The 55356-nt window shown below is 51.0% G+C and carries 58 protein-coding genes and 3 tRNA genes (1 of these 61 cut by a window edge); 40 read left to right on the forward strand and 21 right to left on the reverse strand.

The genetic code is table 11. The features are described 5' to 3' along the window. The first annotated feature begins 664 nt into the window (after positions 1 to 664). The 6 genes from uvrY to ACT3RR_RS06055 all read left to right on the forward strand — a co-directional run bounded on the left by uvrY (position 665) and on the right by ACT3RR_RS06055 (position 4206). Positions 665 to 1321, forward strand: coding sequence for a UvrY/SirA/GacA family response regulator transcription factor (gene uvrY / locus ACT3RR_RS06030; protein ID WP_034791453.1), 657 nt, complete (start codon positions 665 to 667; stop codon positions 1319 to 1321). After that, positions 1314 to 3149: an excinuclease ABC subunit UvrC gene (gene uvrC, locus ACT3RR_RS06035; protein ID WP_496199944.1), complete on the forward strand. Its 1836-nt coding sequence runs from the start codon at positions 1314 to 1316 to the stop codon at positions 3147 to 3149. Before uvrY ends, uvrC begins: the two co-directional genes overlap by 8 nt. 56 nt (positions 3150 to 3205) lie before the next feature. After that, the gene (pgsA, locus tag ACT3RR_RS06040) at positions 3206 to 3754 is read left to right on the forward strand and encodes a CDP-diacylglycerol--glycerol-3-phosphate 3-phosphatidyltransferase (RefSeq protein WP_353502585.1); all 549 of its coding nucleotides are present in this window, start codon (positions 3206 to 3208) and stop codon (positions 3752 to 3754) included. A 147-nt stretch (positions 3755 to 3901) separates the two neighbouring features. Further along, positions 3902 to 3977 (forward strand) — tRNA-Gly (locus ACT3RR_RS06045). A 58-nt stretch (positions 3978 to 4035) separates the two neighbouring features. Further along, positions 4036 to 4109: transfer RNA gene (locus ACT3RR_RS06050), tRNA-Cys, on the forward strand. Between the two features lie 11 nt (positions 4110 to 4120). After that, a tRNA-Leu gene (locus tag ACT3RR_RS06055) sits at positions 4121 to 4206 on the forward strand. Positions 4207 to 4355: 149 nt separating this feature from the next. Here ACT3RR_RS06055 and ACT3RR_RS06060 read toward each other — a convergent pair. From ACT3RR_RS06060 to ACT3RR_RS06070, 3 genes are all read right to left on the reverse strand, one after another. Continuing rightward, positions 4356 to 4535 (reverse strand): GDFGVC terminal motif YodC-like protein, encoded by a 180-nt coding sequence (locus ACT3RR_RS06060; protein ID WP_353502584.1) that lies wholly within the window; start codon positions 4533 to 4535, stop codon positions 4356 to 4358. 169 nt (positions 4536 to 4704) lie between these two features. Continuing rightward, positions 4705 to 6207, reverse strand: a complete 1503-nt coding sequence (proP, locus tag ACT3RR_RS06065) for a glycine betaine/L-proline transporter ProP (RefSeq protein WP_353502583.1) — start codon at positions 6205 to 6207, stop codon at positions 4705 to 4707. 222 nt (positions 6208 to 6429) lie between these two features. Next, positions 6430 to 6696, reverse strand: a complete 267-nt coding sequence (locus tag ACT3RR_RS06070; RefSeq protein WP_034791444.1) for a hypothetical protein — start codon at positions 6694 to 6696, stop codon at positions 6430 to 6432. Positions 6697 to 6979: 283 nt separating this feature from the next. Between ACT3RR_RS06070 and ACT3RR_RS06075 the strand changes: the two genes are divergently transcribed. Beyond that, positions 6980 to 7636 (forward strand): metallophosphoesterase, encoded by a 657-nt coding sequence (locus tag ACT3RR_RS06075; protein ID WP_353503993.1) that lies wholly within the window; start codon positions 6980 to 6982, stop codon positions 7634 to 7636. A 95-nt stretch (positions 7637 to 7731) separates the two neighbouring features. Beyond that, positions 7732 to 8496, forward strand: coding sequence for a DNA-binding transcriptional repressor DeoR (deoR, locus tag ACT3RR_RS06080; protein ID WP_353502582.1), 765 nt, complete (start codon positions 7732 to 7734; stop codon positions 8494 to 8496). Between the two features lie 6 nt (positions 8497 to 8502). Here the strand turns inward: deoR and ACT3RR_RS06085 are convergent, their stop codons facing one another. Next, positions 8503 to 8979, reverse strand: a complete 477-nt coding sequence (locus ACT3RR_RS06085; protein WP_353502581.1) for a GyrI-like domain-containing protein — start codon at positions 8977 to 8979, stop codon at positions 8503 to 8505. Positions 8980 to 9149: 170 nt separating this feature from the next. On the opposite strand from ACT3RR_RS06085, the gene ACT3RR_RS06090 reads away from it, so the two are divergent. Both ACT3RR_RS06090 and ACT3RR_RS06095 read left to right on the forward strand, forming a co-directional pair. Continuing rightward, a complete protein-coding gene (locus ACT3RR_RS06090) occupies positions 9150 to 9656 on the forward strand; it encodes a YlaC family protein (protein ID WP_485901253.1) in 507 nt (168 codons plus the stop codon). Positions 9657 to 9884: 228 nt separating this feature from the next. Next, positions 9885 to 10148, forward strand: coding sequence for a hypothetical protein (locus tag ACT3RR_RS06095; RefSeq protein ID WP_496199945.1), 264 nt, complete (start codon positions 9885 to 9887; stop codon positions 10146 to 10148). 60 nt (positions 10149 to 10208) lie between these two features. Here the strand turns inward: ACT3RR_RS06095 and ACT3RR_RS06100 are convergent, their stop codons facing one another. Beyond that, positions 10209 to 10421: a YccJ family protein gene (locus ACT3RR_RS06100; RefSeq protein ID WP_034791438.1), complete on the reverse strand. Its 213-nt coding sequence runs from the start codon at positions 10419 to 10421 to the stop codon at positions 10209 to 10211. A gap of 228 nt (positions 10422 to 10649) precedes the next feature. Between ACT3RR_RS06100 and ACT3RR_RS06105 the strand changes: the two genes are divergently transcribed. From ACT3RR_RS06105 to ACT3RR_RS06115, 3 genes are all read left to right on the forward strand, one after another. Continuing rightward, the gene (locus ACT3RR_RS06105) at positions 10650 to 10781 is read left to right on the forward strand and encodes a hypothetical protein (RefSeq protein WP_256594519.1); all 132 of its coding nucleotides are present in this window, start codon (positions 10650 to 10652) and stop codon (positions 10779 to 10781) included. Between the two features lie 260 nt (positions 10782 to 11041). Beyond that, entirely contained in the window at positions 11042 to 11386 is a 345-nt protein-coding gene (locus tag ACT3RR_RS06110; RefSeq protein WP_485901250.1) for a DUF2502 domain-containing protein, read from the forward strand. A gap of 359 nt (positions 11387 to 11745) precedes the next feature. Continuing rightward, entirely contained in the window at positions 11746 to 12003 is a 258-nt protein-coding gene (locus ACT3RR_RS06115) for a hypothetical protein (protein ID WP_353502577.1), read from the forward strand. Positions 12004 to 12067: 64 nt separating this feature from the next. On the opposite strand, the gene ACT3RR_RS06120 is transcribed toward ACT3RR_RS06115, so the two are convergent. Then, positions 12068 to 12520, reverse strand: a complete 453-nt coding sequence (locus tag ACT3RR_RS06120; protein ID WP_496199946.1) for a universal stress protein — start codon at positions 12518 to 12520, stop codon at positions 12068 to 12070. A 39-nt stretch (positions 12521 to 12559) separates the two neighbouring features. After that, positions 12560 to 13324 carry an IclR family transcriptional regulator gene (locus ACT3RR_RS06125; RefSeq protein WP_396130317.1) on the reverse strand — a complete coding sequence of 255 codons (765 nt, stop codon included), beginning with the start codon at positions 13322 to 13324 and terminating at the stop codon, positions 12560 to 12562. Between the two features lie 288 nt (positions 13325 to 13612). Here ACT3RR_RS06125 and ACT3RR_RS06130 point away from each other — a divergent pair, with 288 nt between their 5' ends. Both ACT3RR_RS06130 and ACT3RR_RS06135 read left to right on the forward strand, forming a co-directional pair. Next, the gene (locus tag ACT3RR_RS06130) at positions 13613 to 15235 is read left to right on the forward strand and encodes an MFS transporter (protein ID WP_496199947.1); all 1623 of its coding nucleotides are present in this window, start codon (positions 13613 to 13615) and stop codon (positions 15233 to 15235) included. A gap of 61 nt (positions 15236 to 15296) precedes the next feature. Further along, positions 15297 to 16334, forward strand: coding sequence for an HlyD family secretion protein (locus tag ACT3RR_RS06135; protein WP_496199948.1), 1038 nt, complete (start codon positions 15297 to 15299; stop codon positions 16332 to 16334). 94 nt (positions 16335 to 16428) lie between these two features. Here the strand turns inward: ACT3RR_RS06135 and mdoC are convergent, their stop codons facing one another. Then, positions 16429 to 17613: a glucans biosynthesis protein MdoC gene (mdoC, locus tag ACT3RR_RS06140; protein WP_496199949.1), complete on the reverse strand. Its 1185-nt coding sequence runs from the start codon at positions 17611 to 17613 to the stop codon at positions 16429 to 16431. Between the two features lie 332 nt (positions 17614 to 17945). Here mdoC and ACT3RR_RS06145 point away from each other — a divergent pair, with 332 nt between their 5' ends. The 3 genes from ACT3RR_RS06145 to ACT3RR_RS06155 all read left to right on the forward strand — a co-directional run bounded on the left by ACT3RR_RS06145 (position 17946) and on the right by ACT3RR_RS06155 (position 22414). Next, positions 17946 to 19481 carry a glucan biosynthesis protein G gene (locus tag ACT3RR_RS06145; protein WP_353502571.1) on the forward strand — a complete coding sequence of 512 codons (1536 nt, stop codon included), beginning with the start codon at positions 17946 to 17948 and terminating at the stop codon, positions 19479 to 19481. Further along, on the forward strand, positions 19474 to 22059 hold the full coding sequence (gene mdoH / locus ACT3RR_RS06150) for a glucans biosynthesis glucosyltransferase MdoH (protein ID WP_353502570.1): 2586 nt from the start codon (positions 19474 to 19476) through the stop codon (positions 22057 to 22059). The genes ACT3RR_RS06145 and mdoH overlap by 8 nt, the downstream gene beginning before the upstream one ends. A gap of 124 nt (positions 22060 to 22183) precedes the next feature. Beyond that, positions 22184 to 22414, forward strand: a complete 231-nt coding sequence (locus ACT3RR_RS06155) for a YceK/YidQ family lipoprotein (RefSeq protein WP_353503992.1) — start codon at positions 22184 to 22186, stop codon at positions 22412 to 22414. Between the two features lie 16 nt (positions 22415 to 22430). On the opposite strand, the gene ACT3RR_RS06160 is transcribed toward ACT3RR_RS06155, so the two are convergent. Continuing rightward, positions 22431 to 22838, reverse strand: coding sequence for a MysB family protein (locus ACT3RR_RS06160; RefSeq protein ID WP_353502569.1), 408 nt, complete (start codon positions 22836 to 22838; stop codon positions 22431 to 22433). 220 nt (positions 22839 to 23058) lie between these two features. Here ACT3RR_RS06160 and ACT3RR_RS06165 point away from each other — a divergent pair, with 220 nt between their 5' ends. After that, positions 23059 to 23457 carry a VOC family protein gene (locus tag ACT3RR_RS06165; RefSeq protein ID WP_496199950.1) on the forward strand — a complete coding sequence of 133 codons (399 nt, stop codon included), beginning with the start codon at positions 23059 to 23061 and terminating at the stop codon, positions 23455 to 23457. 1 nt (position 23458) lies between these two features. On the opposite strand, the gene mdtG is transcribed toward ACT3RR_RS06165, so the two are convergent. The 3 genes from mdtG to ACT3RR_RS06180 form a co-directional block, all read right to left on the reverse strand. Next, on the reverse strand, positions 23459 to 24697 hold the full coding sequence (mdtG, locus tag ACT3RR_RS06170) for a multidrug efflux MFS transporter MdtG (RefSeq protein WP_396130323.1): 1239 nt from the start codon (positions 24695 to 24697) through the stop codon (positions 23459 to 23461). A gap of 272 nt (positions 24698 to 24969) precedes the next feature. Beyond that, positions 24970 to 25902, reverse strand: a complete 933-nt coding sequence (locus tag ACT3RR_RS06175; protein ID WP_353502566.1) for a Kdo(2)-lipid IV(A) acyltransferase — start codon at positions 25900 to 25902, stop codon at positions 24970 to 24972. A gap of 425 nt (positions 25903 to 26327) precedes the next feature. Further along, positions 26328 to 27425, reverse strand: a complete 1098-nt coding sequence (locus ACT3RR_RS06180) for an NADH:flavin oxidoreductase/NADH oxidase (protein WP_485901237.1) — start codon at positions 27423 to 27425, stop codon at positions 26328 to 26330. Between the two features lie 246 nt (positions 27426 to 27671). Between ACT3RR_RS06180 and trhO the strand changes: the two genes are divergently transcribed. After that, entirely contained in the window at positions 27672 to 28727 is a 1056-nt protein-coding gene (gene trhO / locus ACT3RR_RS06185) for an oxygen-dependent tRNA uridine(34) hydroxylase TrhO (RefSeq protein ID WP_496199951.1), read from the forward strand. A 71-nt stretch (positions 28728 to 28798) separates the two neighbouring features. On the opposite strand, the gene ACT3RR_RS06190 is transcribed toward trhO, so the two are convergent. Together ACT3RR_RS06190 and ACT3RR_RS06195 are read right to left on the reverse strand one after the other, a co-directional pair. Continuing rightward, positions 28799 to 29377 carry a YceI family protein gene (locus ACT3RR_RS06190; RefSeq protein WP_496199952.1) on the reverse strand — a complete coding sequence of 193 codons (579 nt, stop codon included), beginning with the start codon at positions 29375 to 29377 and terminating at the stop codon, positions 28799 to 28801. A 24-nt stretch (positions 29378 to 29401) separates the two neighbouring features. Next, positions 29402 to 29962, reverse strand: a complete 561-nt coding sequence (locus tag ACT3RR_RS06195) for a cytochrome b (RefSeq protein ID WP_353502562.1) — start codon at positions 29960 to 29962, stop codon at positions 29402 to 29404. Positions 29963 to 30371: 409 nt separating this feature from the next. Between ACT3RR_RS06195 and ACT3RR_RS06200 the strand changes: the two genes are divergently transcribed. After that, positions 30372 to 31409: an AI-2E family transporter gene (locus ACT3RR_RS06200; protein WP_396130328.1), complete on the forward strand. Its 1038-nt coding sequence runs from the start codon at positions 30372 to 30374 to the stop codon at positions 31407 to 31409. A 58-nt stretch (positions 31410 to 31467) separates the two neighbouring features. Here the strand turns inward: ACT3RR_RS06200 and ACT3RR_RS06205 are convergent, their stop codons facing one another. The 5 genes from ACT3RR_RS06205 to pyrC all read right to left on the reverse strand — a co-directional run bounded on the left by ACT3RR_RS06205 (position 31468) and on the right by pyrC (position 35619). Continuing rightward, positions 31468 to 32118, reverse strand: coding sequence for a LuxR C-terminal-related transcriptional regulator (locus ACT3RR_RS06205; RefSeq protein ID WP_485901232.1), 651 nt, complete (start codon positions 32116 to 32118; stop codon positions 31468 to 31470). Between the two features lie 195 nt (positions 32119 to 32313). Beyond that, complete coding sequence (gene solA / locus ACT3RR_RS06210) at positions 32314 to 33432, reverse strand: N-methyl-L-tryptophan oxidase (protein WP_496199953.1); 1119 nt, start codon at positions 33430 to 33432, stop codon at positions 32314 to 32316. A 181-nt stretch (positions 33433 to 33613) separates the two neighbouring features. Beyond that, entirely contained in the window at positions 33614 to 33868 is a 255-nt protein-coding gene (gene bssS, locus ACT3RR_RS06215; protein WP_353502558.1) for a biofilm formation regulator BssS, read from the reverse strand. 335 nt (positions 33869 to 34203) lie between these two features. Then, positions 34204 to 34452, reverse strand: a complete 249-nt coding sequence (gene dinI / locus ACT3RR_RS06220; RefSeq protein ID WP_353502557.1) for a DNA damage-inducible protein I — start codon at positions 34450 to 34452, stop codon at positions 34204 to 34206. Between the two features lie 117 nt (positions 34453 to 34569). Beyond that, positions 34570 to 35619 carry a dihydroorotase gene (pyrC, locus tag ACT3RR_RS06225; RefSeq protein ID WP_496199954.1) on the reverse strand — a complete coding sequence of 350 codons (1050 nt, stop codon included), beginning with the start codon at positions 35617 to 35619 and terminating at the stop codon, positions 34570 to 34572. A 206-nt stretch (positions 35620 to 35825) separates the two neighbouring features. Here pyrC and ACT3RR_RS06230 point away from each other — a divergent pair, with 206 nt between their 5' ends. Further along, entirely contained in the window at positions 35826 to 36113 is a 288-nt protein-coding gene (locus tag ACT3RR_RS06230; protein ID WP_353502555.1) for a putative quinol monooxygenase, read from the forward strand. 75 nt (positions 36114 to 36188) lie between these two features. Here the strand turns inward: ACT3RR_RS06230 and rne are convergent, their stop codons facing one another. Continuing rightward, positions 36189 to 39491, reverse strand: a complete 3303-nt coding sequence (gene rne, locus ACT3RR_RS06235; protein ID WP_496199955.1) for a ribonuclease E — start codon at positions 39489 to 39491, stop codon at positions 36189 to 36191. 590 nt (positions 39492 to 40081) lie between these two features. On the opposite strand from rne, the gene rluC reads away from it, so the two are divergent. After that, positions 40082 to 41044, forward strand: coding sequence for a 23S rRNA pseudouridine(955/2504/2580) synthase RluC (gene rluC / locus ACT3RR_RS06240; RefSeq protein ID WP_353502553.1), 963 nt, complete (start codon positions 40082 to 40084; stop codon positions 41042 to 41044). Between the two features lie 5 nt (positions 41045 to 41049). Here rluC and ACT3RR_RS06245 read toward each other — a convergent pair whose 3' ends face one another. After that, positions 41050 to 41655: a Maf family protein gene (locus tag ACT3RR_RS06245; RefSeq protein WP_496199956.1), complete on the reverse strand. Its 606-nt coding sequence runs from the start codon at positions 41653 to 41655 to the stop codon at positions 41050 to 41052. Between the two features lie 143 nt (positions 41656 to 41798). Between ACT3RR_RS06245 and yceD the strand changes: the two genes are divergently transcribed. The 17 genes from yceD to lpoB form a co-directional block, all read left to right on the forward strand. Continuing rightward, positions 41799 to 42323 carry a 23S rRNA accumulation protein YceD gene (gene yceD / locus ACT3RR_RS06250; RefSeq protein WP_034791386.1) on the forward strand — a complete coding sequence of 175 codons (525 nt, stop codon included), beginning with the start codon at positions 41799 to 41801 and terminating at the stop codon, positions 42321 to 42323. A gap of 12 nt (positions 42324 to 42335) precedes the next feature. Beyond that, complete coding sequence (gene rpmF, locus ACT3RR_RS06255) at positions 42336 to 42503, forward strand: 50S ribosomal protein L32 (protein ID WP_013576249.1); 168 nt, start codon at positions 42336 to 42338, stop codon at positions 42501 to 42503. A gap of 62 nt (positions 42504 to 42565) precedes the next feature. Then, a complete protein-coding gene (gene plsX, locus ACT3RR_RS06260; protein ID WP_496199957.1) occupies positions 42566 to 43600 on the forward strand; it encodes a phosphate acyltransferase PlsX in 1035 nt (344 codons plus the stop codon). Between the two features lie 6 nt (positions 43601 to 43606). After that, positions 43607 to 44560: a beta-ketoacyl-ACP synthase III gene (locus ACT3RR_RS06265; RefSeq protein WP_496199958.1), complete on the forward strand. Its 954-nt coding sequence runs from the start codon at positions 43607 to 43609 to the stop codon at positions 44558 to 44560. An 18-nt stretch (positions 44561 to 44578) separates the two neighbouring features. After that, positions 44579 to 45511, forward strand: coding sequence for an ACP S-malonyltransferase (fabD, locus tag ACT3RR_RS06270; RefSeq protein WP_496199959.1), 933 nt, complete (start codon positions 44579 to 44581; stop codon positions 45509 to 45511). A 10-nt stretch (positions 45512 to 45521) separates the two neighbouring features. Next, positions 45522 to 46256, forward strand: a complete 735-nt coding sequence (fabG, locus tag ACT3RR_RS06275) for a 3-oxoacyl-ACP reductase FabG (RefSeq protein WP_034791377.1) — start codon at positions 45522 to 45524, stop codon at positions 46254 to 46256. 153 nt (positions 46257 to 46409) lie between these two features. Then, complete coding sequence (acpP, locus tag ACT3RR_RS06280; RefSeq protein WP_015690190.1) at positions 46410 to 46646, forward strand: acyl carrier protein; 237 nt, start codon at positions 46410 to 46412, stop codon at positions 46644 to 46646. Between the two features lie 97 nt (positions 46647 to 46743). Next, the gene (gene fabF / locus ACT3RR_RS06285) at positions 46744 to 47985 is read left to right on the forward strand and encodes a beta-ketoacyl-ACP synthase II (protein WP_486033229.1); all 1242 of its coding nucleotides are present in this window, start codon (positions 46744 to 46746) and stop codon (positions 47983 to 47985) included. A 166-nt stretch (positions 47986 to 48151) separates the two neighbouring features. Then, on the forward strand, positions 48152 to 48949 hold the full coding sequence (gene pabC, locus ACT3RR_RS06290; protein WP_496199960.1) for an aminodeoxychorismate lyase: 798 nt from the start codon (positions 48152 to 48154) through the stop codon (positions 48947 to 48949). A gap of 25 nt (positions 48950 to 48974) precedes the next feature. Continuing rightward, positions 48975 to 50000: an endolytic transglycosylase MltG gene (gene mltG, locus ACT3RR_RS06295; protein WP_496199961.1), complete on the forward strand. Its 1026-nt coding sequence runs from the start codon at positions 48975 to 48977 to the stop codon at positions 49998 to 50000. Continuing rightward, the gene (gene tmk / locus ACT3RR_RS06300) at positions 49990 to 50634 is read left to right on the forward strand and encodes a dTMP kinase (RefSeq protein ID WP_496199962.1); all 645 of its coding nucleotides are present in this window, start codon (positions 49990 to 49992) and stop codon (positions 50632 to 50634) included. The genes mltG and tmk overlap by 11 nt, the downstream gene beginning before the upstream one ends. After that, entirely contained in the window at positions 50631 to 51608 is a 978-nt protein-coding gene (holB, locus tag ACT3RR_RS06305) for a DNA polymerase III subunit delta' (protein ID WP_496199963.1), read from the forward strand. The genes tmk and holB overlap by 4 nt, the downstream gene beginning before the upstream one ends. A gap of 81 nt (positions 51609 to 51689) precedes the next feature. Beyond that, on the forward strand, positions 51690 to 52484 hold the full coding sequence (locus ACT3RR_RS06310) for a metal-dependent hydrolase (protein ID WP_485901212.1): 795 nt from the start codon (positions 51690 to 51692) through the stop codon (positions 52482 to 52484). Positions 52485 to 52832: 348 nt separating this feature from the next. Continuing rightward, positions 52833 to 54266 carry a PTS glucose transporter subunit IIBC gene (gene ptsG, locus ACT3RR_RS06315; RefSeq protein ID WP_353502542.1) on the forward strand — a complete coding sequence of 478 codons (1434 nt, stop codon included), beginning with the start codon at positions 52833 to 52835 and terminating at the stop codon, positions 54264 to 54266. 204 nt (positions 54267 to 54470) lie between these two features. Beyond that, positions 54471 to 54824, forward strand: a complete 354-nt coding sequence (hinT, locus tag ACT3RR_RS06320; protein ID WP_353502541.1) for a purine nucleoside phosphoramidase — start codon at positions 54471 to 54473, stop codon at positions 54822 to 54824. Positions 54825 to 54864: 40 nt separating this feature from the next. Continuing rightward, positions 54865 to 55233, forward strand: a complete 369-nt coding sequence (locus ACT3RR_RS06325) for a YcfL family putative periplasmic lipoprotein (protein WP_353502540.1) — start codon at positions 54865 to 54867, stop codon at positions 55231 to 55233. 21 nt (positions 55234 to 55254) lie between these two features. Next, positions 55255 to 55356, forward strand: the start of a protein-coding gene (gene lpoB, locus ACT3RR_RS06330; RefSeq protein ID WP_353502539.1) for a penicillin-binding protein activator LpoB. It continues 492 nt past the right edge of the window; the window shows 102 of its 594 coding nt (coding positions 1–102); it begins with the start codon at positions 55255 to 55257; its stop codon lies off the right edge, out of view.

The raw sequence follows: 55356 nt of genomic DNA on the forward strand, positions 1-55356 counted from the left end.
ACCACATTCATTCCCTGCTCGTTACGGGCGTGTTTTGGAGCAGGACAGCAGAAACAGGCAGGCAAGAGTGAGTGAGGATGGTAAAGAGACTCAACCTGATTTTGAGATTGAGTATTTTTCATGTCTAAACGGATTTTTATTCATTTAGCATTCATAAGAATTTACTGAGGAAAATAATAATAAATCTTCATATGATAGATATAGAAGCAGTAAGCCCCGTTGTTTAATTGAGCGTTAATTTTTACCGTACTTAAATTCACTGTCTATGGCTGGTTAATGTTTTACACCTTATTGTTTTTATGGTGAGGGTGGATTTTTTCTTGTTGATTTTTATCGATTTTTTGTTGAAATGTTGCTGGTGAAGATGGCATCTTGTTTTTACATGCTATCTCGCATTTTTTTACAGACATTCCGTGGTCAAGCGCAGGTGTATGGAGTAAAATGTCGCTGTTAATTAAATTAGCATACATTTCTGAGGTTTTATTTATATTCGCTGTCAATGTCTGACAGCCAGGTCAGCAGCTCCATATTAGACCTGTTAATGCTGCACTCTCTTGGTTTACAAGCTGTCCAAAGTTCTTTATTGACGTGCATAACGTAATATCGCCTGCCGACAAGCCATGAAACATGACTGTGTGTCGCCTTTATTTTTGGAGAATTCTCTTTGATTAGCGTTCTTCTTGTTGATGACCACGAATTGGTGCGCGCAGGGATTCGACGCATTCTGGAAGACATCAAAGGCATCAAAGTTGTGGGTGAAGCCCAGTGTGGCGAGGACGCCGTGAAGTGGTGTCGCAGCAATGATGTTGATATTGTTTTGATGGATATGAATATGCCGGGGATCGGCGGGTTGGAAGCGACCAAAAAAATCGTCCGCTTTTCTCCAGATATTAAGATAATCATGTTGACTATCTACACTGAGAATCCACTACCAGCCAAAGTGATGCAGGCGGGGGCTTCTGGCTATCTGAGCAAGGGCGCTGCGCCACAAGAAGTGGTGAATGCGATTCGCTTAGTTGATTCCGGCCAACGTTACATCGCCTCTGATATCGCCCAGCAGATGGCCCTTAGCCAGATTGAACCTCAGTCAGAAACGCCGTTCGACAGCCTTTCTGAGCGTGAGTTGCAGATTATGTTGATGATCACCAAGGGTCAGAAGGTCAATGAAATTTCGGAGCAACTTAGCTTGAGTCCGAAGACCGTTAACAGTTATCGTTATCGGATGTTTAGTAAATTGAATATCAGCGGTGATGTTGAATTGACCCACCTTGCTATCCGGCACGGTTTGTTTAACGCGGAGACTTTGTCTGGCAGTGAGTGATGAGCGATTCGACCCAAAAGCCTTTCTAAAAACGGTCACCAGCCAACCGGGCGTCTACAGGATGTACGACGCCAGCGGCACCGTTATTTATGTCGGCAAAGCAAAAGACCTGAAAAAACGTCTTTCCAGCTACTTCCGCGTCCAGGTTTCCAGTCGCAAAACCGAAACTCTGGTCAAAAATATCGCCCAAATTGACGTCACCGTCACCCATACCGAAACCGAAGCGCTGCTGCTCGAGCATAACTACATCAAGCTCTATCAGCCTCGCTACAACGTGCTGCTGCGCGATGATAAATCTTATCCGCTAATTTTCTTAAGTGCTGATAATCATCCGCGCCTCTCCATTCATCGCGGAGCCAAGCACGCCAAGGGCGAGTATTTCGGCCCTTTTCCCAACTCCTACGCCGTGCGCGAGTCTCTGGCTCTGCTACAAAAACTTTTCCCAATTCGCCAATGTGAAAACAGTGTTTATCGCAACCGTTCGCGCCCCTGTTTGCAATATCAAATTGGCCGCTGCCTTGGCCCTTGCGTCAAAGGCTTGGTCAGCGAAGAAGAGTACAAAGCACAGGTCGAATACGTGCGTTTATTCTTGGCTGGCAAAGATCAGCAAGTGTTAACCCAGCTGATTGCCAGAATGGAAGAGGCCAGCAAGGCATTACATTTTGAAGAAGCTGGGCGCATTCGCGACCAGATTCAGGCAGTGCGTCGCGTGACTGAACGGCAATTTGTGTCGGGTAACAGCGAAGATTTGGACGTCATCGGCGTCTCCTTCGAGTCCGGCATGGCCTGTCTGCACGTGCTGTTTATTCGCCAAGGCAAAGTATTGGGCAGCCGCAGTTACTACCCGAAAGTGCCGGGCGGCACCGATTTAGCCGAAGTGGTGCAAACCTTCGTCGGCCAGTTCTATCTGCAGGGCAGCCAGTCGCGCACTCTGCCGGGGGAAATCCTGCTCGACTTCAATCTGCCGGAAAAAGATTTGTTGGCGGAGTCGCTCAGCGAGCTTGCTGGCCGCAAGGTGCAGATTCAGAGCAAACCGCGCGGCGACCGCGCGCGCTATTTGAAATTGGCCCGTACCAACGCTTCGACCGCGCTCACCACCAAATTAGCCCAACAGTCGACTATCCATCAGCGCATGGCTGAATTGGCCAAAACGCTGCATTTGTCGGAAATTAACCGTATGGAATGCTTCGATATCAGCCATACTATGGGCGAGCAGACCGTGGCGTCTTGCGTTGTTTTCGATGCTAATGGCCCATTACGCTCCGAATATCGCCGCTATAACATTACCGGCATCACGCCGGGCGATGATTACGCGGCGATGGCGCAGGTACTGAGCCGACGTTATGGCAAATCGCTCGAAGAGAAAAAAATTCCTGACGTGATCTTTATCGATGGCGGTAAAGGCCAGTTGGGCATGGCAAAAGACGTTTTTGCTTCTCTCGACGTGGACTGGGATAAATCCAAGCCGCTGCTGATTGGTATTGCTAAAGGCGCTGACCGTAAAGCGGGCCTAGAGACGCTGTTCTTTGTGCCAGAAGGCGAGGGGATTTCACTGCCTTCTGACTCGCCGGCGCTGCACCTTATTCAACATATTCGTGATGATTCTCATAATCACGCGATCACCGGCCACCGGCAGAAACGGGCTAAAGTCCGCAATACCAGTGCATTAGAAGAGATAGAAGGCGTCGGCCCGAAACGTCGGCAAGTTTTACTGAAATACATGGGGGGCATTCAGCCATTGTTGAATGCCAGTATTGAGGAAATTGCACAGGTGCCGGGTATTTCTCACGCATTGGCAGAAAAGATCCATAATGCGTTGAAACCCTAAGAGCGATGTAGCAACATACTCATAATAACCACACAAGACAGACAGTTACCTACGCCATGCAATTTAATATACCGACGTGCCTCACCCTGTTTCGCGTTGTACTTATCCCGTTTTTCGTGCTGGCGTTCTATTTGCCCTATGTCTGGGCACCTATGGCCTGCGCGCTGATCTTCGTTTTTGCGGCCATCACCGACTGGTTTGATGGTTATCTGGCTCGCCGCTGGAAGCAAACCACGCGTTTTGGCGCCTTCCTCGACCCTGTGGCTGATAAAGTCATGGTGGCGATGGCGCTGGTGCTGGTGGCCGAATACTTCCACGCCTGGTGGATAACCCTGCCTGCGGCAACCATGATTGCTCGTGAGATCATTATTTCAGCCCTGCGCGAGTGGATGGCTGAAATTGGTAAACGCAGCAGCGTGGCGGTTTCTTGGATTGGCAAAGTGAAAACTACTGCGCAGATGTTATCGCTGGTGGCGCTGCTTTGGCGTCCTGATGCCATCGTTATTTGGGTTGGCGTCGGTGCTTTATACATTGCCGCGGTGCTGACTTTCTGGTCAATGTTCCAATATTTGAACGCTGCGCGTCACGATTTGCTGGAACCCTGATCAAACTGAGTTAAAAACCGTCAAACGATCGTTATGTGTGGATAATTTTATTGACTCATTGCGTCAGGTAAGTAGAATGCATCGCATCAGACGGCAGCCAAGCGCAAGCCTGAAGATAGTTAAAAAAATCAGCAAGTTCTGATTATTGCGGGAATAGCTCAGTTGGTAGAGCACGACCTTGCCAAGGTCGGGGTCGCGAGTTCGAGTCTCGTTTCCCGCTCCAAATTTATTAAACAGGTTCAGATATCTGTTTAAGTGCAAGATTAGTAGTAAGAATTAAAGGCGCGTTAACAAAGCGGTTATGTAGCGGATTGCAAATCCGTCTAGTCCGGTTCGACTCCGGAACGCGCCTCCAATTTTCCCGGAGCCCGGGTGGTGGAATCGGTAGACACAAGGGATTTAAAATCCCTCGGCCTTAGGCTGTACGAGTTCAAGTCTCGTCCCGGGTACCATGGGAAAATTAGCTGAATAATCAAAAGCAATATGTAGTAATGTCGTTATAGCCACCTTCGGGTGGTTTTTTTATGCCTAAAATTCACCTAATCATCTGCAAATAACGCATTGAATCGACAAGAGATCCAATGCGCTTCTTCATGGGCAATCAGCACACGCCAAAATCGCCGTCTTCGTGGTACAGGTTGACGGAGTCAGCCTGCACGCTGATCTCTTTCTTGGCGCTGTCGTCTGCCCGCACGCAAAGCAGCGTATTTCCCTCTACCGCGGTCACGATCATTTTTGGCCCGCCGGTCTTTGATTGCACAACGTCTTGTGGCTTAAACATGGTGTCTCCTTGGTTTTAACTCTTCACAATATCAGGATTTATCATAGGACAATCCATGCCTACCAGCACTGAATCTTTAAGTGAGATGAAGTGGGGAAGGGGAGCAGCCATAGAAAAGCCGGTCAGCTTGCACTGACCGGCTTGGAGTACACATCAACCCGTCGTGGGATTAATTAATCTCAGGGTGCTGGGCGATAAGATTTTTACGCTTAGTCTCGAGTTCGGCAATCTGAGCATCAATATCTTCGATTTTCTGCTCAATATTGTCGTGGTGTTCTTGTAGGATCTCTTTAGCCTCTGCTTTGTCAGACGCCGCAGGCGTTGCCCCTTTTAGTGGGCGGTTAGCCGTTTCCTTCATGAACACGCCCGTAACCAGACCAATCACCGACACCGTCATCAGGTAGTAGGCAGGCATATAGAGGTTCTGAGTGGACTCAACCAGCCATGCTGCGAAGGTTGGAGTGATACCCGCTACCATAATGGAAATATTAAAGGCGATGGCCAGTGCGCTATAGCGAATATTGGTTGGGAACATCGCTGGCAGCGTGGACGCCATGACGCCGATGAAACAGTTCAGCAGCACCGCCAACATCAGCAAACCACAGAAAATCAGGCCAATCACGCCACTGTTAATCAAAATGAAGCTTGGGATCGCCAGAATGAACAGGCCAATACTGCCGGTGATGATAAAGGGTTTACGACCAATTTTATCACTCAGCATACCGATGAACGGCTGCACAAACAGCATCCCGACCATGATAGCGATGATGATCAACACGCCGTGATCTTCAGAGTAGTGCAGGCTGTGTGACAGATAGCTCGGCATGTAGGTCAACAGCATGTAGTAGGTGACGTTGGTGGTAATAACGATACCTACGCAGACAATCAGGCTTTTCCACTGCTTGGTGAAGATTTCACGGAAAGAGACCTTCGGCGGCTCGGCAATGTTGTTGCGCGAGTCGGTATCCATCTTATCAACGTGCTGCTGGAAGGTTGGGGTTTCTTCCAAAGCGTGGCGCAAGTAGATACCAATCAGGCCCAGCGGCGCGGCGATGAAGAACGGAATACGCCAGCCCCAGTCGAGGAAGTTCTGCTCGCCGACGATGCTCGAAATCAGGATAACGACACCGGCACCTAAGACGAAACCGGCGATGGAACCGAAGTCCAGCCAGCTGCCCAGGAAGCCACGCTTTCTGTCTGGAGAGTATTCGGAAACAAAGATAGCTGCGCCGGTGTATTCACCACCCACCGAGAAGCCCTGTGCCAGTTTCGCTAATAGCAGCAGAATCGGCGCCCAGATACCAATAGTGGCGTAGCCCGGTATTAAGCCGATACAGAAGGTACTGACCGACATAATGATAATGGTGATCGACAGGACTTTCTGGCGACCAAACTTATCACCTAAAGCCCCAAAGAAAAGACCGCCCAGAGGTCTAACAAGGAAAGGAACCGAGAACGTGGCCAATGCCGCGATCATCTGAATGCCGGGATCTGCACCAGGGAAGAACACCTGTCCTAATGCGAAAGCAACAAAGCCATAAACACCGAAATCGAACCATTCCATCGCGTTACCCAACGCAGCGGCGGTGATGGCTTTTTTCAATTTTGTATCGTCAATGATAGTAATATCATTGATTTGCATCGGTTTAACGCGTTTTTTTCTTAATCTCATTTATTACGTCCTTTGTTCAAATAACTCCACGGTGCAAAGCGTGAGATATTGAGCTGCTAACTACTTTTTAGATTTTTCAAATCATTATAGGACGCTTTTGTAAGCTTGTGCAAAGAGCGACTATTTTGTGAACAGTCGCAGCACAAAATGAATTTGAGTTAAGTATTGCAGGGGAAGGGCAGCAGAAGAGGGTCAAAACAGCCCCGAGGGGCGTTTTTAGGGTTAGATTTCACCCGATGTATCAGTATTGCTCAGCGCTCTGATGGACAAAGGCAGATGGTAGTTAGGCTGGCTGGTAAAGAAAGCCTGTAACGCTACGCGTTTCTTACGGTCTATCGAGATCTCTTCCATGGTCTTGCGGAAAATACTGTAGCGGCCACAAGAGGTGCAGGTCACGGTAACGATTTTCGCCGACAGGTTAACCGACGTCTTATTGGTGCTTTGGCACAAAGGGCACTCATCACGAGTGTTTGCTTCTGTGGAACTCATAAAACCTCCGGTTTTACTCCGAGCGGGCCACAGTATAGCGCGAAAAGGCGTCAATTACTTCACGGAAATTTTTTTATTAGTGGATTTTCGGCGCGACAACGTGTAGGGCAATTCTGAGTTTCAGCCGTATGCCTTGATACAGCGCCATTTGGCTGTTTCCAGCGTTGTTAAAAAAGGCCAATAAACGCGTGAAAATATTTCCTATCGCTGGGCTATTCATCAGTTACATGCCGATCAGTTACACTCAAAGATTACCCATAATAATGGATTGGCCTTGAAAACTATGACCCCGATTATTTATCAACGCATTGAAGGTGCCGAGTATCGCCACATTTATGTGGTGGGCGATCTGCATGGCTGTCTCTCAATGTTGGAGGATCAGCTTGCCCGCGTGCGCTTTGACGCTGCCAGCGATCTGCTGCTTTCCGTGGGGGATCTGGTGGATCGCGGTCCTGACATTATGGGGTGCTTAAAACTGATTGAAGAGCCTTGGTTTGCCTGCGTGCGCGGCAATCATGAGCAAATGGCCATTGATGCTCTGAATGAAACCAATATAGAGCGCTGGTTGAGAAACGGCGGTGAGTGGTTTTACGCGCTGGAAGGTGCGCAAGAGCAGGAGGCGCGGCGTCTCATCAAGCTGACCGATGAGCTGCCTCATGTGCTGGAAGTGAATACGGAGTCAGGCAATATCGTTGTGGCCCACGCGGATTATCTTTCCGATCGCTATGAATTTGGCAAGCCGATGGATGGTTACGAGGTTATCTGGAATCGCGATCGCATAAACCACGCCCTTGCCGGGCGTTTTACTGAAATCACGGGCGCCAAGGCGTTCTATTTCGGCCACACGCCGGTGGAGCACCCTATGGTATATGCCAACCAGCATTATATCGATACGGGCGCGGTCTTCGGCGGATACCTCACGCTGCAACAAATCCAATAGCAATCAGGCGCCGCGCGGGGCGGTGGTTTGCCGTGAACACGGGGCAACGGTATAGTGGCTGCCAGCCTGAGCAGGGGAAAAAATAAAATAACATCATGGAAAATAAGCGCGAAGACCGTATCCACCGCCTATTGCTGGCGTTAAAAAAAGCCGACAAAATTCATCTGAAAGAGGCCGCACGGTTGCTGGATGTGTCAGAAATGACTATCCGCCGCGACCTGAACTCCGCGCCTTCGCCAGTCATCCTGTTGGGCGGCTATATCGTGATTGATCCGAAGAATAGCCCGGCGACGCACTACTTCGTTAGTGAACAAAAGATGCGTCAGGTTGAGGAGAAGCGTCGTTTGGGCGCGCTGGCGGCGGCCTTGGTGGAGAACGACGATACGGTGTTTTTTGATTGTGGCACCACCACGCCCTATATCATTGAAAGTATTCCCGAAGAGCGCGTTTTTACCGCCGTTTGTTACTCTCTCAATACCTTTTTGGCATTGCAGGAGAAGCCCCATTGCGAAGTGATTTTATGCGGCGGAGTGTTTAAAGCCAGCAACAGCATTTATACGCCTATTGGCCGCAGCAACGAGCTGGACTATATTCGCCCGAACAAGGCCTTTATCTCGGCGGCAGGGGTCAGCATTCAACATGGTGTGAGCTGTTTTAACTTCGATGAGTTGCTGATGAAACATCAGGCGATGGAGAAGTCCGAACAGAACATTCTGGTAGCGGATAGCAGTAAGTTTGATCGGGTGCGACCTGCGGCGATCGCACCTTTAGCTCGATTCAATATGTTAATTACCGATGCTCTGCCTTCCCAGGCTTTCATCGATTTTTGCCATGACGCAGACGTTGAGCTGGTGGTTTAAGGGATATCAGCGAATGGTCGGGATCTTCTCGACGTGCTGGTAAAATACCACCTCCCAAATTCCGTTTGCCGTGCCGTCGTTTAAGTAGTGCTCAAAACAGGCTTTACCATCGGCGCGGTAGCCGCTTTCGGCAATGTGGTGGTAATAGAAGTCCTGCCACGCTTTGGCGAAATTGCCGTCCACAATAGTGGTGTGATAAGCCGCGTAAGTGCCGCCCGGCAAGGTTTGCAGGCAAAGCCCTTCGGCATCATCAAGAATAAAATTATCCGCCACGCAGACGGAAGGGTCTGCGCGAAGCTGCTCTGCCGGCGTCTTCTCCGGGTCGTCATGGAACAGGGTTAACCACTCAAGATGCTTCTGATGATGGCGTTCCGTCCAGTCCATTAAGTGGCGAAACCCTTCCTTAATAGACTTTTCGTACGGGCCAATAACCCGATAACTAACCAATTTTTTAGCCGGTCTTTCGACTATCATAAATGCCATGATTGACTCCTTGTGTTACATGCCAGTGAGTTGAGTCCTTTTAGAAGGGGGTTGGGGTATAACAGTTTCAACCGGAACAGAAGATAACTGCTCTACGTGCTATAACAGTGACCATGATAAAATCAGGTCATCAGTTTGCATTATAGTCGTACCTGTCGTGAGGTTATGAGATGGACGTGATCAAAAATGTATTAAATAGTGAAATCGAGCGCATCAACCGTCTGGAAGGTCGCGACGGTAAGCCGAGAATCAACAGCGAGTTCTTCGTCAACCACCCGTGGCTGTGCCTTGCTATGCTCGCTGGTTATATTCTGGTAGGGGTGGTGATGTACGTTTCACCCTATATGGGCCTCGGTTGGTTTATCGGTTTCACTGCATTTTTACTCTTTATGTCAGCAATGCTGCTGATGGAAATCAAACCCACTTATCGTTACGAAGATATCGGCGTGCTTGACCTGCGGGTTTGCTATAACGGTGAATGGTATTTCAGCCGCGAAATTTCAGAGGATGCGGTTCAGCAACTGCTGGCGTCTAACGAGGTGAGTGCGCGAATTAAAAACCGGATCGAAGCTATCGTGCGTAATAAAGGGGCAATAGATTTCTACGACGTTTACGACCTGGCGCGTCAGGACAAGTTACAGTTGGCTGGCACGACCACGGCGCAGGCCGCACATTAAATTTTTACTGCTTCTGACCTCATTGTTGCGGTTCTGATAAGCTGAGTTTTACCTGTCTTAGATAATTACCCTCTGGGTTTTCAGGCAGGTTAGCTCAGCTTTTTGCTGTCTGGCGCGCTGCTTTTTACGCCCGAATAGCGTGTCCAAATGTGCCCTGATCGCCTCACCGGGGTGAGTTATGGCGAGATCACGGGTAGAATAAGCAGAGATCGACATTTAAGGGGGCGTATGATGACGTTTATCAACAATGAATTTGAATATCGTAACTGGATCATCGAAGAAATCTTTCAGGTCAGTGCGGTGAGCGAAGCCTCTGAATTCGCTGATCAAGAAGTTGATGATTTTATCTTCGACGCACGCCCGGTGGCTTATCCCTGTATCGCCGTCATGATCCAAACGCCGGGCCAGCCGGGCGTTTGCGAGCCTCGCTTCGTCTATAAGGATCAGGTGTTTGAGTGGGCGCACCAGATGGGGTTTGGCTTCGACAGCTAAGTAATGCTTTCAACCCTGAGCGCGAAGCTCAGGGTGATGTCTCCAGCTTTTCAACGCCAGTTAGACGTTTTTACGATCAATCTTCTCCTCTCCCCAGAACAAGTGATCTTCCTTGGTTTTTGCGAAAGCGATAGGCAGAACTTCATCATTACCTTCTTCCCAAATCTTTTGTGCCAGCACTTCATCGTTGTCCGCTAGCTCGAAAATGGCTTCAGCAATCTCATGTGACGTTTCACGCGTGTTGGCCCAGGCTTTGATATTTGATGTGGTCATTTGTCACTCCCGTGGTTTGCTTAAACTAAAAATAGCTCTCCCTTTAACTATGGTAGGCGATGGCGGGGTAAGCAAACCTGTTCGCTCACAAAACGTCCATCATGGTGTTTTTGCCGTCGGTAGGCACTATATGTGGTGACAAAATGTGCCCGCGAGCTGAGAAAGAGGAGCGTCATTTATGGCCGTGGTTTATACTCAACGAGCTTTTGATAATTTAAGGTGAAGAGAATGAGCGACGATATTTTTGATTTTGACATTGATGCAGCATTAGAAAAAGCGGAAGAGAAAGCAGCCGAAAAGGCCTCTGCCGTGCCTGAAGTGGTTCAGGATGAAAGTGACTGCGAAGGCTGCAAGATTTAATTTCAGCCCCAAGCCGCAAAACATCTGCTTTACATATCAATAAAAGAACCGCCTCGGCGGTTTTTTTTATGGCTGAAATTTACAGCAGAAAGTGAAATATCCCTTGCGTGTTATAGCCTTGCGAAAAGGCTTTTTATGTCGTTTTTGATGCAAATGTAAGGAGAGTGTGAGGGCTGAGTAAATGGGATAAATTCCTATAGAACAGTAAGATAGCTGGCAGTAATTTGAACCTACCTGATAAGCAGGTCGTGAGGTTTCGAATGAAAAAAATAGTGTTAGTTCTCGCTGTCATGCTGAGTTTACCGGCTCTCGCTCATGCCAACGTTGAGATAGGCATAAATGTTCCAGGCGTCTCTTTGCACATTGGCGATCGTGATAACCGGGGTTATTACTGGGACGGCGGTGGCTGGCGTGATCCAGGCTGGTGGGACCACCACTATCGCGACAATGGCTATGGTCACTGGGTGTACTACGAGCCAGCGCCGCCGCCGCCGCGTTATTGGCATCACGATCACTATTGGCGTGAGGGGCCTCCTCCTGGTTATTGGCACCGTGGGCCTCCTCCGGGTTACTGGCGTGAAGGGCCGCCTCCGGGACGCTGGTAATATTATCTCTTTGTCATTCAAGAATTTGAGAACAGGGTTGGCGGTGGGAATGCTGCGGCATTTGTAACGTCAATTCTGTTCTTCTTCTTTTGGCGCTTTAGATCTACTTTGCAACATAATCGATATGTTTCTCTTTCAATAATTCATGCTGTTTATTAATTGATTTGTGTGCATAATTCTTTGTTATATAAAGAATTTATTTTTCATTTCGGGCGTAAATGTTGCTTGCTAGTTGGTCGCTATATTGTTAATTTTCTGTTGCACAGATCAGCAACGGATGGCTCGATTATTTCTCACCTCATGATTTGCTCTAATGAAAGAGGCATGTAGGTGATATTCCCAACATTGAGAACATCCTCATGTTTATGATTAAAAGCGATTTTGAATACCGCAACTGGATGATGAAAACCTATTTCCGTCTTGATGGCATACATGGCGAAAGCCTGTTGACCGATGAAGAACTGGAAGATTTCTTGTTTGAGAGCAAACCGGTAGCCTACCCGTGTCTGGCGATGATCACTCCTTCTAGCACTCAGCTATTAGAGAATGAAATTTCCTATATCTACCGGGAGCAGATCAGCCTATGGGCCAGAGAGATGGGCGTGTTGAAGTGTTGAGAACAGATTAACCTATTGATTACCACGCTAAAGCGCTCATCCGAGCGCTTTTTTAGTTTTGGCGTTAGTCTTTATTGCCGCGAACTTCCACCAATACCGGACAGGGGGAATGGGCTATCACTTCGGCACTCACCGAACCCGTGAGTAATCGACCAAACAGCGACTGATGGCGATGGCCCATCAAGATAACTGAGGCATTTTTAATCCGCGCTTCTTCCACCAGAGCCACCTCCGGCGTGCCGACAATGATATTACTCACCGCGTTGACCGACCGCGCCCGAAGTTTGGCTAAGGTGTGTTGGACCAACGCCTGCGCGCTGCCTTCTTCATAGTTCGCCGGGGCGTAGTCGGCGGCCAGTTGGTCAGCCACTGGATGATTATTTAGCGCGTAGGCCTCATCAACACAGCAGGTGACATACACCGTTGACGCCGTACCCGCCGCCAATGTGCAGGCTAATTCCACCAGATACTCCGTCTGCCTCGAGCCATCTATGGCCAGCAAAATGGTGTCAAACATTTGATTTCTCCTTCTGCTACTGCCTTCCAAATAGCCTAATTACTTGCCGATTTCACAGAGCAGCGCGGCTTTGCAATTCAGCAGGGCTTGGCGCATTTCGTCTTCTTTGCTGCTCAACCGCGCGGTGGGCAAGATAACGGATACCGCGTAGCGGCCAAGGATGGTGTCGAGTGAAACCGCCATGGTGGAAATCCCCTCGACCGTTTCGCCGGTTTCGGTCGAAACGCCGGTTTCCCGCACTCGGGCCACCTTGGCTAACAAGCTTTTAATGTCGCGTACGGTATTTTCAGTGGCGGGTTCAAAGGTGTCGCCGAGCAGGCTATGAATTTCCTCATCGGTCTTCAAAGCCAGCAGGGCGCGGCCCGCCGAGGTGCCGTAGATAGGCAAGTTCAGCCCTACGCGCGGCGACACGCGCAGTTCTCGCTCTGCCACCACGTTGTAAATATTGGCAATTTTGGTGCCGCTGGTGCGGCTCAGGGCGACGGTTTCATTAATATCGTCGCTAAGCTGCTTGAGGTAAGGGGAGGCGATAGCTATGACATCCGTATGCACGGTGGACACCAGCCGCAACAGGGTCGGGCCTAATCGTACACCGGCCATGCCCTCTGAGCGCACCAGACCTTCTTCGGCCAGCGCCGCTACGATGCGTTGCACCGTCGAGCGGGGGAGCTGCACTTCGTTGGCGATGGTGCCGAGGCTCATTCCCTGCGGGTTCTTGCCTAAGGCATTAAGGATTTTTGCTGCGCGCGAAATGACCTGAATACCGCCACTGCGCTCTTCATCGACCGAATGGTCATCACTCATAACTTGTCCTTTTCATCCATGGCGAATTTTTGCCGTGCCGAGTTTTGCCAATGTAATGGCTGGGCGCGGAGAAAACAACGTTAATCACATTGCAATACAGTGTCCCATATTATAGTATTTTCTCGCTGTATCACATTGCGATGCAGTGCATCATTAAAAAACGCAGCACCTATAACGCGCTGTGATAAATATAACTTTTCACCTGCCAACGCTTCCCATCAGTCAGGGTATTTTACAGAAAAATTAATCCCTTACCGATGGATCACATCGCGGAGTAAACGCGTAAACATGAGTCAGACGATGTTAATGAACGGGCCTGCGCCCGGCGTGTCGCCGCCACCTGCGCCTCCCGTTGCCCAACCTTTTACCCTGCGTCTGATCATTGGAATGGTAGGCGTGCTGATTGCGTCACTATGTTCAGGATTGAACGATCGCGTGACGGATATCGCGCTGGCAGACGTGCGCGGCGCATTGAGCATCAGCAGCGATCAGGGCTCGTGGCTGATTGGCAGCTATCAGGCGGCCGAGGTCGCGGCCATGCTGGTAGCCCCCTGGCTGGCGATGACCTTTTCCATTCGCCGCTTTGCAATGGCGACCACCGCGGGCTTTGTGCTGATCGCGATTATCATCCCTTTTGCCCCGAATTTGCCGATTTTCATTGCACTGCGCGTGGTCCAAGGCGCCTTTGGCGGGGCTTTGCCGCCTTTGCTGATGACCGTCGCACTGCGTTTTCTGCCGCCACACTTTAAATTATATGGCCTGAGCGCCTATGCCCTGACCGCCACCTTCGGGCCGAATGTCGCCACGTCGTTAGCGGCGCTGTGGACGGACTCCGTGGGTTGGCAATTTGTTTTCTGGCAGATCGTTCCACCCTGCGTGCTGGGTATTTTTATGATTGGCTATGGACTGCCGCAGGACCCGATCCGTCTGGAAAGATTCAAGCAGATTGATGCCATCGGCATGCTAACTGGATGCAGCGGGCTGGCCTTGCTGGTACTGACTCTGCAACAGGGAGAGCGGCTGGACTGGTTCAATTCCCCGTTGATTACCCTGATGTTTCTCTCAGCAGTGGCCCTGTTGACGCTGTTCGCGGCTAACGAGTGGTATCACCCGCTGCCACTATTCAAACTGCAGATGCTGCGTCGCCACAATCTTTCCCACGGTCTGCTGACGCTGTTTGGCCTGATGCTGCTGTTTTTGTCCGGCTCGGCTATTCCGTCTGGCTATATGGCGCAGGTTGAGGGTTTCCGCGCAGTGCAGTTTGGGCCTTTGGCTCTCAGCGTGGGCCTGCCCCAGCTGTTACTTGCCCCTCTTGTCGCCGCCGTTTTGAACATGCGCTGGGTTGATAGCCGCTGGATTTTGGCCGCCGGCCTGACGCTGCTCGCGGTTTCTTGCTACTGGGGAAGCCAACTGACGTCGGACTGGTCGCGCGACAACTTCTATCTTATTCAGGCGATGCAGGCCTTTGGTCAGCCGATGGCGGTCATGCCGATCCTGATGGGGGCGACCAGCGTGGTGCAGCCGATGGAAGGGCCATTTGCCTCGGCGATGTTCAACGTCACCCGCGCCATGGGCAGTATTTTTGCCGGCGCCATGATGGAAACCTTCCTCAGCCATCGCCAACAGCTGCACTCCAATATTTTGCTCAACCACGTCGGCAGCAATAGCTATTTACTCTCCCAGCCTTATGACGGGGCGGGCAGCCACCTCGCGCCGCTGAATCAAGACGGTTCGGCGGTGTCACCTGAACTCATGCAGCAGTTTGCCGTGCAGGTCAGGCACCAAACCCAAGTGCTGGCCTTGTCTGATACCTATCTGGCCTTTATTGCGGTTGCCGTAGGGCTAGCCCTGCTGACGTTTGTGGTTGCTAAGCGAACTTATCCGCCACAGTCAGTGATGAAGCAGACGTAAGGCCGAAGAAATTATTAAATGACTGATTTATTGCAAAAAATTATGCGCGAGAGAAATTAAAATGATCAAGAAATCTGCAATTCGCCCCGTTTGGCTGCTGGCCTTCGCCATCATCGTGCTGGTGGTGATCGCCGCATTCTGGGTATTGAGCCGTCAGGGCGAGCCAGAAACCGATGACGCCTTTGTCTCGGCAGACTCCACGCTGGTCGCGCCGCGCATCTCTGGCACCATTTCGCAGGTGCTGGTGGCGGATAACCAGCAGGTCAAAGCCGGACAGGTGCTGGCGGTGATTGACGACGGCGACTATCGCAATGCTGTGCTCAGTGCTCAGGCTAATCTAGAAACGGCCAGCGCCCAGTTGCTGAGTTTTACCGCGCAACTGGCCCAGCAGCAGCAAACCATCCTGCAAACCAAGGCGCAGGTGAATGCGGATAACGCCAATCTGGTGTATGCCCGCCAAAGCGCTGAGCGCTACCAGCGATTGCTGCAAAATGGCTCAGGCACGGCCGATCAGCGTGACCAGTCGGATGCCAATTATCGCGCTAAAGTCGCCCAGCAGCAGAGCGACGTAGCGGCGTCTCAGGCGGCGGAAAAGCAGATTGACGTATTAAAGGCCGGACAGGCGCAGGCTCAGGCCGCGATTGATTCCGCCAAAAGCCAGCTGGCGCAGGCCAAGTTGAATCTAAGCTATACCCAAATTAAAGCGCCGATAGACGGCACCGTCGGCCAGCGTTCAGTGCGGGTGGGTGGCTATGTCAGTGCCGGGACGCGCGTGCTGGCGGTGGTCCCGCTGCACCAGGCCTTTGTTATTGCCAACTACCTTGAAACGCAGTTAGCCGACGTCACGCCAAATCAGAGGGTCAGCATCAAGGTGGATGCACTGCCGGGCGTGGTATTTTCCGGTAAGGTTGATAGCATCTCTCCGGCCACCGGCGTGACTTTCTCGCCGATAGCGCCAGATAACGCTACGGGAAATTACACCAAAGTGGTTCAGCGGGTGGCGGTGAAAATCCTGTTAGATCAGGGCCAAAAGGATTTAGAGCGGCTTAAAGTCGGCATGTCAGCTGTCCCTACCATTAATACGGCGGCAAAGGGCTAACAGGTTTTATCTTAAGGATCCTCAGAAAAAGGCGGCAGCGAATTCATTTCACTGCCGCCTTTTTTTTTGTGGCGTCACTCAGTCAACTGAGTGATTACGAATGCTGTTTCTGCGGCGGGGTGGGGCCATGGCCACCTTTCTCATGCATGGTCTGCGGCTTGCCGGAGAACAAGAAACGCAGGATCGGAATGCGTTTGTGGATCTCATACAGCATAAAGGCGATACCGAAGACAAACACCAGCCCCAGCAGGAAGCCTACCCAGTCGTTATTGATTTTCGGCGTGATAAATGCGCCATAAATCAGCGTCAGCGGGTGGTGAACCAGATAGATGAACAGGGAAGAGTTCACCAAATAGGTTATCCACGGCGACTGGAAGTTCAGGACATAGTGGCTGAAGGAGAACACCACGTTGACCATCAAAATGCCCAGCAGTGAGGTGATAATGGCATCAAGCTCCATCGAGTAAAGCTGCGGCGTGTTGACGTGTTGGTTAAACATGTAGGCCACAAACAGGAACAAACTGACCACGCCGGCCCATGCCGACGGCTTGATGAACAGCTCTTTTAGCCAGGTAAACTTGTAGGCAAAGGCGCCGATCACGAAAAATGGCAGGTAAAACAGCGTCTGCATTACGATGAAATTAAATGCGCCATTGGAGAGTAAATCCGGGGCGAAAATATAAATCGCGCGATTAAAGGCTGCGTAAATAAACCCAATAATTAAAAATATAATTGAGAGTTTTCCTAGGCTATTTGTTTTATTCTTAATAGCGGAAATACGATTATTCTTAATTTGTTTAATCGATTTAAATAAGTAAAAGCAGATGCTGGTCAGTATTACCAAGGTCAATAAGAACCACAAATGTGAGACCATTTCCCACACGGTGATATTGATTTTCTGATACAGGCCCAACTGATCCCAGTTCGAGAACTTGTCGGTAAACTTCATCAGGAAGTAGAGCTGCGGCAGGGTGATCAGCGGGAAAGCCGCGGCCAGCGGGATTGCCACGCGCTCAAGGCGGACCTTCAGCCACTTCTGCGAGTCATAGCGCTCGTAGAGCATGTAGGAGAAATAGCCCGAAATGACAAAGAACACCTGCATTCTGAAGGCGTGAATAAAGTCATTAAATATGGTCAGTCCATCCGACGGCACAGCACTGTTTACTGCCCAGATGTGGCTGGAGTAAATCAATGATATATGGAATGGAATGCCGAGCAGCATCAAATAGGCTCGGATAGAGTCCAAAAAGAACTCGCGCTGTTGAGTTTGTGGTTTCATTACGTATCCGTTGTATGAAGCTTATCCTGATTTTAGTGCTTAAATCGCGAACAGGTAATTAGAGACTGGTAAGAAAAAGTTTTCGATCCTTACATTAGCTTAATATTCGTCAAAGGAAGAACCTACTATGTTATCGGACAAGTTTCCATAGCCGGAGTTTCAACGAATTGATATCCTTGTGCCGTTGTGTGCTTAAACGGTTCATCAATGGGATGAACCATCAATCTCTCATGTTGTCGGAAACCTGACAGTTCAATTAAAATAGACTGAATGAGTTAAGCGCACGTAAAGGAGGGGATGTGCCGGGTAAAAATTTTTCCAAAGGGCCACGTATGACTAAAGTCCGTTTGCTGAGTGCCGCAGTGTTGATGTCCATGATTTCTTCATCTGCATGGGCTTTTTCTATTGATGATGTAGCTAAACAAGCAAAAGCGTTAGCTGACAAGGGCTATGAAGCTCCCAAAAGCAACCTGCCGTCTCAATTCCGTGATTTGAAATTTGCGGATTATCAACAAATTCAATTCAATCATGATAAAGCGTACTGGAAAAACCAGAACACGCCTTTCAAGCTTGAGTTCTATCATCAGGGGATGTACTTCGACACTCCGGTGAAAATCAATGAAGTGACGGCCAATACCGTTAAAGAGATTAAATACAATCCCGACTATTTCAATTTTGGCAATGTGAAGCATGATGCTGACACGGTCAAAAACCTCGGCTTTGCCGGTTTCAAAGTACTTTATCCAATTAATAAAGCGGATAAAGATGATGAAATCATGAGCGTGCTGGGTGCCAGCTATTTCCGCGTTATTGGTAAAGGTCAGGTGTATGGCCTGTCTGCCCGCGGCTTGGCTATCGACACCGCGCTGGCCTCTGGTGAAGAATTCCCTCGCTTCCGTGAGTTCTGGATTGAGCGCCCAAATCCAGATGAAAAGCACTTAGTCATTTACGCCTTGCTCGACTCTCCTCGTGCAACCGGTGCTTATCGCCTCGACGTTTACCCTGGTAAAGAAGCGACCGTTGACGTGCAATCCAAAGTTTACCTGCGCGACAAAGTCGGCAAACTGGGTATTGCTCCGCTGACCAGCATGTACTTGTTTGGTGCTAACCAGCCTTCGCCGGTGATGAATTACCGTCCGGCACTGCACGATTCCAACGGTCTTTCTATTCAGGCTGGCAATGGTGAATGGATTTGGCGTCCGCTGAATAATCCAAAACACCTGTCCGTGAGTCAGTTCACCATGGAAAATCCCAAAGGCTTTGGTCTGCTGCAACGCGGCCGTGACTTCTCCAACTTCGAGGATTTAGACGATCGTTACGATCTGCGTCCAAGTGGCTGGGTTGAAACTAAAGGCGATTGGGGCAAAGGCAAAGTCGAGCTGGTGGAAATTCCAACTGCTGATGAAACCAATGACAACATCGTGGCTTTCTGGACTCCGGATCAGTTGCCAGAAGTGGGTAAACCTTTAGATCTGAACTATCGCCTGCACTTCAGCCGTGAAGAAGAGAAATTGCACTCTCCTGATCTGGCGTGGGTACAGCGCACCATGCGCTCAACGGGGGACGTTAAGCAGTCCAACCTGACGCGTGATGCAGACGGTAGCGTGGCGTTCCTGGTGGACTTCGTCGGCCCTAACCTGAAAGCGCTGAAAGATGACACCCCGGTCGCTTCGCAGGTGAGTGTCGGTGACAACGGTGATCTGGTAGAAAATAATGTCCGCTATAATCCAGTAACCAAAGGCTGGCGTTTAACGCTGCGCCTGAAAGTGAAAGATCCTAAGAAGCCAATCGAAATGCGCGCTTCTCTGGTTAATGGCGAGAAAACACTGAGTGAAACTTGGAGCTATCAGCTGCCTGCCAATGAATAAGTCAACGCATTCTACTCAAGATTACGTAAAGGCTTTGCCGCTCTCTGAAGAGCAGAAAGCGGCGCTAATTCAGCAACTCCCTCAGTCCGAGGGAGAAGCCTTTGCGACCGTTCACCGCCAAATCGGCGGTGAATCAACGATGACTACTGACGTTTCCGACGCTGATGCCCCTCTGCTTTCCGTTAAGACGCGTGTGGCAGGAAGCTGGCCAGACGCCATGGAAAACGGCAGCTTGTCTGAAGTAGACAACGAAGGCCGCACCATTTTGAATGCCATGCCGCCGGTGAAGCGTTCCAGCATGTTCCCTGATGTTTGGCGTACCAACCCGGTAGGGCGTTTTTGGGACAGTCTGCGGGGGCGCAGCACCGTTTCCCGTCGCGACGGCTCATCTGAAATGCCAGAGTCGGAAAAAAGATGGCGTCACGCCGGTTCAGTGCGTCGCTACATTCTGCTGGTGTTGATGCTGGTGCAGACCGCCATCGCCACCTGGTACATGAAAACCATCTTGCCATATCAGGGCTGGGCGCTCATCGACCCCGCAGATATGTTGAATCAAGACTGGTTGCAATCCGTCTTGCAGTTACTGCCTTATGTCTTGCAGACCGGGATTCTGGTGCTGTTCGCCATCCTGTTCTGTTGGGTTTCGGCGGGCTTCTGGACCGCGCTGATGGGCTTCTTACAGCTGCTGATCGGGCGCGATAAATACAGTATTACCGCCTCGACGACCGGTAATGAGCCGCTGAACCCGAACAATCGCACCGCGCTTATCATGCCGATTTGTAATGAAGACGTTGAACGCGTATTCGCGGGCTTACGTGCGACTTATGAATCCGTGAAAGCCACCGGCGATCTCGACCAGTTCGACATCTACGTCCTGAGTGACAGCTACGACCCGGATATCTGCGTGGCCGAGCAAAAGGCGTGGATGGAAGTGTGTCGCGACGTTGATGGCCATGGCCGCATCTTCTATCGTCGCCGTCGCCGCCGTGTAAAACGTAAAAGCGGCAACATTGATGACTGGTGCCGCCGCTGGGGCGGGGAATATGCCTACATGGTTATTCTCGATGCCGACAGCGTGATGAGTGGCGAATGTCTGACGGGCCTTGCGCGTCTGATGGATGCCAACCCGAACGCCGGTATTATCCAGTCTGCGCCTAAGGCGTCGGGCATGGATACCCTGTATGCGCGCTGCCAGCAGTTTGCGACGCGTGTCTACGGCCCACTGTTCACCGCCGGTCTGCATTTCTGGCAGTTGGGTGAGTCTCACTACTGGGGCCACAACGCCATTATCCGCGTGAAACCTTTCATTGAGCACTGCGCCCTTGCGCCGCTGCCGGGTGAAGGTTCCTTCGCGGGTTCTATCATGTCCCATGACTTCGTCGAAGCTGCCTTGATGCGTCGCGCGGGTTGGGGCGTGTGGATTGCTTATGACCTGCCGGGCAGTTATGAAGAGTTGCCACCGAACCTGCTGGACGAGCTGAAACGCGACCGCCGCTGGTGTCACGGTAACCTGATGAACTTCCGTCTGTTCTTAGTTAAAGGCATGCACCCGGTGCACCGCGCGGTGTTCCTGACCGGCGTGATGTCCTACCTGTCTGCTCCGCTGTGGTTTATGTTCCTGGCGCTGTCTACCGCGCTGCAAGTGGTGCATACACTGATGGAGCCGCAATACTTCCTGCAGCCAAGGCAGCTGTTCCCGGTCTGGCCGCAATGGCGTCCTGAGCTGGCGATAGCCCTGTTCTCCACCACGTTGGTGCTGCTGTTCTTACCTAAATTGCTGAGTATTGTGCTGATTTGGGCCAAGGGCGCGAAAGAGTATGGCGGCGGCATTCGTCTGTTCTTCTCTATGCTGCTTGAGATGCTGTTCTCCGTCTTGCTGGCTCCAGTGCGCATGCTGTTCCACACTGTCTTCGTGGTGAGCGCGTTCTTGGGTTGGGAAGTGGTGTGGAACTCTCCACAGCGTGATGATGACGACACCCCTTGGGGCGAAGCCTTCAAGCGCCACGGTTCACAGCTGCTGTTGGGTGCCGTGTGGGCTGGCGGGATGGCGTGGCTGGACCTGCGCTTCTTGTGGTGGCTGGCGCCAATCGTCTTCTCACTGATTCTGTCGCCTTTCGTTTCCGTGCTGTCGAGCCGTGCAACGCTGGGTATTAAGAGCAAGAAAGCCAAACTGTTCTTGATCCCTGAAGAGTACAATCCGCCACGCGAGCTGGTGGCGACTGACGAATACCTGATGCTGAACCGTTCTCGTTCACTGAAAAACGGCTTCATGCACGCGGTATTTGACCCAAGCTTCAATGCACTGGCAACGGCCATGGCAACCTCGCGTCACCTGCTGCGCCCAAGCATTGAGAATGGCCGTCAGTATCGTCTGGAGCAGGCATTCAATACCGGGCCGAAAGCCTTGAGCAAAGCAGACCGCCTGGTCCTGCTGAGTGACCCGGTGATCATGGCACGTCTGCACTCTGCGGTCTGGACTCAACCTGATCAACACGCGTGGAGCGCCTACTACAGCGAGCTGCCGCGTAACGTTCAGGCTTTCCCTGAGACACAGACTCTGGAAGCCAAGCCGGTCTAAATGCCTTGAGTTAACGCTGTTGTAAAGCACAACGGTGAGAGAGATAAAAGGCAGGATGCATCAGCATCCTGCCTTTTTTATGAGTGGTTTTTTATCAGCGGGGAAGGGTGTGACAAGACATTCAATGCTACGCGCTGTCGCCCTCGGGGCGCTGGTCATTACCCTGACAGGCTGCGGCAGCATTATCAGCCGAACCGTTCCGGGGCAGGGGCACGGTAATCAATACTACCCGGGCGTGCAGTGGGACGTGCGAGACGGCCCGTGGCGCTATGTCACTATTATCGACGTTCCGCTGTCGATGATTGTCGACACCTTCATGCTGCCGATTGACGCCCGCCACGGGCCTTATGAGTGAGGGATTGCTTCGGGCGTTAGTCTATATCCTTGCCCGGGTAATCATCCTCATCATCCCACTCATCGGCCGCGGCTTTGCCCTCTTCGGTATCTAAGGGCGGCTCATACTGATATTCACCTTCGTCCCATTCGTAGAGCGTACCTTCGTCCAGCCACTCCTCCTCCAGCTCTTGCGCGTCGTAGTCGCCATCAAAAATAGCCTGAGCCGCCTCGCCGCTGCGGAAATTGGTGCTCTCAACGGCATCGCCATCGCGGGTAAAGAACTCAGCTTCCCACATGATATCGCCGTCCTGCATCACATACTTTTGCAGGTTGAACTGTTCAGGGATTGCCTCTTCATCGTTATCGGTGGCGTCTCGCGCAGCCTCAAGAAACACTTCCCGGGCGGCATCAACGGCTTCTTCTAAGGTTGCATACATGCTCATCTTTTTCTCCTGAGTTGCTTTAACGAGGATGGTGGATAATGTTTAATGCGTTAGTTATTAGGCGCTAACGGCTGAGTTATAAAAATTCTGTGTGTGTTTTCTAACTCACTAATTGTTGACGCTATGGCTGAGGTTGCAAGTTTTCACCGGCTAATAACGCAGAAATTAACCGTTTTTTTGCTTTTTTCAGACCACTTCACCCACAAGGAGATTGGCGCTCATGATTTCAAGGCAGGCCGTTTTGCGCATTGCTCGCCCCACCGACAATATTCGGATCATCGCGCAGATGTATCAGCAGGGGTTGGGGTTTGAGCTGTTAGGACAGTTTGAGGATCATCAGGGTTTTGACGGCGTGATTATCGGGCATCCTAAGCACCATTATCACCTCGAATTCACTCATCATCGCGGTGCACGGGTGGGCAGGGCACCCACGCAGGATAACCTGTTAGTGTTTTATATTCCCCATGGCGAAGAGTGGCTGCAGCAATGCGAACAGATGGTGAAAGCAGGGTTTGGCAAGGTGGCGTCTTACAACCCTTATTGGGATGAAACCGGCAGCACCTTTGAAGATGCTGACGGTTATCGCGTGGTCTTGGCGCGGCGCGACTGGACGGTCTGATTTACTCCGCCGTCACTTCGCGTTGGCGGCGTTGCAGGCTCCAGTAGGAGTAAACGGCGTTAAAAAGCACCACCACGGCAGTGACGCAAAACACCGTGCGGAAGCCGTAGCTTGCGGAGACGGCGGCACCTAGTAGCGGGCCGGTCACGTTACCCACGTCGCGGAACGACTGGTTATAGCTGAACACTCGCCCGGCGACCTGATTAGTACAGTTATAGATAAGCAAAGTTTGCACCGCAGGCAGCAGCGCGCCGTCTGCCGCGCCAAGCATAAAGCGCAGGATCCCCAGTTGCAGCGGGTTCTGCACAAAGGCCATCGGAATGAGAAGCAGCACCGACACGCCCAGCATGGCCACCAGAATTTTCTCCGGGCCAATCCTATCCCCCAGCTTACCCAGCCTTGGCGCACTCATCAGCGCCGCCACGCCCGGCACCGAGGCGATCATGCCGCTGATAAAGGCCAGGTTCTGCGTGTTCCCCGCCAGTTCGCGGACGTACAGCGTCAAGATTGGCGCAATCGACCCCGTCGCCACCTGAATAATCATGGTGGTAATGAATAGGCACAGCACTAACTTGGGATTTTTCAGCGAGGCGAAAACCTGTTTGCGATTCAGCATATCCTTCTTGTTAACCGGCATAAACTGTTCGCGAATGAAGTATAACGTCATGATAAAGCACAGGAAAAGCACGAAGGCGGTGATGAAGAACACCGGGCGAAGCCCGTAGCTGTCGGCCAGCAGCCCGCCGACCAGTGGGCCAATCAAAGCGCCGCTAACCGCGCCCGTGGATAAAGTCCCTAGCGCCCAGCCACTTTTATTGCGGGGGATTTGAGTAGCAATCAGCGCGTTGGCGTTGGGCACAAAGCCGCCGAGCAGGCCGAGCAGAGCACGTAACACCAGAAACTGCCAAATATTGGTTGCCAGACCCATCAAGGCCATCACAATCGCCATGCCGAGGGCAGAGCGCAACAGCATGATTTTACGACCTTTACGGTCAGCCAGGCTGCCCCAGAAGGGTGAGGCGATGGCGGAGAACAGGAACGTAATGCTGAACACCAGGCCGGACCACATGTTCAGGGATTCATGGCCGGTTACACCGAGGGTTTCAACGTACAGGGGCAGGAAGGGCATGATCAGACTGAATGCTGCGCCAGTCAGGAAACATCCTATCCAAGCAACGAAGAGATTTCGCTTCCAATTTATAGGGTCTGGTGCCGTTTCTGCTGCGGGTTCCGATGTCATAAATTACCGATATGAAAGGTCCATTGGCTCTGAGCTGTCGGGCGAGTGCCAGAGCGGATTAACTATCATGCGTTAGGGTGATAATTATGCGCCTATTAATCAGTCACATCAATGATGTTACGGAAAAGTTAACGCAGAAAATAAAATACCGGTTTAAGAATTTTGCTGCATTGCAAAAGATCAATGATTAGCGAGATAAGTATTACGCAGAGGGCAGGAGGCAGGGCTGGGAAAGCCCAAGGCAGTGCACCTTGGGCGGCAAAACGCAGGCATTATTCGAGAGCTTGATATAAAGAAGGTTCACCCTCTGGACGGGTTTTAAAGCGACGGTGCAGCCACATGTACTGCTCAGGCGCGAGGCGAATCTCATCCTCAACCACTTTATTCATATAAGCCGCAGCGACCACTTCATCTTCCAGCGGGAAGTTTTCAACTGCCGGATGAAGAAGTAACTCATAGCCCTTACCGTTTTCCAAACGGCGCGGCGTGAACGGAATGATCGCCGGTTTACCCATGCGAGCCAGCAGGTAAGTCCCGGTAGTGGTCGCGGCTTTGTCCACGGCGAAGAAGGGCACGAAGACGCTGCTGCGCGGGCCGTAGTCGTGGTCCGGCGCGTACCAGATGATGTCACCTTGCTTCAGGCTGCGGATCATGCCTTTCAGGTCTTTGCGGTCGATCATCGCTTTATTGGAGCGCATGCGACCTTTAGTCTGGATCCAATCCATCAGTTTGTTATCGTGCGGGCGATAGACCCCAACCCCCGGATTATGGATGCCGAAGATGCGCGCGCCGAGTTCCAGCGTCAGGAAGTGGACGCCGATCAGCAATACGCCTTGCTGGTTGTCTCGCGCTTTCTGGATGTGCTCAAGCCCGCTGACTTTGAACCAGCGTTCAATACGCCGGTCTGGCCAGAACCACGCCATGCCCGTTTCAAACAGCCCCATCCCCACGGATTCAAAATTCTTCAGCACCATATGGTCGCGCTGTTCAGGGCTCATTTCTGGGAAGCAGAGTTCGAGATTGCGTTGAGCAATATTAAAGCGGCGTCTTAAAAAACGCATAGAAAAACGGCCTAGCCCAGTACCCAGGCGGTAAATAACCGGGTACGGCAGAAGCACCAGCAGGTAAAGCAGGCCTAATCCTAGCCATGTTATCCAATAACGTGGATGCAGTAGTGAACGTGTAAAGGTCGGTACCTGAGTCATAAAATCTCTGCGTCAATGTGTCGAAGTAAGAAGATATAAGCTCTGTCTATATGCAGTAGCCAGCCACAGAAAACACACCACAACCCGGCTTTCATAGCCGCTGCGAGTCATTCCCTTAAGCGAAGTGACGTATTGTGGCATTTTTTAGGTTTCAGGTGAAAATTAACGGCATGAATAGTTCATTTGTTAGCTATCTGCCTATCAATAGCGCAAAGGGTGCCGCTTTTGTGAGCAAGCCCCAGAATCATCGTGCGGTTAAGATCGTTTGAATATCGGCAGACATCGCTATTTTGTCAATTTTCCACGTCATAAAATTTGATTTAAAAAGGCTGAATTAACACAAATTGAAGGTGTGCTGGTTTTTACAATAAAAAAGGGCAACTTGCGTTGCCCCTCTTATTAATAATAATGCGCTTAAACTCTGATTATTCTGACCAGAATAACCCTTTAACATTGTGCGGCTCGCTGCGCCAATATTGCTTCGGTGCTGAAACTTTTGCGCCAAGTTTAGCCGCGGCGTGCCACGGCCAGCGCGGGTTATAGAGAATTCCGCGTGCCAGAGCCACCATATCCGCCTGACCTGTGCCAACAATAGCTTCGGCCTGATCTGGCTCCGTTATCAGCCCTACGGCGATCACCGGCATGCTGACTTCCTGCTTGATGCGTTCGGCAAAGGGCACTTGGTAATTCGGGCCAATGGTGATTTTCTGCTGCGGGCTCAGGCCGCCGCTGGAGACGTGAATATAGCTGCAACCCAGCTTTTCTAGCTCTTTCGCCAGCACCACCGACTGCTCTAAGTCCCAGCCACCTTCAACCCAGTCCGTGGCGGAAATACGCACGCCGATAGGCTTGTCGGCAGAAAAGGCCTGACGAATTTCCTGATAGATTTCAAGCAGCAGGCGCATACGGTTTTCCAGCGAGCCGCCGTAGTTATCGGTGCGCTGGTTGGAGAGTGGCGACAGGAACTGGTGCAGCAGATAGCCATGCGCGCCGTGCAGCTCCAGCAGGTCAAAGCCCAGGCGGTCAGCTCTTTTAGCGGATTCCACATAAGCCGCTTTCAGCTGGGCAATGCGTTCTAACGAAATGGCTTCTGGCGTGGCATCGGTATCTGCGAAGGGTATGGCAGAAGGAGCGATGGTCTGCCAGCCGCCTTCTTCCCTCGTCAGCTGCTTGCCACCTTTCCACGGCACGTGGCAGGAGGCCTTGCGTCCGGCGTGGCCCAGCTGTAAGCCGAGAGGAATGTCGCTGTTATCGCGAAGGGAAGCGACCAGATCTTTCATGGCGGCTTCGGTTTCGTCATCCCACAAACCTAAATCTTGGGGCGAGATGCCGCCAATGGCTTCTACCGCGGTGGCTTCGAGGATAAGCAACCCCGCGCCGGAGAAAGAGAGCTGCCCAAGATGAGCATGATGCCAGGTTGTTGCCTTGCCGTTATCAGAAGAGTATTGGCACATCGGGGCAATGATAATGCGGTTAGCTAATGTCAGATTACCTAGCGAGATGGGTTGGAAAAGCTTACTCATAGTTTCCTCATTATCTTGGTTTAATGGCTGAGAATTCACCCTAACTCATTTGAGGTTATCCCATTTCCCGCGCTTTGCCTTAGCACTTGCCGCCTTTCCTCAATCTTTTAACCGAAATTTTGCAACGGAAGATGTCGAAAATGTTGGTTTAATGTATGATGTTGCCGCTCGAAAAGTGGTGCTGTGGCCCATTACCAGCCCCGCTGATTAACTAAGCATTAACCTCGAAAGACAGGAAAGTACACCATGCCAGTGTTACATAACCGAATTTCTAACGAGGAACTGAAGGCGCGCATGTTGGCTGAAACTGAGCCGCGCACCACGGTTTCTTTTTATAAATACTTCCACCTCGAAGACCCAAAAGCCTTCCGCGACATGCTCTACGTCTGCCTGACCAAACTGAATGTATTTGGTCGAATCTATGTGGCACACGAAGGGATCAACGCGCAAATCAGCGTGCCAAACAATCAGTTCGAAGCGTTCAAAACCGCGCTTTTCGCTAGCCATCCCGCATTGGACCAGATTCGTTTGAATATCGCTTTGGAAGACGATGGCAAATCCTTCTGGGTTCTGCGTCTTAAAGTGCGCGATCGCATCGTGGCTGACGGCATTGATGACGATACCTTTGACCCGTCGAACGTCGGGCATTATCTCAAAGCCGAAGAAGTCAACGCGATGATTGACGACCCCGACGCGCTATTTGTCGACATGCGTAACCACTACGAGTATGAAGTGGGCCATTTTGACAAGGCGATTGAAGTACCTTCAGACACTTTCCGCGACCAACTGCCGATGGCGGTGGACATGCTGAAAGAAGATAAAGAGAAGAAAATCGTCATGTACTGCACCGGCGGCATTCGCTGCGAAAAAGCCAGTGCTTATATGATGCATAACGGTTTTAAAAATGTTTATCACGTTGAAGGTGGCATCATTGAGTACGCCCGTCGTGCCAAAGAGCAGGGCCTGCCGGTCAAATTCAAAGGTAAGAACTTTGTGTTTGACGAACGCATGGGCGAGCGCATTTCAGACGACGTCATTGCCCACTGCCACCAGTGCGGCGCCGAGTGCGACAGCCACACCAACTGCCTTAACGACGGCTGCCATCTACTGTTCATCCAGTGCCCGAGCTGCGCGGCCAAGTTTGAGGGATGCTGTAGCGAAATGTGCCAGACCGAGCTGAAATTGCCGCTAGAAGAGCAGCGCGCACTGCGAGCCGGGCGGGAAAATGGCATCAAAGTCTTCAATAAGTCCAAAGGACTGTTGCAGACCACCATGCACATTCCGGCACCTGAAAAACAGTAATTTGCCAGTATGAAGTGAAAAGGGCCTGTATCAGATACAGGCCCTTTTTTTAGCGAGATTGTCAGGCGAAATTACTTCTCCTGAACCCCTTCCACCGAGATGATCAGCTCCACTTCTTGCGAGGCCGGTCCCAAATCGGTCGTGATGCCGTAATCTTTCAGCTTGATGTCCCCTGCCGCTTCAAAGCCTGCACGGTAGCCGCCCCACGGATCTTTACCTTGGCCGAGCAACTTAGCTTGCAGAGTTACAGGCTTGGTGACGCCGTTTAGCGTTAAATCGCCAGTGACAGCAAGACCATCACCCTCTTTTGTCACCGACGTTGAGGTGAAGGTCGCCTGCGGGTGCTTGGTGACATTAAGGAATTCGGCACTGCGCAAATGCTTGTCGCGCTCGGCATGGTTGGTGAAGACGCTGGTGGTATTAATGGTGACATTCACCTTGTCAGCCGATGGGTCTTTCTCATCGAAGGTAAAACCGCCGTCGAAATCATTAAAGCTGCCGTACAGCCAGCTGTAACCCAAGTGCTTGATACGAAACTCGATAAAGGCGTGCTGCCCCTCTTTATCAATCTTATAGTTAGCCGCCGTTGCGCTACCAGCAGCGAGTAACAAAGACGCCAGCGTTAAGCCCAGAGTGGTTTTTTTGAACATGATGATCCTCCATTATCCAACAAGTTAATCGGAACGCGGCCGTTGCCCCAGCATGCGGGTTAGGGTGATGTCCCGGTCAATAAAATGATGTTTAAGCGCCGCAAGGCCGTGAAGTACAGAAACAATGACGATGCCCCAAGCCACCCAGAGATGAATCACGCCCGCGATGTCTGCCTGCTGGTTCAAACCAAACAGGGTGGCGGGGATCTCAAACCAGCCAAAGACGCTAATGGGCTGACCTTCGGCAGTGGAAATGAGATAGCCACTGATCAAAATGGTGAACAAGCCAATAAACAGCACCACGTGGGCCAGCCAGGCACCAAGGCGTGTTGCCTTGCTGTAGCTTTTTAACGGGGAAGGGGGCGGAGAGAGAAAACGCCAAACCAGACGCAAGACCATAACCGCGAAAACGCAGACGCCGATGCTTTTATGCAGCTCGGGCGCACGGTGATACCAACCATCGTAATACCCCAGCCCGACCATCCATAGCCCCAAGGCAAACATGGCGTAAAAAGCCACAGCAACCAGCCAATGCATCAGCACGGAAAGATGGCCAAATTGAACGGGTGTGTTTTTCCACTGCACGGTAATTCCTTAATTAAACAGCATCCTTTAAATGAAAATAAACATGTGGAAACATTTAATCAATAATAAATCCCAATCTATTTAACTTATTTAAACTTGTTCTTTATATTTGAATAAGATTCATGGTTTTTATTCAATGGTGCAGTGTTAAATATAGGTATTCAGATAAGATTGGCTTTTTGTCAGGTTTTGCAAGGCTTGGTAAAGATATTTATATATCAATATATTTGATATAAAAAGCACACTTGCCGCTGATTTTTCCCTTTTTTTAGTTTTGCATAGCTAATTTGGCGATATGCTACTCTTTGAAAGGTAAATTCCGGAGTGGCATAAGAAGATAAGTCATACTAATTAAATCAGCAGCTAATCGCGTGACGAGACTCAATATAAGCAATAAAGGGAGAGATGAATGGCCAAGTCCGTGGTGACGGTAAAGGGTTTGAAGATCGCCATTATGATGGGCATGCTGGTGATCATCTTCGCAGGGATCAAATCGGCGGCGGATATTATCGTGCCTTTTATTCTGGCACTGTTTTTGGCTTTCGTGTTCAACCCGCTGATTGTTCGCCTGGAGCGAATTCGCTTTCCACGCCCTCTGGCCGTTCTGTTAGTCGCGGCCATTGTCGTCATGCTGATGGTTTTCCTTACCAGTATGCTGATTGTGACGCTCAATGACTTTGGCCGCACGCTGCCACAATACCGCGGCCTGATTTCGCAGAAGTTCGAAGATTTGCAGAGCCTTTTACAGATTAATGGGCTGGGGTTTTCCTTTGAAACGCTGGCCGGGTATTTTGATCCTGGCTATGCCATCAACCTGATTAGTCGCCTTATCACTCATCTTTCCAATGCCATGGCGGGCGTTTTCCTGTTGGTCATGACCGTCGTATTTATGCTGCTTGAAGTGCCGCAGTTGCCCTACAAGTTAAATCAGTTATCCGAAAACAGAGCACAGGGAGCGGGAAGTATTCAACGCGCTTTAGACAGCGTGACGCGCTATCTGGTGATCAAAACGTTAATTAGCATAGCCACCGGGTTAACGATTTGGGCATTGCTGGCTTTGCTCGGCGTACGTTTTGCTTTTCTCTGGGGCTTATTAGCCTTTGCATTAAATTATATCCCTAACATTGGTTCGATAATTGCCGCCATTCCGCCGATCATTCAGGCTTTTTTATTTAATGGTGTCAGTGAGGGGATAACCTTAATTGCCGGTTATTTGGCGATAAATCTTATTATTGGCAATATTGTTGAGCCGAGAATATTAGGAAAAGGATTGGGGTTATCCACTTTAGTTGTATTCATGTCATTAATATTCTGGGGATGGCTGATGGGACCGGTAGGAATGCTGCTTTCGGTGCCGCTAACCATTGTGCTCAAGATTGCATTTGAACCTACGGTAGCGGGGCATAAGATTGCTGTACTGCTCGGGGATGGCAAGCCGGCCAAGTAAAATTGAAGAGATCTAAACAAAGAGAAAGAAAGGTCTTTCTCTTTGTTTTTTATGTGTTTTATTGTTTGTAGAGCGTCAGGATTTCGTCTTTTATCTGCCGACTGATAGGCGCGCGAGCTGATTCGTTGATCGGCCAAAAAAGGTATTTGATAAAGTTATACACAAAACAGAACTCGAGCCTGTTTCTCACTTTAATTTTCTGCGCCAGATGGCGTTTATGCACATATACCGTTCTATTACTGATCTCAAGCTTGCGAGCAATCTTGTGATTGGGCATTTCCGACATCCAGTAATTCATCACCAGTATTTCTTGCTCGCTAAAGATACAGCGAGTGTTATAAGGCGGATAATAGGTGCTACCTTCAGCGATGGTTTTCAACAAGGTCGTCACAAGCTGTTTATTAAGAATATAAACATCGTTAGTGATGTGTACCGGATGGTTAGTGACAGGATATTGCGAATCCAGATAACAAAACATTGCCGTATCTTGCAGAAGATCGAGGAAGGTTTTTATTTCTGTCGAGAATTTAGAGTTTTGGCAAAGCTGGGTGATATTAATCAGCACCAACTCAGGGCTAAATTGCGTCATGTGAGGAATAGCATCGGCTATGCTCACAAAGTCGAGAATTTCTATCTGATTGTTATTGAATAAGAAAGAGTGTATTCCGAGACGGGTAAAGCCGCAGGGTTCAATAATTAATATTTTCATAAAACGTCCTTGTCCATGCGCAATCGTTGCGCGACAACCACCACTCCTGTGATAGCTATTGGAAGGATAGATTCATAATGGCAAATGTGTCAATTCGAAAACGCTTGGGAATAAGATTAACGGCCATTCTTGCTAGCTGAATGGCCTTTTGACGATATTTTCTGGTTATTAAAACCGAAAAATAGTTGAGTGATTTTAGTTAAAACGCGAAAGCGAGAAAGGCGTAAAGTCAAACTCGGTTTTTTGGTTTGCACCAAATTGGGCAACGATTTCACCTAATACGCTGGCGAATTTAAAACCATGGCCACTCAAACCGGTGATGATAAGCGTATTGTCATGCTCAGGCAGGGTATCAATAATGAAATCTTCATCGGCAGTCACGTCATAGGTGCAAGCAGCGCCGTGAAGGCAAACGCCGACGCCTGGCAGGTGGTGGCGCAGGAAATTGAACACTTCTGTGCCGTCTGCGGCGATGCTGCCGAAGGGTTTACGCCCTTCAGGGCCAGCGATCGGCTGACCGCCATTGTGTTTGCCCAGCTTCAGGGCATCTTTTACCGCCGGGAAACCATAGTATTGGTCACCGTTGAGGGTCTGGAAAGTAAACGCCGGGAAGTGATTCTCTTCGCTGTAGCGGCCATCGGCGTGGTGCCACGCAAACACCTTGCGCACCGGGCTAACAGGCAGCTCTGGCAGCAGGGTTTTAATCCAGGTGCCTGCCGTTAAAGCAATGCGCGGCGCGCGATAGCTGCCTTCATGCGTGGTGACCGTAACGCCGCCATCCTCTTTGTAGCTTATCGATTCCACCGTGCATTTAAACAGTTGTGCACAGCCTGCCTCGCGCGCCAGGCGAATATAAGCGGCAACGGCCAGCTCGCTTTGCAGATAGCCCGAATCCTTTTCAAACACACCGCAGTATTCGTCGGAGATAGCAATCAGAGGCCATTTAGCCCTGATCTCCTCTGCGCTCATCGACTGGGTATTCAGTTGATAATCCACGGCGGTGCTTTTTACATTGTTGATGAATTCTGAGTCCAGCGGCCCTATGTTAATTACGCCGCTGCGATGAAAAATCTTCTCGCCACTTAGCGTTGCCAGCTCATCCCAAAGCTGCTGGGCGCGCAGCACCATCGGCACGTAGCGCGCACCTTCGCCATAGGCGTGACGGATAATTCGCGTCTCGCCGTGGTGGCTGCCTTCCTGATGGGGCGGCATGGCGCTGTCTATCATCAATACTTTTAGACCGGCGCGCGTTGCATAGTACCCTGCCGCTGAACCGACAGAACCGCTGCCGACAATAATGAGGTCGTATTGCATTTCAGCTTCCTCTGATGATTTTTAAGAAAATATTGTTGGGCATAATAGAGAGATAGCTCACCGAAAGGCAAGTTAACTCCGGCCATGCAGTGTGGTTAAGTGTGCGGATGTTGCGGTGAGAGCCATAAAAAAAAGCACCCTGACATCAATGTGAGGGTGCTTTTAGAGTGGTAGGTGAAAACTAGTGTTTGCGATGGTCAATGTACTCGTACTCGTTCGATTCAATCTTTTCTATACCAGCTTCGAGAATGTTAATCAGTTGTCGCGCTACGTCTGTCGTTAACCACAATGTTCTGTCTACTTTGGCATCTTCTGCCGGTTGGTCTTTTGAAGACAGGTAATGAAGACGTATCATCATTGCATCGTAAGAGTCGACGGTACTGATATCCCAGCCCACAAGTGGGTGTGTTTGAATAACTTCATCATTTCTGTCCATATAGACCCCTTAATTTGTAGTGACTAGCATGAGTAACTAACGAGGATCAATGCGGCTCATTATCTGGTGAGCAATTCCAGTATAAACACTTAAGGAGGCTTTTGGGGGCTATTAATGTTTTTAACAGTAAAAAAAGTGTGATGAAAGATGAATAAAGCGGACGAAAACAATTAAAACAGGGAATAATCTTAGAAATAAGGCAAATGAAAAAAACCGGACAGCGACGCCCGGTGAAAACTGCTCTAGAGAGCCTGGTTATATATCAACCTAATTATTATTAATCCTTTAATGCCGCAATTAAGATTTAGCGACCAATCAGGATCGCGACACTGATGTTATTCATCCGTGGAAAACCACTCGTCGGCGCTTTCCCAGGTTTCTTGCAGAATTTCTTCAATACGATCGCGGTCTGTCTTCGGCGCACCCATAACGGAGAGGTTATTAGAGCCGGCGTAGCGAACCTGAACTTTGTTGTCGGTGTCAGAAAATTGTTGGTTTATCCGTTTACTAAATTCACCTGACAGCGCTTCTAGAGCACCGGCTGGAAGAGGTTTGGTTTTATCGATTGTGACTTCAACACGCATATGACCCCCTGAATTGATATGACTGTATATTTATACAGTCATATTATGCAGTAAGCAAGGGGTACATGGATTTATGTCACCGCCAGACGAGAAACTGCCATCTGGCGGCACTTTCACTTAATAAGAAGTGACTTTCCACTGCAAGGTCTGCCCGGCGAGGAAAGGAACCACCGTCTCATCACCCAAGGCAATTTCTTCCGGCTGGGTCACGGCGACTTTTGTGATTTCGATGAAATCTTCATTAACTGGCAGGCCATAGAAACGCGGGCCATTCAACGAGCAGAAAGCTTCGAAATGCTGCAGGGCATTCATCTCTTCAAACACGGTGGCATAGGCAGGGATTGCCAGAGGGGCGTTAAAGCAGCCCGCGCAACCACAGCTCGACTCTTTGCGGCCTTTGGTATGAGGTGCTGAGTCGGTGCCGAGGAAGAAGCGATTAGAGCCGCTGGCGATAACGTCGCGCAGGGCCTGCTGATGCACGTTACGCTTCAAAATCGGCAAGCAGAACAGGTGAGGGCGGATGCCGCCAACTAGCATGTGATTGCGGTTAAACATTAGATGCTGTGGGGTGATAGTCGCGCCAATATACTCATTGCCACTGAGCACGTACTGAGCCGCTTCTTTAGTGGTGATGTGTTCAAAAACAATCTTCAGTTCAGGGAAGTGGGTGCGGATAGGATCCATCACTTCATCGATAAAGCGCGCTTCGCGGTCGAAAATGTCTACGTCGCTATGCGTTACTTCACCGTGGATCAGCAGCGGCATGCCAATCGATTGCATACGCTCGAAAATAGGGTAAATCGCTTTAACGTTGGACACGCCGTGTTGTGAGTTGGTGGTCGCATTTGCCGGGTAAAGTTTGGCGGCGGTAAACACGCCTTCCAGAAAACCACGAGCAACTTCTTCCGGGTCGAGAGAGTCCGTCAAATAGCAGGTCATTAGGGGGGTGAAGTTGTGACCAGCAGGGATATCCGCGTTGATGCGATCGCGATAAGCCACTGCAGCTGCAACGCTGGTGACCGGCGGTGTCAGATTAGGCATGACGATGGCGCGGGCAAAAACTTCACTGGTATAAGGCAAAACGGTAGCGAGCATTTCATCATCGCGCAGATGAATATGCCAATCGTCTGGGCGGCGAATTTTCAAAACTTGCGGTGTTGCGGTCATCAGGCAGGGCTCCGGCGTTGAAAAGCAATACGTGAATTTCAGATGCATTAACGGCGGGGAACAAGGATAAGCTGAAAACTGTTCAGTTGCATCTGTTTAATAAAGTTAACATTGAAATTGAGGCAAACAGAGGGCCATAGTAGGGGCAGGGTTTCACTAATCCTCATCTTCATCCATATTTAAAGGCTACTGCCAAAGGAGAAGTTATGGAAGTCAGAGTCGTTGCTACCGTCGTCGCTAAGCCTGAATTTCTGAAAGAAGTCACGGACGCTATGCACCAGTTGATCGAGCATAGCCGCCAAGAGTTAGGCTGCCTTCAGTATGATTTACACCAGGATATCGACCATCCCGAGACTTTTATTTTCTATGAACGCTGGGCCACGCAAGAAGCTCTGTCACAGCACAATGAAACTGAACACTTGGTAGGTTTCGCGCGTTTTATTGAGAAAAAGGTTTCTCGTTTGGACATCAAGCGTCTGAAAAAAATCGGCTAATTCACTTCTTAGCTCGTGAATCTTGACCAATAAAAAACCCGCCGAAGCGGGTTTTTTCATGACCAGAATGCCCTATTACTCAGTTGGCATTGCTGGCTTGGTTGCCGGAGCTGTTGCAGTAGTCGCTGCAGCATGGCCACCCGCTGAACCTTTACCATCAAAGTTGAACTCTGGACGCACCCAGTCACTCTGACGAGCAGGCTCTGGAACATAAGCCGGAGCAGGCGCTTTGGTCATTGGCGCGGTAGCGTGATGTTTGAAGCGCGGAGCAACCACATCGGTAGTGACTGCCTCAGCCGGAGCTGGAGCTTTAACTTCTACTGGCTGGACGGCTTCAACTTTTGGCTCACTCGCTACAGCCACTGGTTCAACAACAACAGGCTGCTGAGCTTCAGGTTTAACTTCAACCACTGGCGTTGGCTCAACTGGCTCGGCAGTTTCTGCTTCAACCAAAACTGGCTCGTCAGCAACAGGCTGCTCTACAACCTCTGGTTCTGCAGTCACTGATTCGGTCACTTCAGGCTTAGCAACTTCTTCAACCGGAGCCACTGCTGGCGCGGGTTCTTCAACTGCCGGAGCTTGAGTTTCTGCTGGTGCTTCTGCTACTGGCGTTTCAACAGCAGGTTGTTTCTGCGCTTCAACCACTTCAGTGACGACAGGTGCAGGGGTATTTTCCTGAGCAATTTCAACCTGATTAGTCAGTGTCTCGGCCTTCTCAACCACGGCTGCATGTTCATCTTGCTGTTCAGCGGCCTGAGCCACTGGGTAGCTGATCCACACTTTGCCAGATGCCATTTCTGGCGAAGCGAACGCACCCACTAATGGCATCGGTGACTGTGATGGGTAACGCTCATCACGGTAACGGCGACGACGCTGACCGCTGACGCGCAGGTGGCGAGGTGAACGACGCGAGCGACGTGGCATACCACCTTCGCGGCCGCCTTCGTTCTGACTGTCATCTGTCTCGACTGCGGCAGTTTGCTCAACTTCTGGCTCAGCGCGTGTTTCTTGCGCGGCTGGCGTTACCGTTGGCATGACGCCGGTGATCAACTGCTGGGCAGCTGCTTCAGCTTCATGATCGATTTCAGACTCGAAGCGTACTTTCTGGGAAAGCTGACGACGCTGACGACGTTGAGTTGGCTGACGATCTTCCTGAGCCGTTTCTTCAACAACGTTAGCGACAACTTCCTGAGCAACAACTTCTTGGACTTTATCTTCTGGGGTATTTTTGCGTTTGTCATCGGAACGACGACGTGAACGATCGCCACGCTCACGGCGCGGAGCTTGCTGCTGCTCGTCGCGAGAAGAGGTGTTTTCTTCTTCGTTACGTGTTTCAGCGGCGACGACAGGTTCTTGATTGCGACGGTTACGACGCTGATCTTCACACGGCTCGCGATTGTTCTCGCGGTTATCACGGCCTTCGCCACGGTTATCACGATTGTTTTCGCGACCTTCGCTGCGATTATCACGATTGCCACGCTCACCGCGCTCACCGTTGCGATCGCGACGACCATTGCCCTGACGACGCTGGTTACGACGATCACCGTTACGGCGATTTTCGTTCTCTGTGGTTTCAGGTTCAACTTTCGCTACTTCAACTGGCTTAGCTTCAGCCTGCGGCTCAGAGGCAAACAGACCTTTCAACCCGCTAAAGAAGCGGCTGACCAGACCCGGCTTAGCGGCAGCAGGCGCTGCTACAGCGGCTGGGCGAGCCGGTGCTGCTGGCTGCTCAACGGCTTCAGGACGGTCGAAAGAGCTTGGCGGCGCTTCGCTTTGCAGAGCAAATGCTGCAAGTGCAGGCTGCTCTGGGCGTTTACGCTCAGCAGGCATATCTTCAGAAGGTTGCAGCATCTCTGCTTCATGAATCTGCGGCAGCAAGTAGCTCAGTACCGAAGACTCTTCACCTTTACGTACGCGAAGTACGGAATAGTGAGGTGTTTGCATCTGATCGTTAGGCACGATCACCGCGCGCACGCCGCCTTGACGTTTTTCAATCGCATTGACTGATTCACGTTTTTCGTTCAACAGATACGAAGCAATCGGCACTGGAACAATGGCGTGAACTTCTTTGGTATTTTCTTTCAACGCTTCTTCTTCGATTAAACGAAGAATCGACAGGGACAGGGATTCGTTATCACGAATGGTCCCGGTACCGGCACAGCGCGGGCAGATGTGGTGCGTAGACTCACCCAGAGAAGGGCTGAGACGCTGACGCGACATCTCCAGCAAACCAAAGCGAGAGATACGGCCAATCTGAATGCGAGCACGGTCTTGACGAACGGCATCACGCAGACGGTTTTCAACTTCACGCTGATGGCGCACTGGCGTCATGTCGATGAAGTCGATAACAATCAGGCCACCCAAGTCGCGCAGGCGCAATTGGCGAGCAATTTCGTCTGCTGCTTCAAGGTTGGTGTTGAATGCGGTTTCTTCGATATCGCCGCCGCGCGTTGCACGTGCGGAGTTGATGTCGATAGCGGTTAGGGCTTCGGTGCTGTCGATAACAATGGAACCACCGGAAGGGAGACGCACTTCACGCTGGAACGCAGATTCAATCTGAGATTCAATCTGGTAATGGCTAAACAGCGGGATTTCACCGATGTAAGGCTTAATTTTGCTGCTGAAATCTGGACGACCCAAGGCTGCGATATGCTCTTTAGCCAAATCGAGAATTTTAGGGTTGTCGATCAGGATTTCGCCAATGTCTGGGCGCAGGTAATCGCGGAATGCGCGCACGATGACGTTGCTTTCCTGATGGATCAGGAAGGGAGCAGGGCGGCCTTCGGCGGCTTTTTTGATGGCGTCCCAGTGCTTCAGACGGAAGGTCAAATCCCACTGGAGTGCTTCAGCGGATTTACCTACACCGGCGGTACGCACGATGAGGCCCATGCCGTCTGGCAGTTGCAGCGAAGATAACGCTTCTTTCAGTTCAGTTCGGTCATCACCTTCAATCCGGCGGGAAATACCCCCAGCGCGTGGATTGTTAGGCATTAACACTAAATAGCTACCGGCCAGACTGATGAAGGTCGTCAGTGCTGCACCTTTATTACCACGCTCTTCTTTATCTACCTGAACAATAACTTCCTGACCTTCGCGCAGAACATCTTTGATGTTTGGGCGGCCATGCGAGGAGTAATTGCTAGGGAAGTATTCGCGAGAAATTTCTTTGAGGGGGAGGAAACCATGTCGCTCAGCGCCATAATCAACGAATGCCGCTTCCAGACTTGGTTCAATGCGGGTGATTTTACCCTTGTAAATATTGGCTTTTTTCTGTTCATGACCCGGACTTTCGATATCCAAATCATAGAGCCGCTGTCCATCCACAAGGGCAACGCGCAACTCTTCTTGCTGAGTTGCGTTTATCAACATTCTTTTCATCTTAACTTACTCATTATTTTTGCATTATTGACAGAGCTGCGGGCAAAATAACCTCATGGCCGGATAAACCGTTGGCCCCGAGTCTTCTCGCAAAGTCGTCAACCTCACGGTTGTCGCTTGCATAGGGGCGCATTATTTCGGTAAGCCTGCTTTTGCCGTATTAACCATACCAGCGTTATGAAAGCAGTACTTTTAGTAGGGGAATAGCTTCTGAATTTAGGTTAACAGATCTCATTCCATTTGCCGGCCAAGCTGCAATCCGCAGCCCGCTAATTGCTTGATTTCACATTACGTCTTACGCCATTGCTGCGCTTTTGTTCGATCAGACAAATCTATAATTCCTGCGTTTTCCCTAACTTAAGGAAAAGAACGCGGAAAGTGACCTCATTATTCCATTGCATGCACAGTGATAGCAAGGTGACTTTAGTAGTTGCAGTAAAGATTCTTATCCTTATGCGATGTAACCCGCATTGATTATCCCTTCATTCTTACTGCTCGTCGGGTTTTCCAGCCCAGTTGCTGATAAACTAAACGCTAAGCTCATAAAAACCAGTGGCGCGAACCGTGCCGGATATTTAGAATCGCGACCCATGAAAACTGAGAATCCATCTGTACAATTAATCCCCATTTCCGAAGACGAAGCCGGACAGCGCATAGATAACTTCCTGCGCAACATCCTTAAAGGCGTACCTAAGAGCATGATTTATCGCATCGTGCGCAAGGGTGAAGTGCGGGTAAACAAAAAGCGTATTAAACCTGAATACAAGCTGTTGGCTGGCGACGAAGTGCGCGTCCCTCCGGTTCGCGTTGCCGAGCGAGATGAAGCGCCGGTCTCTGCCAAACTCGATAAAGTTGCCGCGTTAGCTGACTGCATCCTTTATGAAGACGATCATCTGCTGATCCTCAACAAACCTTCCGGCACCGCGGTGCATGGCGGGAGTGGGTTGAGCTTTGGCGTTATCGAAGGCTTAAGAGCTTTGCGCCCCGACGCGCGTTTCCTTGAGTTAGTGCATCGTTTGGACAGAGACACCTCAGGCGTTCTGCTGGTGGCCAAAAAGCGTTCGGCATTGCGTTCGCTGCATGAGCAACTGCGTTTAAAAAGCATGCAGAAAGATTACCTCGCGCTGGTTCAGGGCGAATGGCAATCCCACTGCAAAGTGGTACAGGCCCCCTTGCTGAAAAACATTTTGCAGAGCGGTGAGCGTATCGTCAGGGTGAGTGCGGAAGGCAAGCCTTCTGAAACCCGCTTTAAAATTGAAGAGCGCTACGAGTTCGCCACGCTGATTAAAGCCAGCCCGGTAACTGGAAGAACGCACCAGATCCGTGTGCACGCCCAGTATGCGGGGCACCCGATTGCTTTTGACGACAGATATGGCGATCGCGATTTTGACGGACAATTAGCCGGAACGGGTTTGAATCGCCTATTCCTGCATGCCGCTGCTTTGCGTTTTGAGCACCCTGGTACCGGCGAGACGTTGCGCATTGAGGCTCCAATGGATGCCAAACTGCGCAACTGCTTGAAGAAGCTGCGTCTCAAACCCGCCAAAGGTTAATGCTTTTATACTGACTGTTGGCGCAGCAGGGGGTTCACGCCCTTAGCGCGCAACAGTTCCAGCAGTGCAATCAACGGCAGACCAATCAGCGTATTGGGATCTCTGCCGTTGAGTTGGCTAAATAAACTGATCCCCAACCCCTCGCACTTAAAACTCCCCGCGCAATCGTAAGGCTGTTCCATCTCTAAATAGTTGCTTATCTCTTCATCGCTTAACGCCCGGAAGGAAACCTCAAAGGGTTCGCATAAGGTAACGGCTTGCTGAGTGCGGCTATCGAGCAGTGACAGGCCAGTGTAGAAGGTCACCACCTTGCTACTTGCCGCGCGCAATTGTCGTTTCGCATTCTCAAAGTTGTGAGGCTTGCCGGTGATTTTTCCCTCGATTGCACAGACCTGGTCTGAACCGATGATCAAATGATTGGGATGCGAGTGCATCAAAGCCCGCGCCTTGGCTTCGGCCAATCGTTTGACTAAAGTTTCAGGCAATTCATTAGTATAGGGCGACTCGTCGATATTCGGCGCGGCACAGCTAAACTCAAGGTTCAGCTTTTCAAGCAGTGCGCGGCGGTAGGTTGATGTCGACGCGAGCAGAATAGGGGGTAAAGTTGGCATTATTATTTTTTCACAAAGCGTAGCGTTATTTATTTGCACATCTTAAACTGTTGGCCGCTGTGGAAGCGAATATTGGTGAAAGGTGCGGTTTTGAGGCCTTTTTCTTTGACTCTATGTCGTTACAAAGTTAATATGCGCGCCCTATGCAAAAAGTAAAATTACCCTTGGCCGTTGATGCGGTTCGTACAGCCCAAAAGCGTTTAGATTACTCCGGTGTCTACACGCCTGATCAGGTAACACGAGTTGCGGCATCAGTGGTTAGTGTTGATTCTGATGTGGAAACATCTTTGTCGTTTAATATCGACAATCAACGGCTGGCCGTTATCGAAGGCAAATCAGCAGTTCTCGTAACTCTGGAATGTCAGCGATGTGGTAAGACGTTTGAGCATCAGGTTCACACAACATATTGTTTTAGCCCTGTTCGCAATGATGAACAGGCTGAGGCATTACCGGAAGCGTACGAGCCGATCGAAGTCGACGACTTTGGCGAAGTTGATCTGCTGGCAATGATTGAAGATGAAATCATTCTTTCTTTGCCTGTCGTTCCGGTACATGAATCTGAACACTGTGAAGTGTCCGACGCGGACATGGTATTCGGTAAACTGCCTGAAGAGGCGGAGAAACCAAATCCATTTGCCGTATTAGCGAGTTTAAAGAAAAGTACTTAAGGAGTAAGGTCCATGGCCGTACAACAGAATAAACCAACCCGTTCTAAACGTGGCATGCGTCGCTCTCACGATGCTCTGACCACTTCCACTCTGTCTGTGGACAAAACTTCTGGTGAAACTCACCTGCGTCACCATATCACTGCCGACGGTTTCTACCGCGGTCGCAAGGTAATCGGCTGAGATTTGCTTGCTACTTATTTGCGTGATAACTCACTCATGATAAGTACTAGCAAGGCGATACCTTGACTCGTCTAACCCTTGCGTTAGATGTAATGGGCGGGGACTTCGGTCCTTCCGTCACAGTGCCTGCTTCATTGCAGGCACTGATCTCTAATTCTGAACTCCATCTTCTTCTGGTCGGCGATCCCGACGCTATCACGCCTTTCCTTGCTAAAGCCGATCCTTCTCTGAGAGAACGAATTCGGATTATTCCTGCTGAATCAGTTATAGCCAGCGACGCTCGCGCATCGCAAGCTATCCGGGCCAGCAAAGGAAGTTCAATGCGGGTGGCCTTAGAGCTGATTAAGAGTGGAGACGCGCAGGCCTGTGTCAGTGCTGGTAATACTGGTGCACTGATGGGACTCGCAAAAATGGTTATAAAGCCCCTGGAAGGTATTGAACGTCCGGCGCTGATGACGGTGTTACCGAATCAGCTGCGTAGTAAAACGGTGGTGTTGGATCTTGGGGCGAATGTTGAATGTGACAGCACGATGCTGGTCCAGTTTGCCGTGATGGGTTCTGTGATGGCTGAAGAAGTCATCGGCATTGAGAACCCGCGCGTAGCCTTGCTGAATATCGGCGAGGAAGAGTCGAAAGGGCTGGATAACATTCGTGACGCGGCAGCCATTTTAAAAAATACGCCATCTATCAACTATATCGGCTATCTTGAAGGCAATGAGCTGTTAACCGGTAAAACTGATGTGATGGTGTGTGATGGCTTTGTCGGGAATGTCACACTCAAGACCATGGAAGGTGTAATAAGGATGTTTTTGTCACTGTTGAAATCCTCTGGGGAGGGTGGCAAAAAGGCTTGGTGGCTGAAATGGTTAGGCCGTATTTTGCAGAAGAAATTAGCAAAGCGCTTCGGCCATCTTAATCCAGACCAGTATAATGGCGCATGTTTAGTAGGATTACGGGGCATCGTTATTAAAAGCCACGGCGGGGCAAATCAGCGAGCGTTCGCTGTTGCTATCGAACAGGCTGTGCAGGCGGTGCAGCGGCAAGTTCCACATCGGATAGCCGCGCGCCTTGAGGCTGTATTACCCAAGAGTGACTGATCGTACATGTATACAAAAATTCTCGGTACGGGGAGCTATTTACCCGTGCAAGTTCGGACTAATGCCGACTTAGAAAAAATGGTGGATACCTCCGACGAGTGGATTGTCACCCGTACAGGTATTCGTGAACGTCGTATCGCTGCACCGGATGAGTCTGTGGCCACAATGGGCCTGCATGCAGCAGAGAAGGCACTTGAAATGGCAGGCGTTAGCGCAAGCGAAGTCGGTCTGATCATTGTTGCGACAACCTCATCTACCCACGCATTCCCAAGCTCGGCATGTCAGATTCAAAACATGTTGGGTATCAAAGATACCGCGGCATTTGACTTAGCAGCAGCTTGCGCAGGCTTCACCTATGCGCTGAGCGTTGCAGATCAGTACGTCAAGAACGGTGCTGTTCGCTATGCATTAGTGATTGGCTCTGACACCTTGTCGCGCAAGCTCGATCCGGAAGATCGCGGCACCGTGATTCTGTTCGGTGACGGCGCGGGTGCTGTACTGCTTGGCGCGTCAGAAGAGCAGGGGATTATCTCCACTCACATGCACGCCGATGGCCACTATGGCAACTTGTTGACGCTGGCTTATCCAGATCAATCCGCGCCAGAAAAACCAGCTTATGTCACGATGGCTGGCAATGAAGTCTTTAAAGTCGCCGTGACCGAATTGGCTCATATCGTTGAAGAAACTCTCGAGGCCAATAATCTTGACCGTTCAGAGATTGATTGGCTGGTTCCGCATCAGGCGAACCTGCGCATCATCAGCGCAACGGCTAAGAAACTGGGTATGGGCATGGACAAAGTCGTCGTGACCCTCGATCGCCATGGTAATACCTCTGCAGCGTCTGTTCCTGCAGCATTCGATGAAGCCGTTCGCGATGGCCGTATCAAGCGCGGGCAACTGGTTCTTCTCGAAGCATTTGGCGGTGGCTTTACCTGGGGCTCGGCGCTGGTACGTTTCTGATTTAACAGGATAATCAAAATGACAAAAATAGCAGTTGTTTTTCCTGGGCAGGGCTCTCAAGCCTTGGGGATGTTGGCTGATTTAGCGGCTGCGCATCCGATTGTTGAGGAAACCTTTGCAGAGGCTTCATCTGCGCTAGGGTACAATTTGTGGGAACTGGTACAACAGGGGCCTGTAGAAGAACTGAATAAAACCTGGCAGACCCAGCCTGCGTTGCTGGCGGCGTCTGTCGCTATCTGGCGCGTATGGCAGCAAAGCAATGGCGCGAAGCCTGCTTATCTCGCCGGTCACAGTCTGGGCGAGTATTCCGCTCTGGTTTGTGCTGGCGTGCTGGACTTCAAACAGGCTATTTCGCTGGTTGAACTGCGCGGGAAACTGATGCAAGAAGCCGTGCCAGAAGGCACTGGCGCGATGTCCGCCATTATTGGCCTGGACAACGACGCTATTGCCAAAGCTTGTGAAGAGTCGACACAGGGGCAGGTAGTCTCGCCAGTTAACTTCAACTCTCCGGGCCAAGTGGTTATCGCCGGGCATAAAGAAGCCGTTGAGCGCGCGGGTGCTGCTTGTAAAGCCGCCGGTGCAAAACGCGCACTGCCTCTGCCTGTTAGCGTGCCGTCTCACTGTGCGCTGATGAAGCCTGCTGCCGATAAAATGGCCGTTGCGCTTGAGAACGTCACTTTTAGCGAGCCGCAATATCCGGTTGTGAACAATGTGGATGTCAAAGTTGAAACGTCGCCTGAAGCTATCCGCAGCGCGCTGGTTCGTCAGCTTTACAACCCGGTTCGCTGGACTGAATCTGTCGAATTCATGGCAGCGCAGGGCGTTGAACATTTAGTTGAAGTTGGACCAGGTAAAGTTCTTACCGGCCTGACTAAACGTATTGTTGATACTTTAACAGCAGCGGCCGTAAATGATACTGCCAGCCTGACTGCTGCGCTCGAACAAGAATAAGAGGAACATCATGAGCTTCGAAGGTAAAATTGCCCTCGTCACAGGCGCAAGCCGTGGCATTGGTCGTGCTATCGCAGAAAAGTTGGTTGCCGGTGGCGCGAAAGTCATTGGTACTGCAACAAGCGAAAGCGGCGCGGCTGCAATTAGCGAATATTTAGGTGAAAACGGCAAGGGCATCGCCCTGAATGTGGTTGATTCTGCATCGATCGAACAAACATTGGCTACGATTCGAGCTGAATTTGGCGAAATTGACATTTTAGTTAATAATGCCGGTATCACACGTGATAACCTTCTCATGCGAATGAAAGATGACGAGTGGCAGGATATTCTTGATACGAATCTGACTTCAGTATTTCGGCTGTCAAAAGCAGTAATGCGGGCTATGATGAAAAAGCGTTTTGGCCGGATCATTACAATTGGTTCTGTTGTTGGGACTATGGGTAACGCAGGGCAGGCGAACTACGCGGCAGCTAAAGCCGGGTTAATCGGTTTTAGCAAGTCTTTGGCGCGTGAAGTGGCTTCACGCGGCATTACTGTCAACGTCGTTGCTCCCGGCTTTATTGAGACGGACATGACAAGGGCGTTGACAGATGATCAACGCGCAGGCATTTTGTCATCAGTTCCAGCCAACCGGTTGGGTGATGCCAAAGAAATTGCTAGCGCAGTTGCTTTTTTAGCCTCTGATGAGGCCAGCTACATCACTGGTGAAACATTACATGTCAATGGCGGCATGTACATGATTTAAAAATTACGAAACTATTTGCGTTATTTGCGGTAAAAACCGCAAAATAGAGCAAATTCGTGGTTTGACCAGCCGGGATTTAGTTGCATCTTTTTCAACATTTTATACACTACGAAAACCATCGCGAAAGCGAGTTTTGATAGGAAATTTAAGAGTATGAGCACTATCGAAGAACGCGTTAAGAAAATCATCGTTGAACAGCTGGGTGTTAAACAGGAAGAAGTAGTTAATGCTGCGTCTTTCGTAGACGACCTTGGCGCTGATTCTCTCGACACCGTTGAGCTGGTTATGGCTCTGGAAGAAGAGTTTGATACCGAGATCCCTGACGAAGAAGCTGAAAAGATCACCACTGTTCAGGCAGCTATTGATTTTATCAACGCTAGCCAGCAGTAAGCTAATCTGCTTTTAGTTTAGATAGTTAGGCGGTCATTCGACCGCCTAAGTTTTTTCTGACCCACCGTATCAATTTTCCCTCCCTGGAGGACACAACGTGTCTAAGCGTCGAGTTGTAGTGACTGGACTTGGCATGCTGTCTCCTGTCGGCAATACTGTAGAGTCCACTTGGAACGCTCTCCTTGCCGGTCAGAGTGGCATTAGCCTAATCGACCATTTTGATACTAGTGCCTTTGCAACGCGTTTTGCTGGCTTAGTAAAAGATTTTAACTGTGAAGAGTACATTTCGCGCAAAGATGCCCGCAAAATGGACGCCTTCATCCAGTACGGCATTGCTGCCGGCATCCAAGCGATGCAAGACTCTGGGCTTGAAGTCACTGCCGAAAACGCCCCGCGAATTGGTGCGGCGATAGGTTCAGGTATTGGCGGTCTCGGTCTAATCGAAGAAAACCATACTTCATTGGTTAACGGCGGACCCCGCAAAATTAGCCCATTTTTCGTTCCTTCCACTATCGTAAACATGATTGCCGGTCATCTGAGCATTATGTTTGGCTTACGTGGACCGAGCATTTCAATTGCCACAGCTTGTACTTCTGGTGTTCACAATATTGGTCATGCCGCGCGAATCATTGCTTATGATGATGCCGACGTCATGCTAGCCGGCGGTGCCGAAAAGGCCAGTACCCCATTGGGCGTTGGCGGTTTTGGCGCTGCACGTGCTTTATCTACGCGTAATGATAATCCGCAGGCGGCGAGCCGTCCGTGGGATAAAGAACGTGATGGTTTCGTACTTGGCGATGGCGCTGGCATTATGGTGCTGGAAGAGTACGAACACGCGAAAAAGCGCGGTGCGAAGATTTATGCTGAAATCGTTGGTTTTGGTATGAGCAGCGACGCATTCCATATGACTTCTCCTCCTGAGGATGGCGCTGGCGCCGCTCTCGCGATGGAAAATGCCTTGCGCGATGCTGGCATTGCCGCCTCTAAGATTGGCTATATCAACGCGCACGGTACTTCTACCGCCGCCGGAGATAAAGCCGAGGCCCAAGCCGTTAAATCGGTGTTTGGTGCTGATGCACAGCGCGTGCTAGTGAGTTCAACTAAGTCTATGACCGGCCACCTGCTGGGCGCGGCTGGGGCGGTAGAGTCCATCTTTACCCTGCTGGCGCTGCGCGATCAGGCTGTGCCTCCAACCATTAACCTGGATAATCCAGATGAAGGTTGTGATTTAGACTTTGTGGCGCACGAAGCTCGTCAGGTAAGCAATATGGAATACACGCTGTGTAACTCGTTTGGCTTTGGCGGCACCAATGGTTCATTGGTCTTCCGTAAAGTCTGACGGGATATTCCCAGCCTGTTGAAGATGTCTGAAAGGCCCGATATTCGGGCCTTTTTGTTATCTGATACTCGCGGTATAAAGTCGGAATGCTCTACTTGATAGGCTAAGCGAACTGCCTCAGGCTTCGCAGGGGACTGGCTCACAAGCGTCACAGCGGGAGTAAGTAATGTGGATTAACGGTGTCTCGACCCATTTATTGCCAGCAGGGGATCGCTCTGCACAATTTGGTGACGGCAGCTTTACAACGGCCCATATCTCAGAGGGGAAGGTAAAGCTGCTGTCAGCGCACCTCGACCGGCTAAAAGCCGCGACCGAGCGTTTGATGATTACGGGCGTGGATTGGGCATTGCTCGAGGCCGAAATGGTCCACGCCGCCAGCCTGCGCGACGAAGCTGTGCTCAAGGTGATGGTCACGCGCGGAGTAGGCGGTCGGGGCTATAGCCCTCAAGGCTGCGATTCGCCGACGCGAATTATCTCCACCTCTGATTATCCGGCGCACTATCACGCATGGCGCGAACAAGGCATTAAACTGGCCCTTAGCCCAGTGGCGCTCAGCCAAAACCCGCTGTTAGCCGGTATTAAGCATCTTAACCGCCTCGAGCAGGTGATGGTACGTCTTCACCTTGACCAAACAGATGCCCAAGAGGCGCTAGTGGTTGATACCGCCGGGATGCTGGTAGAATGCTGTGCCGCCAATCTTTTCTGGCGCAAAGGGGAGAAGGTTTTTACCCCCGATCTGTCACTGTCAGGGGTGTCTGGCGTGATGCGTAACCATATTATTGCGTTGCTTGAGCAAAGTGGCCGGTTTAGCGTTTCCGTGGTTTCAGAGCCGCCACAGACCCTGAGCGATGCAGACGAAGTGATTATTTGTAATGCCCTGATGCCCTTTATGCCGGTGCGTCAGGTAGAAGATTGGCATTTTACGTCGTCAACCTTGAACGACTTTTTACATCAGGTTTGTTAAACCAGCGCATCAGAAGTGAACATTTATGAAGAATAAAAAACTCAAAATCCTTGCTCTTATTATCGTCATTCTGCTTGCTGCGCTGGCTTTTGGTTACCATAAAGTGAAAACTTTTGGCGATCGCCCGATCAATGTCAGTAGTGAGACTATCTTTACTCTGCCTGCCGGTACGGGCCGCGTGGTGCTGGAAACCCTTCTGGTGAAGCACCAGATAATGCAAAAAAATCCCTACTTCTCTTGGCTGCTGCGCATTGAGCCGGAGCTGAGTAATTTCAAAGCCGGGACCTATCGCTTTGAAAAAGGCATGACGGTTCGCCAAATGCTCGAATTACTGAGAAGTGGCAAAGAGGCGCAGTTTAGCGTGCGTCTGGTGGAAGGCTTTAAACTCAGTGACTGGATGAAAGTGCTGGATAACGCGGGCTATCTCAAACATGAATTGAGTGGCAAAACCGGCGAAGAAATTGCCGCCGCGCTGGGCATGACCGACACCAAAAACGCCGAAGGCTGGCTCTATCCTGATACTTATCTCTATACCGCGGGCATGACTGACCTGTCTCTGCTCAAGCGCGCTCACCAGCATATGGAGAAGACGGTAGACACTATTTGGAAAGGCCGGGCTGATTCACTGCCTTATAAAACGCCAACCGATATGCTGACCATGGCGTCTATTATTGAAAAAGAGACGGCGGTCAAAGAGGAGCGCGCGGAAGTGGCTTCGGTGTTTATCAACCGTTTGCGCATTGGCATGCGCTTGCAGACTGACCCCACGGTGATTTACGGCATGGGTGAGAGCTACAAAGGTAACATCAGCCGTAAAGATCTGGAGACGCCGACGCCTTACAACACCTATGTAATTTCTGGTTTGCCGCCATCGCCAATCGCGATGCCGAGCGAAGCCTCGATCGAAGCCGCGGCTCATCCGGCAACGACCAATTACCTCTATTTTGTGGCTGACGGCAAAGGCGGCCACACCTTTACGACTAACCTCGAAAATCACAATAAAGCGGTGCGTGTGTATCGCGAGGCATTGAAAAATAAGAATGAAAAGTAAGTTTATTGTTATTGAAGGTCTGGAAGGGGCCGGTAAAACCACGGCGCGCGACGTCGTGGTAAACCAACTTCGCCAACTCGGCGTCGAGGAGATTGTCTTCACCCGCGAGCCGGGCGGGACGCCTTTGGCTGAAAAACTGCGCGACCTGTTTAAACGCGGCGTTGACGACGACAAGCCGACGGTGAAAGCCGAAGTGCTGATGCTCTACGCCGCCCGCGTGCAGTTGGTGGAAACCGTTATTATGCCCGCCTTAGCGCGTGGAGCCTGTGTGGTGGGCGATCGTCATGACCTCTCTTCGCAAGCTTATCAGGGCGGCGGTCGTGGCATCGACCCTGAGCTGATGCGCTCGCTGCGTGATATCTCGCTGGGGGACTTCCGTCCTGATCTGACGCTGTATCTCGACTTGCCGCCTGAAATTGGTTTGCAACGCGCCAGCGCGCGCGGCGAGCTGGATCGCATTGAGAAAGAGGCTCTGCCGTTCTTTGAGCGGACGCGCGCGCGCTACCTTAGTCTGGTAGCGCAAGACTCGCGGATCAAAACCATTGACGCTTCGCAGCCTCTGGAGCAGGTCACGGCCTCTATTCAGCAGACTTTGCAACAGTGGTTTGCCGAGCAGCAGGGCGAAGCGCAATGACATGGTATCCGTGGCTGAGCGCCCCTTATCGTCAACTGGTGAGCCAATACCAATCTGGCCGGGGCCACCATGCCTTGCTGATGCACGCGGCGCGCGGTATGGGCGAGGACGCTCTGGTTTACGGACTGAGCCGCTGGTTGCTGTGCCAGCATCAAGACGGCGAGAAAAGCTGCGGTACCTGCCACAGCTGCCAACTGATGATTGCCGGAAACCATCCTGACTGGCACGTGTTAACGCCAGAAAAAGGCAAGAATTCGCTCGGTATTGATCCCGTCCGTCAACTGATTGAAACGCTCTACAACTATTCTCAGCAGGGTGGGGCGAAAGTGGTCTGGCTGCCCGACGCCGAGTTGCTGACCGAGGCGGCGGCCAACGCGCTGTTGAAAACGCTGGAAGAGCCGCCGGTGAAAACCTATTTCCTGATGGGTTGCACCGAACCGGCCAGCCTGCTGGCGACTTTGCGCAGCCGCTGCCAGTATTGGCATTTGGCGACGCCAGACGAAAATCTGGCGGCGCAGTGGCTCAATCGCCAACTGAGCGCCGATCCGGTAGCTATTAAAACTGCTCTCAGGCTTGGCAACGGTACGCCGCTATCGGCTCAGGCGCTGTTGCAGCCCGAGCGCTGGAAGCAGCGAGTGGCGCTGTGCCAGCAGTTGGCCGAAAGCTGCCAGCAGCGGGATATGCTCTCATTGCTGCCGCAGCTTAATCATGATGACGTCGGCGAGCGCGTGCAGTGGCTATGCTCACTGCTGCTCGACGCCATTAAATGGCAGCAAAACGCCGGACAGTTCATCATCAATCACGACCAACAGAATTTGATTAGCCAGATTGCCCATCTGCAAGCCAATGATTCATTGCAGAAAAGCGTGCAGGGCTGGATGCACTGCGGCCAGCAGTTGCTGACCATTACTGGCGTCAACCGGGAGCTTATCCTCACCGAGCAATTGCTCGAGTGGGAACAGCTGCTGGGCTAATTAAGTCCGAAAGATTATTCAGCAGCGCGTCATTTCATCGGCGCGCTGACCTGCCAAAACCATCGTAAAGAGTTAAATATTATGTTTTTAGTCGACTCCCATTGTCATCTCGACAGTCTGGATTACAACGAGCTGCACAGCGGCGTGGATGCAGTAGTAGAAAAAGCCCGTGAGCGTGACGTGAAGTTTATGCTGGCGGTGGCGACCACTTTACCGGGCTACCGTGCCATGACCCAGCTGATTGGCGATCGCCCGGAAGTGGCGTTTTCCTGCGGCGTACACCCATTGAACATTGATGGTGGTTATGATTTCGACGAGCTGCGCCAGCTGGCGGCGGACCCGAAAGTGGTTGCCATGGGTGAGACGGGCCTCGACTACTTCTACCAGAAAGAAGAGCAGCAGATTGCCTTGCAGCAAGAGTCTTTCCGCCATCACATCCGCGTGGGCCGCGAGCTGAACAAGCCGGTGATTGTGCATACGCGCGACGCGCGACAGGACACGCTGGATATCCTGCGCGATGAGAAAGCCGGTGAGTGCGGCGGCGTGCTGCACTGCTTCACGGAAGACCTGCCGACGGCGGAGTTCTTACTGGATCTGGGCTTTTATATCTCCTTCTCAGGGATTGTCACCTTCCGTAATGCCGAACAGCTGCGCGAAGTGGCTCGCTATGTGCCGCTGGATCGCCTGCTGATTGAAACCGACTCGCCTTATCTGGCGCCGGTTCCGCACCGTGGTAAAGAGAACCAGCCAGCCTATGTTCGCGACGTGGCTGAGTATATGGCCGTATTGAAAGGGGTGAGTCTGGACGCTCTGGCTGAAGCCACAACCGCCAACTTTTCACGCCTTTTTCATCTCAACACTTCCTCCCTGAGCTAGCCTTAAAAAGCAGTCACATTCACTGGAATTATTTTACGGCTCGTAATTAATGGCCTGAACGGGTAATGTGCACATCCGTTTTAGGCTGCTTAACGCGACTAATTTGAGATTTTCTTTAACGAATGTCTCATTTTTAAACGCACTTGCCGTCTTTTTTCAATAAAACGTGACTGCCATCAAACATTAAAAAAGGGAATTATTTTACCCTTCGTAAAAATTCAAAGGGGTGCTTAGACACCCTGAACGTCAAGGGTTTTCATAACCTTGCAACGCGGCAGTTTGCGGACTCATATAAGCGGACGCCGTGAGAAGTATCTAAAGCATCATTACTCAGGAGCACACTCAATTATGTTTAAGAACGCGTTTGCAAACCTTCAAAAGGTGGGTAAATCGCTGATGTTGCCAGTATCCGTACTGCCAATCGCAGGTATTCTGCTTGGCGTCGGGTCGGCAAACTTCAGCTGGCTGCCAATGATCGTTTCCCACGTTATGGCCGAAGCTGGTGGTTCAGTCTTCGCCAACATGCCGCTGATTTTCGCCATCGGTGTAGCACTGGGCTTTACTAACAACGACGGTGTTTCTGCACTGGCGGCGGTAGTAGCCTATGGCATCATGGTGAAAACCATGGCAGTGGTTGCGCCACTGGTACTGCACTTACCGGCGGAAGAAATTGCCGCTAAACACTTAGCAGACACCGGCGTTCTCGGCGGTATCATTGCAGGTGCGATTGCAGCCTACATGTTCAACCGCTTCTACCGCATCAAGCTGCCTGAGTACCTGGGCTTCTTCGCGGGCAAACGCTTTGTCCCAATCATTTCCGGCCTGGCTGCTATCTTCCTGGGCGTGGTGCTGTCCTTCATCTGGCCACCAGTGGGTACGGCTATCCAGACCTTCTCCCAATGGGCGGCTTACCAGAACCCAGTGGTTGCTTTCGGCATCTACGGCGTGGTTGAGCGTGCTCTGGTTCCATTCGGTCTGCATCATATCTGGAACGTTCCATTCCAGATGCAAATCGGTGAATACGTGAACTCAGCCGGTCAGGTGTTCCACGGTGACATCCCTCGCTACATGGCGGGTGACCCAACTGCGGGCAAACTGTCTGGTGGCTTCCTGTTCAAAATGTATGGTCTGCCAGCGGCTGCGATCGCTATCTGGCACTCAGCGAAACCTGAAAACCGCGCTAAAGTTGGCGGCATCATGATCTCCGCTGCGTTGACTTCATTCTTGACCGGTATCACCGAGCCAATCGAATTCTCCTTCATGTTCGTGGCACCAATCCTGTACGCAATCCACGCGATTCTGGCAGGTCTGGCCTTCCCAATCTGTATCCTGTTGGGTATGCGTGACGGTACCAGCTTCTCACACGGTCTGATTGACTTCATCGTGCTGAGCGGCAACAGCAGCCGTATCTGGCTGTTCCCAGTGGTGGGTATCATCTATGCCATCGTTTACTACAGCATCTTCCGTTTCCTGATTGTGAAACTGAACCTGAAAACACCAGGTCGCGAAGAGAGCAGCAGCGAACAATCTGCTCAGGGTGGCTCAGAAATGTCCGCTTCTCTGGTTCAGGCGTTCGGTGGTAAAGAGAACATCACTAACCTTGATGCTTGCATCACCCGTCTGCGCGTTAGCGTGGCTGATGTCTCCAAAGTGGATCAGGCTGGCCTGAAGAAACTGGGTGCAGCAGGCGTGGTCGTCGCGGGTTCGGGCGTTCAGGCAATCTTCGGTACTAAGTCTGATAACCTGAAAACGGATATGGACGAATACATGCGCAACAACTAATCCACGGATTAGCGGTGAGCAGGAGTAGAAAAGGAGGCCTCGGCCTCCTTTTTTCATGTCTGTTATCGGGCAAAACGGCATTTCGGGCGAGGGATGGCGCTTTCTAAGCCAATTGAGGTTTAAAAAGCGTAATCAGGTTGAAAGGAATAGAAATTGTCACTCATACTGGTGGCATTGCTTTTGACTAAGATAAGGAGTGGCAAGATGGCCGAAGAGACAATTTTCAGCAAAATTATCCGCCGTGAGATCCCTGCGGACGTGGTTTATCAAGATGAGTTAGTCACCGCGTTTCGCGACATAGCTCCTCAGGCACCCAACCATATCCTGATCATTCCTAACGTGTTAATCCCGACCATGAATGACGTGACGACCGAGCATGAAGCCGCGCTGGGCCGCATGATGACCGTCGCGGCTAAAATTGCCGAGCAGGAGGGCATCGCTGAAAACGGTTATCGCCTGATTGTGAACTGCAATCGCGATGGTGGTCAGGAGGTTTATCACATTCATATGCACCTGGTTGGCGGCCGTAAGCTTGGCCCGATGTTGGTGCGTCCATAACGCTTTGTTTTCATAAAGCCCTTTGTCAAAAGGAAGTACCATGCGTTTTTTGATGGCGTTGTTACCCGTTGTATTACTGATGGGTTGTAGCAGTGACCCGCATATTGCACTAAACAATCAGCAGACCGTCATCATGGAATCGCCGGTGCTGACGGCGGGGATCATCCCAAGCTCGCCGTCTATTTCCGAAGTCGGTGGGCGTAAACAAGCCAGCAGCGTGCTGAGCAACAGTCAGCCTCACGCCGTGACCTTGCACTATCGTTTCTATTGGTATGACAAGCAGGGGCTGGATTTACTCCCTATTGCCGAAGCCAGAACCATTACCGTTCCGGCCAATAGCGATCTCACCATCTCCTCCCTGAATGGCAATCTTGATGCCTACAGGGTGCGTGTTCACCTCTACCTTTAATTTCCTCTACGGAGTAGGTTGATGAAAAAGTATTTCCTCATGGTGGCCTTTGCCGCCCTGATCCTCGGTGGTTGTACCTTGCCAAACAAACAGCAGCAGCAGCCTGAGCAGCCAACCGCGCCA

This window comes from Ewingella sp. AOP8-B2-18 (assembly GCF_052376015.1).
GTDB lineage: Bacteria > Pseudomonadota > Gammaproteobacteria > Enterobacterales > Enterobacteriaceae > Ewingella > Ewingella allii.

Bases quoted from the DNA above. Each gene is read 5' to 3' on its own strand.
- ACT3RR_RS06245 (WP_496199956.1), bottom strand. From the start codon at position 41,655: ATGCCAACTTTACCCCCTATTCTGCTCGCGTCGACATCAACCTACCGC.
- tmk (WP_496199962.1), top strand. From the start codon at position 49,990: ATGAAAAGTAAGTTTATTGTTATTGAAGGTCTGGAAGGGGCCGGTAAA.
- fabD (WP_496199959.1), top strand. From the start codon at position 44,579: ATGACAAAAATAGCAGTTGTTTTTCCTGGGCAGGGCTCTCAAGCCTTG.
- ACT3RR_RS06120 (WP_496199946.1), bottom strand. From the start codon at position 12,520: ATGTTTGACACCATTTTGCTGGCCATAGATGGCTCGAGGCAGACGGAG.
- mdoC (WP_496199949.1), bottom strand. From the start codon at position 17,613: ATGAAACCACAAACTCAACAGCGCGAGTTCTTTTTGGACTCTATCCGA.
- ACT3RR_RS06115 (WP_353502577.1), top strand. From the start codon at position 11,746: ATGTTTATGATTAAAAGCGATTTTGAATACCGCAACTGGATGATGAAA.
- fabG (WP_034791377.1), top strand. From the start codon at position 45,522: ATGAGCTTCGAAGGTAAAATTGCCCTCGTCACAGGCGCAAGCCGTGGC.
- ACT3RR_RS06190 (WP_496199952.1), bottom strand. From the start codon at position 29,377: ATGTTCAAAAAAACCACTCTGGGCTTAACGCTGGCGTCTTTGTTACTC.
- mdoH (WP_353502570.1), top strand. From the start codon at position 19,474: ATGAATAAGTCAACGCATTCTACTCAAGATTACGTAAAGGCTTTGCCG.
- trhO (WP_496199951.1), top strand. From the start codon at position 27,672: ATGCCAGTGTTACATAACCGAATTTCTAACGAGGAACTGAAGGCGCGC.
- ACT3RR_RS06095 (WP_496199945.1), top strand. From the start codon at position 9,885: ATGATGACGTTTATCAACAATGAATTTGAATATCGTAACTGGATCATC.
- ACT3RR_RS06085 (WP_353502581.1), bottom strand. From the start codon at position 8,979: ATGGCATTTATGATAGTCGAAAGACCGGCTAAAAAATTGGTTAGTTAT.
- holB (WP_496199963.1), top strand. From the start codon at position 50,631: ATGACATGGTATCCGTGGCTGAGCGCCCCTTATCGTCAACTGGTGAGC.
- solA (WP_496199953.1), bottom strand. From the start codon at position 33,432: ATGCAATACGACCTCATTATTGTCGGCAGCGGTTCTGTCGGTTCAGCG.
- proP (WP_353502583.1), bottom strand. From the start codon at position 6,207: ATGAGATTAAGAAAAAAACGCGTTAAACCGATGCAAATCAATGATATT.
- ACT3RR_RS06175 (WP_353502566.1), bottom strand. From the start codon at position 25,902: ATGACTCAGGTACCGACCTTTACACGTTCACTACTGCATCCACGTTAT.
- ACT3RR_RS06110 (WP_485901250.1), top strand. From the start codon at position 11,042: ATGAAAAAAATAGTGTTAGTTCTCGCTGTCATGCTGAGTTTACCGGCT.
- rpmF (WP_013576249.1), top strand. From the start codon at position 42,336: ATGGCCGTACAACAGAATAAACCAACCCGTTCTAAACGTGGCATGCGT.
- rluC (WP_353502553.1), top strand. From the start codon at position 40,082: ATGAAAACTGAGAATCCATCTGTACAATTAATCCCCATTTCCGAAGAC.
- rne (WP_496199955.1), bottom strand. From the start codon at position 39,491: ATGAAAAGAATGTTGATAAACGCAACTCAGCAAGAAGAGTTGCGCGTT.
- ACT3RR_RS06165 (WP_496199950.1), top strand. From the start codon at position 23,059: ATGATTTCAAGGCAGGCCGTTTTGCGCATTGCTCGCCCCACCGACAAT.
- mltG (WP_496199961.1), top strand. From the start codon at position 48,975: ATGAAGAATAAAAAACTCAAAATCCTTGCTCTTATTATCGTCATTCTG.
- ACT3RR_RS06070 (WP_034791444.1), bottom strand. From the start codon at position 6,696: ATGAGTTCCACAGAAGCAAACACTCGTGATGAGTGCCCTTTGTGCCAA.
- ACT3RR_RS06100 (WP_034791438.1), bottom strand. From the start codon at position 10,421: ATGACCACATCAAATATCAAAGCCTGGGCCAACACGCGTGAAACGTCA.
- yceD (WP_034791386.1), top strand. From the start codon at position 41,799: ATGCAAAAAGTAAAATTACCCTTGGCCGTTGATGCGGTTCGTACAGCC.
- ACT3RR_RS06130 (WP_496199947.1), top strand. From the start codon at position 13,613: ATGAGTCAGACGATGTTAATGAACGGGCCTGCGCCCGGCGTGTCGCCG.
- ACT3RR_RS06090 (WP_485901253.1), top strand. From the start codon at position 9,150: ATGGACGTGATCAAAAATGTATTAAATAGTGAAATCGAGCGCATCAAC.
- ACT3RR_RS06075 (WP_353503993.1), top strand. From the start codon at position 6,980: ATGACCCCGATTATTTATCAACGCATTGAAGGTGCCGAGTATCGCCAC.
- hinT (WP_353502541.1), top strand. From the start codon at position 54,471: ATGGCCGAAGAGACAATTTTCAGCAAAATTATCCGCCGTGAGATCCCT.
- acpP (WP_015690190.1), top strand. From the start codon at position 46,410: ATGAGCACTATCGAAGAACGCGTTAAGAAAATCATCGTTGAACAGCTG.
- dinI (WP_353502557.1), bottom strand. From the start codon at position 34,452: ATGCGTGTTGAAGTCACAATCGATAAAACCAAACCTCTTCCAGCCGGT.
- bssS (WP_353502558.1), bottom strand. From the start codon at position 33,868: ATGGACAGAAATGATGAAGTTATTCAAACACACCCACTTGTGGGCTGG.
- ACT3RR_RS06205 (WP_485901232.1), bottom strand. From the start codon at position 32,118: ATGAAAATATTAATTATTGAACCCTGCGGCTTTACCCGTCTCGGAATA.
- deoR (WP_353502582.1), top strand. From the start codon at position 7,732: ATGGAAAATAAGCGCGAAGACCGTATCCACCGCCTATTGCTGGCGTTA.
- ACT3RR_RS06155 (WP_353503992.1), top strand. From the start codon at position 22,184: ATGCTACGCGCTGTCGCCCTCGGGGCGCTGGTCATTACCCTGACAGGC.
- ACT3RR_RS06125 (WP_396130317.1), bottom strand. From the start codon at position 13,324: ATGAGTGATGACCATTCGGTCGATGAAGAGCGCAGTGGCGGTATTCAG.
- ACT3RR_RS06265 (WP_496199958.1), top strand. From the start codon at position 43,607: ATGTATACAAAAATTCTCGGTACGGGGAGCTATTTACCCGTGCAAGTT.
- ACT3RR_RS06200 (WP_396130328.1), top strand. From the start codon at position 30,372: ATGGCCAAGTCCGTGGTGACGGTAAAGGGTTTGAAGATCGCCATTATG.
- ACT3RR_RS06135 (WP_496199948.1), top strand. From the start codon at position 15,297: ATGATCAAGAAATCTGCAATTCGCCCCGTTTGGCTGCTGGCCTTCGCC.
- ACT3RR_RS06230 (WP_353502555.1), top strand. From the start codon at position 35,826: ATGGAAGTCAGAGTCGTTGCTACCGTCGTCGCTAAGCCTGAATTTCTG.
- ACT3RR_RS06105 (WP_256594519.1), top strand. From the start codon at position 10,650: ATGAGCGACGATATTTTTGATTTTGACATTGATGCAGCATTAGAAAAA.
- ACT3RR_RS06325 (WP_353502540.1), top strand. From the start codon at position 54,865: ATGCGTTTTTTGATGGCGTTGTTACCCGTTGTATTACTGATGGGTTGT.
- ACT3RR_RS06310 (WP_485901212.1), top strand. From the start codon at position 51,690: ATGTTTTTAGTCGACTCCCATTGTCATCTCGACAGTCTGGATTACAAC.
- mdtG (WP_396130323.1), bottom strand. From the start codon at position 24,697: ATGACATCGGAACCCGCAGCAGAAACGGCACCAGACCCTATAAATTGG.
- pabC (WP_496199960.1), top strand. From the start codon at position 48,152: ATGTGGATTAACGGTGTCTCGACCCATTTATTGCCAGCAGGGGATCGC.
- pgsA (WP_353502585.1), top strand. From the start codon at position 3,206: ATGCAATTTAATATACCGACGTGCCTCACCCTGTTTCGCGTTGTACTT.
- ACT3RR_RS06145 (WP_353502571.1), top strand. From the start codon at position 17,946: ATGACTAAAGTCCGTTTGCTGAGTGCCGCAGTGTTGATGTCCATGATT.
- ACT3RR_RS06160 (WP_353502569.1), bottom strand. From the start codon at position 22,838: ATGAGCATGTATGCAACCTTAGAAGAAGCCGTTGATGCCGCCCGGGAA.
- pyrC (WP_496199954.1), bottom strand. From the start codon at position 35,619: ATGACCGCAACACCGCAAGTTTTGAAAATTCGCCGCCCAGACGATTGG.
- ptsG (WP_353502542.1), top strand. From the start codon at position 52,833: ATGTTTAAGAACGCGTTTGCAAACCTTCAAAAGGTGGGTAAATCGCTG.
- ACT3RR_RS06060 (WP_353502584.1), bottom strand. From the start codon at position 4,535: ATGTTTAAGCCACAAGACGTTGTGCAATCAAAGACCGGCGGGCCAAAA.
- ACT3RR_RS06180 (WP_485901237.1), bottom strand. From the start codon at position 27,425: ATGAGTAAGCTTTTCCAACCCATCTCGCTAGGTAATCTGACATTAGCT.